This is a genomic window from Aeromicrobium sp., from assembly GCF_023146395.1.
Lineage (GTDB): Bacteria > Actinomycetota > Actinomycetes > Propionibacteriales > Nocardioidaceae > Aeromicrobium.
In genome coordinates, this window is the sequence record NZ_JAGLCD010000011.1 from 1 (window position 1) to 56,086 (window position 56,086).

Here is a 56,086-nt window from a genome sequence, read left to right on the forward strand (position 1 = left end):
AGATCGTCTGGTTGCAGAGCACGGGCGTCTCGACGGGCTACGTCGAGGCTGACGGGTCGCGGACGTTCCGCGGGTCCGAGCCGGTGCTGCGTGAGCAGATGGCGGCCTTCCTCTCCCGCTACGACGAGCAGGCCACCACCTCCGCGGGATGATGGCCGCACGATGACGGACACGGGCCGCGAGCACCAGGTGCTCGCGGCCCGTGCCGTCCCTCAGAGACCGAGGGCTGCGGCGAGGTCGGCGCGGATCGCCTCGAGCGTGGTCGCGGCCCGGTCGCGGGCTGCGGCGAGGTCGTCCCCTGCAGGCTCGACGACCTCGAGGTAGCACTTGAGCTTGGGCTCGGTGCCCGACGGGCGGCAGATGACGCGTGTGCCCTCGCCCAGGCCCAGCCGGATGCCGTCGGTCGGCGGCAGCCCGCGATAGCCCTCCGCGAGGTCGTCGACCGACGTGACCTCGAGACCGGCGAGCACTGCTGGGGGTGAAGTGCGCAGCGTGGTCATCGCGGTGGCGATGATCGCCAGGTCGTCGACCCGCACCGAGAGCTGGCCCGTCGCGTGAACGCCGTGCTCCCGGTGCAGCTCGTCGATGCGGTCCAGCAAGGTGCGGCCCTGGGTCCGCAGCTCGGCGGCGAGCGCCAGGACCGAGAGCGCGGCGGTGACGCCGTCCTTGTCACGCGCGATCGCCGGGGCGACGCTGTAGCCCAGCGCCTCCTCGTAGCCGAACGCGAGGTCCGGGATCTTGCCGATCCACTTGAACCCCGTGAGGGTCTGCTGCCAGGTCCTGCCGTGGGCGGCGGCCAGACGGCCGAGCAGGTCCGACGAGACGATCGAGGACGCGTAGGTGCCCGGCGTCCCGCGACGCAGCAGCAGGTCGGCCAGCAGGGCCCCGACCTCGTCGCCGGTCAGCATGCGCCAGTCGTCGGGCCCCGTGGGCACTGCCACGGCGCACCGGTCGGCGTCGGGATCGTTGGCGATCACCAGATCGGCCGCCGACGACCGCGCCAGCGCCAGCGCGAGGTCCATCGCCCCGGGCTCCTCCGGATTGGGGAAGGCGACGGTCGGAAAGTCCGGGTCCGGCTCGGCCTGGTCCGGCACGGGCAGGAGGGCGGGGAAGCCGGCCGCCTCGACGGCGCGCTCGAGCGTGCGCAGGCCCACCCCGTGGATGGGTGTGTAGACCGCCGTGACCTCACGGGGGCCGGGTGGGACGGTCGCGGCGGCCGCCGCGACGTAGGCGCCGGCGACCTCGGCTCCGGCCACCTCGTAGTCGTCGGAGCGCGGCAGCTCGTCGACCCGCCCGACGCGGTCGATCGCGGCGGAGATGTCGGTGTCGGCCGGCGGCACGATCTGACTGGTGTCGCCCAGGTAGACCTTGTAGCCGTTGTCGCGCGGGGGGTTGTGCGAGGCCGTGACCATGACGCCGGCGCTGAGGCCGAGGTGGCCGATCGCGAAGGCCAGCACGGGGGTGGGGAGGGGCTCGGGAAGAAGGACCGCACGGACACCTGCTCCGGCGAGGATCTCGGCGGTGTCGCGCGCGAAGACGTCGGAGTTGTGCCGGGCGTCGAAGCCGATGACCGCCGACGGTGCCGCTTCGTGCTCGAGCAGGTACGCGGCCAGGCCCGCGGCAGCCTGGGCCACCACGACCCGGTTCATCCGCTGCGGGCCGGCCCCGAGCTCCCCGCGCAGGCCCGCGGTGCCGAACTCCAGGCGGCCGGAGAACCGCGCCCGGACCTCGGCCTCGGCACCGGCGTCGAGCAGGTCCCGGAGCTCGTCGCGTGTCTGCGGGTCGGGGTCCTGATCGATCCAGGCGAGCGCCCGTTGCTGCAGATCGGTGTCCATGCTCAGATTCGCGTCAGGACGTCGGCGAGGAGTCCGCCCATGCGGGTGGCGGCCAGGCGGCCGGCCTCCAAGACCTCCTCGTGGTTCAGCGGCTCGCCGGTCGTGCCTGCGGCGTGGTTCGTGACCAGGGAGATGCCCAGCACCTCCAGCCCGGCCTCGCGCGCCGCGATGGCCTCCAGGGCCGTCGACATGCCGACGAGGTGGCCGCCGACCGCCCGGATCATGCCGATCTCGGCCGGCGTCTCGTAGTGCGGCCCGGTGACCTGGGCGTACACGCCCTCGGCGAGCGTCGGGTCGATCTCGCGCACGAGGTCGCGCAGGCGCCGGGAGTACACCTCGGTCAGGTCGACGAACGTGGCGCCGACCAGCGGTGAGGACGCGGTCAGGTTGATGTGGTCGCTGATGAGCACGGGCGTGCCGGGCGTCCACTCGGGCACGAGCCCGCCGCACCCGTTGGTCAGCACGAGACTGCGCACGCCGGCCGCTGCGGCCGTGCGCACGCCGTGCACGACCGCCTCGACTCCCTTGCCCTCGTAGAAGTGCGTGCGGCCCAGGAAGACGAGCGCGCGGCGGTCACCGAGCCGCAGCGAGCGGACCGTCCCACCGTGACCGGCCACGGCAGGGGCGCTGAAGCCGGGGAGGTCGGCCAGGGGGACCTCGTGCTCGGGATCGCCGAGTGCGTCGGCGGCCGGCATCCAGCCCGAGCCCATGACCACGGCGACGTCGTGGTCACCGCCTCCGGTGCGCTCGCGGAGGACGTCAGCAGCGCGCTCGGCACTTTCGTAGGGGTTCACCGAGCCACCGTACGACAGAGGAGCGGCGCGGTGGCGCAGCGAGGAGCCCTGCTGGACCGGTCGTGTCCCGTACCCTGGAGTGGTGCCGAAGATCGTGGGTGACACGCTCGCTGCCCATCGGGCGCAGGTGAGGTCCCAGGTGTTCGAGGCCTTCATCGCCCTGATGGAGGAGCGCGGCTACGCCGCCATCACGCTGAGCGACATCGCGGCACGCGCGGGGGTCGGTCGCACGGCGTTCTACAACCACTTCCGCGACAAGGAAGCCGTCGTCGTCGGGCTCGCCCTGCACGAGACCACGGAGTACGTCACGTCCGCCCGTGCCGCGCTCGTCGGGTCGAGGACGCCCGTGGAGTCCCTGCGCCTGTACGTCCGCCACCACATCGAGCGCCAGGGCGATCTGCACTTCGGCTTCGGCCCCGAGCTGTGGGGTCTCTTGTCGCCCGCGGCCCTCGCTCAGATGCGCGACCACGTCGTGGAGGTCGAGGCGGTGCTGCTGGAGATCCTCCAGCAGGGGTGCGACACCGGGCTGTTCGCGGTCGACGACCTCCCGGCCGCGGTCGCGCTGATCAACGCCTGCCTGCAGCCGCGGCGCCTCGATCCCGAGACGGTCGCCGACTTCGTGAGCCGGGCCGTTCGCGCCTGACGCCCGGCCGACCCGACGACGAGCGGGGTGGCCCGGTCTCCGGACCACCCCGCACGGGTCGTGCCGTCAGATCAGCTCGGCAGGCGGTCGAACCGGAACAGGAACGCGGCCATCTGCTCGCGCAGGACCGGGGCCGAGCCCTGGAACGTGCCGTCGGGGTAGCCCGTCGTGATCTCGGTCGACGCGAGCCAGGTGATCTCCCGGTAGAACGGGTGGCTCGTGGGGACGTCGGAGAACGGCGAGGCGGCCGGCGGCGTGAACTCGGGCTCGTCGGCCAGGCGGTACAGGAACGCCGCCATCTGCTCGCGCAGCACCGGCGCGCTGGGGCGGAACGTGTTGCCCGCGTAGCCCGTCGTGATCCCCTGGTCGGCCAGCCACGCGATGTGGCGGCTGAAGGCATGACCGGACGGGACGTCGGCGAACGTCGCGAGCGGGGCACTCTCGGCGGGGTTGGCGCCGTCGTTCGTGTAGCGGTAGAGGAAGGCCGCCATCTGCTCACGCAGCACCGACTCCGACCCGCGGTAGGCGAACGTGCCGTCGCCGTTGGCGTAGCCCGTCGTGATGCCCTGGGTGGACAGCCAGGTGATCTCGTCCGCGAATGGCGCCCCCAGCAGGTCGGTGAACGGCGGCTCCGGGTCCGGGTCGCTGGCGAACGTGACCGGCACGAGGACCTCGCCGACCGAGGTCTTGCCACCGCTGGCGGGGTAGACCGCGACGCCGTACTGCGTCGTGGCGCCGGCGGACGCGATCTCGTCGATCGCGTCCTTGTCGAGCTCGAGCGTCGTCGAGAACGAACCGTTCTCGGCGAGGACCGTGTTCTGCCCGTTCGGGGCCACGTAGCCGTTCGAGGCCGGATTGGCCCACTTCGTCAGCGCGACGTTGCCGGCGTCGACCGAGCGCGTCGACCCGGCGGCGCCCGCCGAAGGCTGCCAGACCTCGGCGAACTTGCCGAACGCGACGTAGTAGCCACCGGACTTGCCGCACGGCGCCGGCGGGCCGGCCGCGCACACGGGCGCACGGGTGGCCTGCGACAGCTCGGGCAGGAAGTTCGTGCCGGTCACCGTGACGGTCACGGTGTCCTCAGTCGGATCCACGACGGTCTCGCTGACCGTGACGGTCGGGGTCGTGGTGTCGAAGTCGACGTCGAACGGCAGAGCCGGCTTGGTGTCCTGCTTGCCGCCGCAGCCGGTCGAGTAGAAGTGCGACACGACGGCCGTCTCGTCGATCGCGTCGATGAACTCCTGCGGCCAGGAGCCCCACCAGCCGGTGCTGCCGTTCGCGGCGGTGCAGCTCGTGTCCTGTCCGGGGAGGCCGTTCGTGACGCCTTGGTAGTCGGGGGTGACCCGGATGGCGTTGTCCTGTCCCACGGCGACGTCACCCGCACCGAAGCTGGCGAGCGTCACGCGGCCGAAGGACTCGGCCGGGAACTCGTTGCCACCCTGGTCGATGCCGGCACCGATCGTGAAGTCGAACGTCAGGGACCCCGAACCGTCGGCGTTGATCGTCAGCTGGGGGTCGGTGTAGATCTCGTCGGGTGCGCCGAACTGCGGCGGGTAGGCGTTGACCGTGTACGAGCCGTCCCACGTGACGGTGGTGCTGCCGTCGGCCTTGCGGGTACCGGTGCCCTCGCTGAACTTGACGGCGTTGGGCGCCTTGCCGGCCTTGGAGGTCGGGAACGAGGTCGCCGGGACCGGATCGACGAGGTACTCGGTCTGTGGGTGGGGGTTGGGCGTCGCGCCGACGTTGCCCTCGAGGTACGTGGCGTCGCCGGTGAAGTCCGTGAACGTCCACGGACCGAAGATGCCGTCCTGGGCGTAGCCGCTGACGCCCCAGACGAAGGTGGCGTCGCTGATGGCGCTGGCGGGGGACGCGACGGTCGACGCCGCTGCCGCCGCGCTCGGCGTCGTCGCCATGACGAGGCCTCCCGTGGCGAGCGTCGCGGCGAAGGCCGTGGCCACCGCGCGACGCAGTCTGGTGCTGGACATGTCGTGCCTTTCTCGAGGGGTGCCGGGGTACCGGCCTGGGGGATAAGCGGGGGAGGGAAGAGCGATCACGCACGCGGCCGCAGTCGGTGCGCGTACACCGCCGAAGCGGTGACCGTCGAGGCGGCCATCGTCAGGAGAGCCGCTGCCAGCAGCCACCACACGAGCTGGTCGGACACCGGCACCTGGCCGAGCACCCAGCCGTGGTCACCCGCGGACTGGTACGCCGCCGGTGCCGGCGGTGGCGCTGGGACCGTCGCTACCGGGGCCACTCGCGGCGCCGCGGCCCGGGGGGTGCTGCGCGGCGGAGGGGTGAGGATCGAGTTCACCGGCGCGACCGGGTTCGACACGACCGGCACCACGGGGGCGGGCGGCAGCATCGCGGGATCGACGAGGACCGTCACGGGCAGTGCGGCCTTGAACCGGTCGGTGGATCCACCGCTGGAGAACCAGTACGACGCTGCTCCGGCCTCCTGCTGGAACTCGATGAAGTCGGTCGGGAAGGATCCGGCGTCCGCCCCGGTGCGAACCTGCTCGGGCAGGCCGTTGAGGACCCCCGCATAGTCGGGCGTGGCCTGCAGCACGCCGTCGGCGCTGATCGTGGCGTCCGAGAACGTGGCGACCGTGACACGGCGTGGGGCGACCGAGCCCCACTGCGTCGGGTCGAGCTGCGACGAGGCGAACCCGGACAGCTCCGCGGTCAACGTGCCGCTGCCGCCGGTGATGTCGAGCGTCGGGTCGCTGAGGTAGAAGAAGCTCATGCCGGAGTAGTAGACGACCGTGACGTCGCCGTCCCAGGTCAGTGACATGGCGCCCGCGTGCGGGTCGACGGTTCCGGAACCGTTGGCGAAGACGACCTGATGACCGGAGAACTTTCCGGACGTCGGACTCGGGATCGTCGTGCCGGTCTCGTCGGTGGAGAGCCCGGACCAGTCGGCGGGGCGGTAGCTGGACCCGTCCCACTTCTCGATCGACACGTTGCCGTCGACCCCGGTCCATTGGGCCGAGGTCATGACGACGCCACCGCGGCCCGGGTCCGGGAGCCTGCCGGCGCGGAAGAAGTTGAAGGTGTGCGGCGCGAAGGCCCGGTTGTTCGACTCGTGGTTGAGGCCCCAGCGCAGGACGGCGCCGGTCACGGTGCCGTCCGGCTCGCCGGTGCCGGGCTCGCCGGGCTCGACGGGGTCGACCGGGTCGACCGGATCGGGCTCGCCGGGCTCTGCGGGCTCGACCGGACCGGGGTCGGCGGGGTCGACCGGGTCCTCGGCGTCGGGGGCCGTCGGGCCCTCGCCGTCCGGAGCCGGTGCCCCGGACCCTGGCGGCGGCGCGATCTCCTCGGCCGATGCAGGTGCGACCCAGGCGGCCAGCAGGCCGGTGAGCAGGAGCGCGACGAGCGCGCGGCGCAGGGCGGTCATGCGGCGGCCTTTCGACGAGCAGAACGGATCCAGAGGGCGGAGCCCGCGAGGGCCAGGAGCAGCAGCACACCCGCGGCGATGGCGATCCCGATGGCCAGCCAGGGAGGCTTCCCCTGGTCGTCCAGCGCGCGCACCGCGAAGGAGACGGTGAGTCCCTGCTCGCCGGAGAGCCTGAGCGTGTGGGTGCCGGGCTCGAGGTCGAGCGGGAGCTGGAGGGCGCCGGCCACCTGACCATTCGTGCCGACCGCGATCGGCCCGGCGGCCGCGAGCCCGTCGTCGAGCGTCGCGACGACCAGCTCCCCGGGGACCAGACCCACGGCGGTGAAGGTCATGATGCGACCGGGGAGCGCGGCGGTCCGGTCGACCTTGAGCTCGGCGACGGCCGTGACGGCACCGGGCTGGGCGGGGACGACCTCGGGCGCGACGGCGGGAGCCGCGTCGGCCGGGGCCTGGCCGCCGTAGAGGTCGCCGACCTCGACGGGGGTGAACGACTCGTTCGTGCCGTTGACGACACCGTGGGCGCCGATCGTGATGATGCCGCACTGCACCTGCGTGCAGTCGATCTGCTTGACGTTGCCGTCGCGGTCGGCGGCCTGGAACGTCGCACCCGGCACGGTCAGCGAGGTGCTCCACGTGCCGTCGGCGTCGATCTGGCCGCCGTTGGCGGAGGCGCCGGTGTCACTGCCGGGGAAGGCCACGTACTTCTGGAATCCCTGGTTGTCGGCGCTCTCGCTGTCGGGGACGTAGAAGTAGTCCCGGCCGGTCTGGCCGCCCGCGCTGGGCTGCCACCCGTTCGAGACCGTGCCGAAGAAGACGTAGATGCCGCCGTGGCCACCCTGGATCGACTGGAAGCCCGAGCCCGAGACGGTGAGGTCCGTGGCGTAGGTGGTGTCGATGACGGCAGCGCCGTCCGGGTTCGCGACCGACACGCGTCCGACGGCTTCGGCGGGTGATTCCGGGCCGATCAGCACGGCGGCGCAGGCGACGAGCAGGCCGAGCAGGGTGGCCGTCGGGCGGTGGGTCCGGATCAGCGGTGTCAGGGCGTGGGGACGCACGGGGCCTCCTCGGGGAGAGCGTCGTCGATCGTGTGGGGGATGACGACGAGGCGGTCGCGGTGGGTGATGACGTCGACGGGGTGCCCGTAGACCTCGGCGAGCAGGTCGGGCCGCATGACCTCGCTCGGCGGGCCGTCGGCACGCACCCGGCCGTCCGCCAGGACGCAGATCCGGTCGGCGTGGGCCGCGGCGATCGACAGGTCGTGCAGGACGGCCACGACTGCGTGCCCGGCGCGGGCGAGGCGACGGGCCTCGGTGAGGACCTGCTCGGAGTGGCGGATGTCGAGGGCCGCCGTCGGCTCGTCGAGCAGGACGATCTCGGTCGCCTGCGAGATGACCCGGGCCAGGGAGGTGCGCGACTTCTCGCCGCCGGACAGCGTGGGGTAGATGCGCTCGGCGAGGTGGATGACGTCGGTGCGGTCCATCGCGGCCGCGACGACCTCGTCGTCGCGGTCCTCCGCCGCGGTACCGGTCCAGGGGGAGCGGCCCATGCGGACGACGTCGATGACGCGGAAGCCGAAGGCCAGTCGTTGCTCCTGGGGGAGCACGGCGCGGCGACGTGCGAGGTCGCGCACCCGGATGCCGGCGACGGGGCGGCCGTCGAGCTCGACCGAACCCGCCCGGGGCTCGAGGTCGCCGGCGAGCACGTTCAGGAGGGTCGTCTTGCCGGCGCCGTTCGGGCCGACCAGCGCGAGGAGCTCACCGGGGGCGATCGAGACGTCGACGTCGGTGAGCACCTGGTGGCCGGCGATCGTCACGTCGACGCCCTGCACGCGAAGGCTCATGACCAGCCTCCCGCGGTGCGGCGGGTGCGGCGCAGGAGCCAGAAGAAGAACGGACCGCCGACGAGGGAGGTGATCATGCCGATCGGCAGGTCGGCGGTGTCGACCGCGGTGCGCGCGACGAGGTCGGCACCCAGCAGCAGCACCGCACCCGCCAGGGCCGACGCGGGCACGAGCACCCGGTGTCCGGGGCCGACGATCATGCGTACGACGTGGGGCACGACCAGGCCCACGAAGGCGACGATGCCGGCGAAGGCCACGCCCGCGGCCGTCAGGAGTGCGACGAGCACGATGGCACCGATGCGGACCCGCTCGACGTCGAGGCCGACGTGCCGCGCGGCGCGGTCGCCGAGCGAGAGGATGTCGAGCTTGCGGGCGAGGAGCACGGCGCCGACCAGCCCGACCGCGGCGATCGGTGCGGCGACCCAGACGTACTGCCAGCGGGTGCCGTTGAGGCTGCCGAGCTGCCAGAAGACGATCTCCTCGCGGGCCTGGGTGTCGCCGATGAACAGCAGGAAGGCGAGACCGGCCGAGCACACCGCATTGATCGCGATGCCGGTCAGGACCAGGGTGACGACCTCGGTGCGACCGTCGGCCCGCGACATGACGTAGACGAGCAGGGTCGTGACCAGGCCGCCCGCGAAGGCGAAGATCGCGATCGTCCACTCCCCGGCGAAGGTCAGCTGGTAGACGATGACGATGCCGGCGGCGAACGCGGCGCCCGCCGAGACGCCGACGACCGCCGGCTCGGCGAGCGGGTTGCCGAAGACGCCTTGCATCAAGGCGCCGGCTGCCGCGAGGGAGGCGCCGACCACCAGCGCCATCGCGACGCGGGGGAAGCGGACCTGCCACAGGGCGGCGTCGCCCTGGGGGTGGGTCGGCATCGGACCGAGATCCAGACCGAGACGGTGCAGGATCGATCCGAGCACCTCGTCGGCGGGGATCTCGAGCTGGCCGCGTCCGGCGGCGACGACCGTCAGCACCGCGCCGGCGACGAGCAGCACGCCGAAGAGGGCCGAGCTGCGGGCGACGCGAGTCCTCGGCAGCCGGGGCTCGGTGGCGCCGGCGGGCGCTGAGGGGCGGGGGGTCGTGAGAGTCATGTCAGCGCCTCGGGGGCGTAGATCGACACGGCCAGGGAGTTCAGGACGTCCGGCGTGCGCGGGCCGAAGCTCAGGACCTGGCTGTCGTCCATGTCGACGATGCGCCGGCTCTGCCCGGCGGGGGTGTTGGCCAGGGCGGGGAGCCGATCGAGCAGTCCGTCGACGCCGTCGACCGAGTCCAGGCCCTTCGTCATCATGATGATCAGCTCGGGCTGCGCGGCGATGACGCCCTCGTCGTTGACGGGCTTCATGCCGGACCACCCGATCTCGGCGGTGACGTCGTACAGGCCGAGGGACGCGATCAGGTCGTCGGCGCCCGAGCCCTCGCCGAACATGTAGTAGACGCCGGCCTGGCCGCGCACGTACAGGAACACGGTGCGCAGCTGCTCGGCCGGCGGGCTCGGGGCGACGGCGGCGATCTCGTCGATGACGGCCTGGGTCTCGGCCATGATCCGGTCGCTGAGCTTCACGCCCAGGTCGGGCACCCCGAGGGCTGCGGCGACCTGGGACGTGATGGTCGCGATGTTCTCGAGGCTGCGGGTCGAGTCGACGACGACGACCGGGATGCCGGCGTCGCGCATCTGCAGGACCACGTCCCACGGTCCGAGGGACGTGTCGGTGATGATCAGCGTCGGGTCGAGGGCGAGGATCGACTCGGCGTTCAGCTCGTGGCCGTTACTGGTGACGAGCGGCAGGTCGCGGGCTTCGTCGAACTGGGTCGACACGTCGCGTCCCACGAGAGACTCGCCCAGACCGAGCTCGAACACCGTCTGCGAGAGCGTGCCGTAGATGTCGAGCGCGAGGATCCGGTCGACCTCGGTGACCGTGACCTCGGTGCCCTGGGCGTCGGTGAGCGTGACGGGGAGCTGAGGAGCGGCGTCGTCGGTGACGGGTCGGATCTCGACCCCGCCGAGGCCGGCGTGGACCGGGCCCTCCCAGCCACGCGGGTCGTCGAGCGGGGTGACCTCGGAGAGCGGCGGTGGCGCCTGGTCGGAGCCGACCGCACCGTGACCGCCTCCAGGTCCTGGCACGCAGGCCGCGGCGGCCAGGAGGGTCACCACAACAGGGGCGGCGAGCAGACGACGGCGCAGCACGGGACGAGTTCCTCCGAAGTGACTCGACGAATGAGATGACGGTGGGAGTTAGGTTACGGTAACCTGATTAAGGTTCGACTTACCTTAGGGCATGTCCCGACAGGATGTCATCTCGATGACGTCACATTGTCAGATCGTTCACGACGTGGTGTCATGAAACTCGCCATGATGTTGACTGGACCCGCCCGGGGCCGTCGCCAGCCGCAGGAGTGAGATGACCATCGCCCAGGAGTCACCCGTCGTGACACCGCTGTCCGCCCTCCTGCGCGAGGGCTCCACCGCAGAGCACCGCGACGCCGAGGGCTCGTCGTTCATGACCGAGCTGCTGGCCGGACGGGTCTCCGGCGAGGGCTACGCGGTCTACCTCTCGTGCCTGCGCCGTGTCTACGCGGCGCTGGAGGGCGCGGCCGCTTCGCTCGGCACCGACCCGATCGCGTCGGCCGTGATCGACCCCCGGCTCGACCGCCTGGCCGCGATCGACGCCGACCTGGAGTTCTGGGGCGGTCCCGTCGCGCACGTGAGCCCGGCCACCGACGCCTACGTCTCGCGCATCCAGCGGGCCGCGGCCTGGGGTGGCACGTTCGTCGCGCACCACTACACGCGATACCTCGGTGACCTGTCGGGCGGCCAGGCCATCGGCCGGCTCCTAGCCCGCGAGTTCGACCTGGACGGCGCCGGGGTCGCGTTCTACGCGTTCCCGGAGATCCCCAAGCCGAAGCCGTACAAGGACGCCTACCGCGGGCGCCTCGACGCGCTGCCGCTGGACGCCTCGGAGCAGCAGCGCGTGCTGGCCGAGGTCAAGGGCGTCTTCGGCCTCAACGGGGCCTTGTTCAGCGAGCTCAGCGCGCAGCTCCCGGCCTGGCGCCGCGGGGACCTCACCTGACTTCGAAGTAGGACGCGAGTGCGGGACACTGGTCGCGTGACTCACGTGGCGATCATCGGTGGCGGACCCGGCGGATACGAAGCAGCCCTCGTGGCGGCGCGGCACGGCGCGGAGGTCACGATCGTCGAACGCGACGGCTGGGGCGGGTCGACCGTCCTGACCGACTGCGTGCCGAGCAAGACCCTGATCGCCACGGCCGACGTGCTGACCGAGGTCGCCGAGTCGCTCGAGCTCGGCGTCGAGCTCCCCTCCGGCGTCCACGCCGACCTCGCCCAGGTCAACCGCCGCGTGCTCGATCTCGCGCTGGCGCAGTCCCGCGACATCGGGGAGCGCCTGGCGTCCAGCGGCGTGCGCACCGTGCGGGGCACCGGCCGACTCGTGAGTGGCACCACGGTCGAGGTCACGACGCCCGACGGCGACGTCGAGACCCTCGAGGCCGATGCGGTGTTGATCGCCACCGGGGCGCACCCGCGCGTGGTCGCCAGTGCCCAGCCTGACGGCGAGCGCATCCTCACCTGGGAGCAGGTCTACGCCCTCCAGGAGGTTCCCGAGCACATGATCGTGGTCGGCTCCGGCGTGACGGGTGCCGAGTTCGCGAGCGCCTACAACGGTCTGGGTGCCCGTGTGACCCTGGTGTCGAGCCGCGACCGCGTGCTGCCGGGCGAGGACCCCGACGCCGCCGACACGATCGAGGACGTGTTCCGGCGCCGGGGCATGGACGTGCTCGGCAACTCCCGGATGGACTCGGTCGAGCGGACCGGTGACCGCGTCGTGGTCACGCTCACCGATGGTCGCACCGTGGAGGGGTCGCACTGCCTCCTGGCGCTCGGCTCGATCCCCAACACCGAGGGCCTGGGACTGGCCGAGAACGGCATCCTGCTCGACGACGGCGGATTCGTGCGGGTCGACCGGGTCTCGCGCACCACGGCGCCCGGGGTGTACGCGGCCGGCGACTGCACCGGCGTGCTGATGCTCGCATCGGTCGCGGCCCAGCAGGGACGCATCGCGATGTCGCACGTGCTCGGTTCGGCCGTCCACCCGCTCGCGCTCTCGGAGGTCTCGAGCAACATCTTCACCTCGCCGGAGATCGCGACGGTGGGGCTCTCGCAGAAGAAGCTCGACGAGCAGGGCATCGAGGCCGACGTCGCGATGCTGCCGCTGGCGGCCAACCCGCGGGCGAAGATGCAGGGCGTCCGCGACGGGTTCGTCAAGCTGTTCGCCCGCCGGGGCAGCGGCACCGTGATCGGCGGCGTCATCGTCGGTCCGCGAGCCAGCGAGCTGATCCACGTCGTCTCGCTCGCGGTCATGACGAGCCTGACGGTCGACCAGGTCGCCAACGCGTTCACGGTCTACCCGTCGATGTCGGGCACCGTGGCGGAGGTCGCACGCCGCATCCACCGGCCTGAGTGACCCCGCAGGCGGCGTGCCGGCCGTGACGAAGGTCCTGCCGGACGAAGGCTGGCGTTCCAGTCAGAATCACACGCATGTAGTTATGTGAGGCCTGTGGCGTATGGGACCAAAGTGGTGTCTAATCGTGGCTGGCGGTGAGCCTTCCCCCTGAGTCACCGCCGGATGGGGAGAATTCATGCTCGGCCGCCGATCCCGCCGTCAGCGCGTGCGTCGCACGCGACGCGCACTGCTGCTGCGCTGTGTCCCGATCCTGGCTGTGACGGCCGTGCTGGCCGCGCTGCTCGTCGCGGTGACGGTCTCGCAGGTGCGCACGTCGGACACGGCGGGGGAACCTGCCGAGGTCGCGAAGCGTGAGTTCACCGTCACGCCGGAGGCCGAGCGCGAGCCCTATACGCCTCAGGACGCCGCTCTCGTCGCGGTCGCCGATCCGGCCGTTCCGACGATCCAGGACGGCGTCGTCGTCGCCGAGCTCGCACCGCACGACCTGCCCTCGTTCGAGCTCCTCGGTGTCACCTGGACCGGGGGAGTCCCGGCTGACGTCGCCGAGGTCCAGGTCCGCTGGCAGCAGGACGGGACATGGTCGCCGTGGACCGTCCTGGACCCCGAGGACGAGCCGGCCGAGGGTGGCATCCCCGGGACCGAGCCGAAGTGGATCGGTCCGTCCCAGGCCGCGCAGGCCCGCATCGTGGCCAGCGCCGACATCGATCCCACGGGTCTGACCCTCGTGACCGTCTCGCCGGGCACGGCCCCCACCCTGACGCAGGCCGCGCTGACCCAGGCCACCACGACGCAGCCGCCCATCACGACCCGCGCGGCCTGGGGCGCGCGGCCGTACGGAGGCTCGGGCTGTGGCGCGGCACCGTCCAACGGCACGTTCCAGGGCACGATCGTCCACCACACGGCAGGCAGCAACAACTACAGCCCGCAACAGTCCGGCGGCATCGTCCGTTCGATCCAGGCGTACCACATGGACGGCCAGCGCTGGTGCGACATCGGCTACAACTTCCTGATCGACCGCTACGGCCAGATCTTCGAGGGTCGTGCCGGGGGCATCACCAAGACGCCCTACGGCGCCCACGCGGGCAACTCCGCCGTCAACGCCAACACGACCGGCATCTCCCTGATGGGCGAGTTCACGAGCGCCGTCCCGCCGCTGGAGATGACCAGCTCGCTCGTGCGGCTCGCGACGTGGCGTCACTCGCTGTTCGGGGTGCCCGCCAAGGGCTCGTACTCGATCGGTGGCGTCACGATCAGGCGGATCGACGGCCACCGCAGCGTGAAGTCGACCGCGTGCCCCGGCAACCAGGTGTTCGGCTGGCTCAACGGACCCGGCGGCATGGCCGACCAGGTCGAGGCAGGTCTGGCGTCCGTCGGCACGAGCTTCGTCAAGACGGCGGCCGACCCGAAGGTGTACCTGCTCGTCGACGGCACCAAGCACCACGTCGTCGACGGGGCCGAGTTCGCCGTGCTCGCCGCCGGCTTCGGGGGCTCGGTCCGCACCGTCGACGCCGGGACCCTGAACGCCTACCCGACCGGCACTCCCGCGTCGCGCTACGTGCGGGACCAGTCGACGCAGACGCTCTACCTGCTGCAGTCCGACGGCACCAAGCATCGATTCCCCTCGACCGACCTGGTCGACCGGTACGGCTACCGCGTCAATTCCTTCTTGCCGCTCTCGGCCGGGCAGGTGGGACGCTTCCGGACCGGTGACGAGGTCGGGCCGGTGTTCTCGATCGAGACCGGCGCGGCGATCAACCTGATGTCGGGCTGGCAGCGTCGCCCGATCACGACGAACGCGGCGTGGGTCGCGGTCCGCGGCAGCTCGGCCTACGTGGCCCAGATGTCGGCGGCAGGTGCGGCCCGGTACAGCCAGGGACCGGCCGTCGTGGAGGCCGGCGTGCTCGTCAAGGAGCAGTCGAAGAGCCAGGTGTACCTGAGCTCGACCGATCTCGACCTGACGCCGATCACGTCCTTCGACATCGCTGCCGACCTCGGCGTGACGCGACTCGTCACGATCCCTGACGGCCTGCTCGCGACGAACCCGCGCTCGGGCCCGCTCGCGCCGGCCGTGACCTGCGCGGGCGCGGGCTACCTGGCCGGCAACGGCCGACTGGCGACCGTGGGCGAGTGGGAGAGCTCTGGGCTCAGGCCGCTTGCGATCAGCGCCGCGGCCTGCCCGGTCCTCGGGTCCGCGGCCGCCCCCGCCTCGACGCCGCTGTTCGTGCAGGTGCCCGGCCAGCCGCACGTCTTCGTGGTGGTCGGTGGCGAACGGCACCACGTGCGCTCGTGGAGCCGCCTGCTGGAGCTCGCCGGAGGCGCCACGCCGTCGATCGTCAGCTGGCGCAGCGCCACGGCCGCGCTCGTGCCGCAGGGGGCGCCGGAGCTCGACGGCACGTACGTGCAGTTCGCCGGCGGGGCGGAGATCTACCGCGGTTCGGGCCGGACGATCCAGCACGTGACGTCGTACGCGGCCCTGCTGAAGGCGAATGGCGGCAAGCTGCCGCCGATCGAGCAGCTCCCCGCCGCCCAGAAGGCGTACTACACGGCGGGATCGCCGATCTCCTGACGGCGTGGAGGACGGGGTCAGGTCCGGCCCCGTCCTATACTGCTCGGGTGCGGCCCAGCCCTTGGCGTCGTGCCCAGCTGGAGCAGACGCTGGCGGTGTCTCCGCCGCCCTGCGCGAGGGATGCGCCGGGCCACCCGGAGCGAACGCCATCGGCCTGCGCCGAGACGAGAGGACCCCACGTGCCCCTGCTGAACGAGTCCGTGAAGGACAAGATCCTGCACGCGATCGAGACGCGCACCGGATCACGGCTCTACAAGGGCGCCAACAACCTCTGGCGTGCGCTCGCCGGACGCTTCGACGGTCAGCGCCGGGCGCAGCGCATCGCCGAGCTGGAGCGCATCGAGCTCGAGGGCATCGTCAACCAGGAGCAGAACGTCGGCTGGGTCACGCCGGACCGGTTCGAGAAGTTCCCCACGGCCTCCCTCGGTCGCCACCAGGTCCTGCGTGGCCTGCAGGAGGCCATCGGCGCGCGGACCTACCTCGAGATCGGCATCGACAACGGAGCGAGCCTGTCCTACGTCGACATGCCCTCGATCGGGGTCGATCCCGCTCCCCACATCACGTACGACCTCGGTGAGCACATCCAGGTGCACATCGAGAAGAGCGACGACTTCTTCGCCAAGCCGGACGCGGTCGAGCACTTCGACGGTGTCCCGCTCGACTTCGCCTTCATCGACGGCATGCACCTGTCGGAGTTCGCTTTGCGAGACTTCATGAACCTCGAGAAGCTCATGTCGCGCTCGGGTGTCATCGTGTTCGACGACATGCTGCCGCGCAACGATCTGGAGGCCTTCCGGATCCGGCGCACCAACGCGTGGGCCGGCGACGTCTACAAGGTCATGGAGATCCTCGAGGAGCACCGTCCCGACCTCGTGCTCCTGCCGCTCAACTCCAACCCCACGGGCACGCTGCTGATCGCGAACCTGGACCCGTCCTCGCGCGTGCTCGACGAGCGCTACGACGAGCTCGAGGCGTACTGCACGACGCCTGACCCGCAGGTCGTCGCACCGCGGTGGAAGCGGCGCGAGTCGGCGGTCGACCCGGCCACGGTCATCGCGAGCCGCGCGTGGTCGCTGCTGCGCCAGTCGCGCGGCGCCGCCGACGCCGACGCCCTGATCGACCAGGCGATGGCCGAGCTGCGATCGATTCCCACGGTGTCCTGACGCACCCTCGCCCACGACGAGCAAGGCCCCCGCGGACGTCCGCGGGGGCCTTGCTCGTGTGACGGGGACCGCTCAGGCGTCGGCGTCCTTGATGTCGGCGACGACCGCGCCGGCGCCGATGGTCGCACCGACCTCGGCCGCGAGGCTCGTGATGACGCCGGCCTTGTGGGCGTTGATGGGCTGCTCCATCTTCATGGCCTCGATCACGACGACCAGGTCGCCCTCGGCAACCTCCTGGCCCTCCTCGACCGCGAGCTTGACGACGGTGCCCTGCATGGGCGAGGTCAGCGAGTCGCCGGAGACGGCCGCACCGGCACCGCCGCCCTTGCGGCCCTTCTTGGCCTTCTTGGCGCCGCCGGACGCTGCGGCGGTGACGCCGAGCGAGCCGGGCAGGACGACCTCGATGCGCTTGCCCCCGACCTCGACGACGACGCGCTCGCGCTCGGCGGGCTCGTCCGCCTCGCTGCCGGCCGCGACGTACGGCTCGAGCTGGTTGTCGTAGTCGGTCTCGATCCAGGTCGTGTAGACGTCGAACGATCCGGTGCTGCCATCGGCGTTCGTGGCGGTGTAGGCCGGGTTGTCGAGCACGTCACGGTGGAAGGGGATCACGGTCGGCATGCCGTCGACGACGAACTCGTCGAGCGCACGACGCGAGCGCTCGATCGCCTGCTGGCGCGTGCGGCCGGTCACGATGAGCTTGGCGACCAGCGAGTCGAAGGCGCCCGGGATCGTCTCACCGTTGACGTAGCCGGAGTCGAGGCGCACGCCGGGGCCCGACGGCGGCTCCCAGGCGGTGAGGGTGCCCGGGGCGGGGAGGAAGCCCCGGCCGCCGTCCTCGGCGTTGATGCGGAACTCGATCGAGTGACCGATGATCTCGGGGTCGTCGTAGCCGAGCTCCTCGCCCGCCGCGATGCGGAACATCTCGCGCACGAGGTCGAGACCCGTGACCTCCTCGGAGACGCAGTGCTCGACCTGCAGGCGGGTGTTGACCTCGAGGAAGCTGATGGTGCCGTCGCGCGCGACGAGGAACTCGCACGTGCCGGCGCCGACGTATCCGGCCTCGGTGAGGATCGCCTTGGAGGAGGCGTAGAGGCGCTCGAGCTGATCGTCGGACAGGAACGGCGCGGGCGCCTCCTCGACGAGCTTCTGGTGGCGGCGCTGCAGGGAGCAGTCGCGGGTCGAGACGACCACGACGTTGCCGTGGCTGTCGGCGAGGCACTGCGTCTCGACGTGGCGCGGCTTGTCGAGGAACTTCTCGACCAGGCACTCGCCGCGACCGAAGGCCGAGACGGCCTCGCGGACGGCCGACTCGTACTGGCCGGGGATCTCCTCGCGGGTGCGGGCGACCTTGAGGCCGCGGCCGCCGCCACCGAAGACCGCCTTGATCGCGACCGGGAGACCGTGCTCGTCGGCGAAGGCGAGGACCTCGTCGGCGTTCTTGACCGGCTCCTTGGTGCCGGGCGCCAGGGGGGCGTTCGCCTTCAGGGCGATCTGCTTGGCCTTGGCCTTGTCGCCGAGGTTCTCGATCGCCGAGGGGGGCGGGCCGATCCAGATCAGCCCGGCGTCGATCACGGCCTGCGCGAAGTCGGCGTTCTCGGCCAGGAAGCCGTAGCCGGGGTGGACGCTGTCGGCGCCGCTCTTCTGGGCGACGGCGATGATCTTCTCGATCGACAGGTAGGAGTCGGCCGGCGTCGCGCCCTCCAGGGAGTAGGCCTCGTCCGCCAGACGCACGAAGAGCGCGTCGCGGTCGGGCTCGGCGTAGACGGCGACGGAACCGATGCCGGCATCCTTCGCCGCTCGGATCACGCGGACGGCGATCTCACCGCGGTTGGCGATCAGGACCTTCTGCAGGGGGGTGCTCACGAATGATCTCCTCGGACACGTCAGGGATGCGGGGCGAGTCTAGGGGAGGCCTCGGGGTGACGCCGCCGCAGGGCGGTCAGCGGTGACCGTAGCGAGGCGCGGAGCCGTCCCTCAGAGCACGTCCAGGCTCGCGCAGGGCAGCGAGAAGTGGCAGGTGCAGGTGCCGAAGTCGACCGTGACGGCGGTCTCGCCGGAGACGTTGACGACGCGGCCCAGGCCGTGCGCGTCGTGCGTGACCCGCTGGCCCACCTCGTAGCTGCGTGACGCGGGCGGGGCGGGCGGGGCGAACGGGCTGCTGGAGAGCCGGCGGGGCAGGGTCATGGTTCCGTCAGGATCCTCCTCCCGGGCCCCAGAAGCCAATCGCCGCCGTGGCGGACCGGCCGCGCGCGGCTAGGGTGGCCGGGTGACGCAGGTCTTCGCGGGTCGCTACCAGCTCGTCGACCTCCTCGGTCGGGGAGGCATGGGCGACGTCTGGCGGGTCTGGGACCTGCGCGACGGTGTCTACCGCGCCGCCAAGCTGCAGCGGCAGGCCGACAGCGCCTCGCTGCTGCGATTCGTGCGCGAGTCCTCGACCCGGGTGGAGCACCCCCACGTCGTGGCGCCCACGGGGTGGTCGGCCGAGGACGGCACGGTGCTCTTCGCGATGCCCATCATCGGCGGCGGCTCGGTGGCCCAGGTCGTCGCGGACCACGGCCCGCTGCCGGCGGCCTGGGTGCGTGAGGTCGGCCGTCAGCTCTTCCTCGCGCTGCAGGCGGTGCACGACGCCGGACTCGTGCACCGCGACGTCAAGCCCGCCAACCTGCTGCTCGAGGCCACGGGCACGGCGCCCCCGGTCCTGCGGCTGTCGGACTTCGGCATCGCAGCGGTCCGCGACGAGCCCCGGCTGACCCGGGCCTGGGAGGTCGTGCACACACCGGGCTACGCGGCGCCGGAGGTCTTCACCGATGCCGACCCGCATCCGCGCCAGGACCTCTACGCGGCCGGCGTCGTGCTGGTCGAGATGCTCACCGCCGAACGCCCCAGGTCTGACGGATCGGTCGTGGTCCCGCCGGGCCCCTTCGCCAGCGTCATCGCGCGTCTGGTCGATCCCGATCCGGAGCAGCGCTACGCCACGGCCGCCGAGGCCGGCGCGGCACTCGTCGCCGTGCCGGTACCGGCCGCCTCGGGGGAGCCCGTCGAGGTGTTCTCGCACCTGCCCGAATGGCCCGACGGCTGGGGACCCGGGGGTCCCGCCGGCGCAGCGGGTCGCGACGAGCAGCCGGCGACCAGCTCGCCCACCGGGCCCGGACCCACCCAGGTCGCTGCGACAGCGGTCCGCGAGACCGACCCCACCCGCCGTCGCCGTGTGGCCCCGCGCCAGCCGCTCCCGGCCCCTCCCGTCGCCGGGCCCGGGGTGCCACGCGAGCCGGCGCAGGGTGAGGCCGGCTCGCGCCGCGGGACCCCGGTCGGGGTCTGGCTGCTCGGGGTCGCCGGCCTCGCCCTGGTCGTCGCGGCCGTCGTCACCGGCCTGCGCTGACGCGCGAGCGGATCAGCAGAGCCCCGGCCGCCAGAAGGGCGAGCACGCCGGCTGCGCCGAGGCCCACGGGCAGCACCGGGAACCCGCCGTCGTCACCGGCGTCGCCGTCGGCCGAGGTCGCCTCGGTGTCGACGTTCCGCACGGGCGACGACACGAGCGAGGAGTCCGCCTCGGGTGCGGACAGCTGTGACGTGTCGTACTCGGGGGCACCGTCCCCTGCCTCGCCGCTGGTCTTGAGCGTCAGCGTGTACGGCTGGGTGTTGCTCCCGACGTTGGCCTCGAAGGCGACTTGCACGTACCGGTACCCCGGGATGGCGGCTCCGCGGACGGGCAACGCCCCCGCTCGCTGCAGGTAGGCGACCGTCGGCGTCTGCGTCCCGGTCCTCAGTGGAGTGCCTGCCGTGCTCGCGAGGATCAGTGGTTCGTTCCAGTCGGCAGGGCGGCCCTTGCCGTAAAGATTGTCGCCGTCGTCGGTGCGCAGCGGCCCGACGACGTCGATCGAGAAGCCGTAGCCGACGTGGGCGGCATCGATGGTCTGTTGAGTCAACGTCATGTCGATCTGAGCCTGCAGGTTCTGGCCCCAGTCGAGCGGAACCGCGAAGACCTGGGTCTCGCCCTGATTGATGCCCAGCTCGTAGGAGCCGTCGGTGAGGACCGGGGCGCTCGCGAGACTCGAGCCCGGCACGACATCGGTCTCCGGCGAGCCGCTCGGCTCCAGGGTCTGCCACGAGGGCGCCTCCGGTGCGGGCTCGACGTCCCGATCAGCGTCGTCGGCAAGGGGTGGCTCCTCGTAGACCGCGATCTCGACCGGCTTCCCGGCGTTCGCGGGATTGGAGTTCTCCAGGGCGAGGACCAGGTCCTCGTCGATGTTGCAAGGGTCGTCCGGCGTCGCCTTCCAGCTGGCGACTCCGTCGAAGTGGTAGGGATTGGCCGATCCGATGCCGTTGCCGAACGCGCTTCCCGAGGCGCACGACAAGCCCTCGGGCGCGCTTCCCGGGTACAGCGACATGCGGACCGACTCGCCGGCCGAGCCGGACTCGCCGATGTAGGAGACGCCGACGTGGATCGTGGAGCCGATCTGCGTGCGGGGGATGCGGTAGAACAGCTCACCGTCGACCGGAAGGGTGTCGACGTACTGTCCCGGCGCCGTCATGCGGGGCGCGTCACTCACGTCGGGCGTGCCCTCGATCGGCTCGCCGGTGAGGTCGAAAGGCCGGGCGGACCTGGTCTGCGCCGTCGTCAGACCGTCGACCAGGCTCGCGGTGTCGGTCGCGTCGTAGTACGTGCCGCCGCCCGCCGACGCGACGCACTCGAGGCTGGCGCGCGCTGCGGCGTCGACGTTGAGCCCCACGACGTCGATGCGCACGTCGACGCCACCGGCGCGCAGCTGCTCGGCCACGACGCACGGATCGGGCTCGCACGTGGCGAGTCCGTCGCTGACGAGCACGATCGACCGCTGGCCCTCGGTGCCCAGGTCCGTGCCGGCCTCCTGAAGGGCGTACGCGATGGGGGTCTCGCCGTACGGCTCGTAGGCATCGATCGCCGCGTTCAGGTCGTCGCGGTTGTCCGTCGCAACGGGGGCGACGTTCTGCGAGTCGCTGCAGTACAGCTCGGCGCCGGCGCGGGTGGGCTGCGTCGCGCCGAAGACCCGCATGCCGACGGGCTGCACGTCGGGGAGCTGGTTGACGACCGCCCGCAGGGCGTCCTTCGCGGCGTCGATGCGGGTGCGCCCGTCGCCGGTCAGCTCGCTCATCGATCCCGAGGAGTCCAGCACGAGCATGAGACGGCCGACGGGCTCGTCGTCGCCGGACTCGGCGGCGGTCGACGGCACGGCGACGAGTGTGGTCATCGCGACGAGCGCGAGAGCGAGCAGGTGTCGCATAGTTCCCCAGAAACTTTGCAGTTGCAAATCTTGACAGCAGTTTGCCTCGCTCCGCTGGGGCTGTCAACATGGGTGCATTCGCGAGTGCAAATTTTCGGAGGAACGCGTGGCTGATGTCGAGGCGAACCGCGCCGCGCAGCGCGAGCTCTACGGTGAACCTCTGGGCGACGTGCTCGACCGCTGTCGGGCGGTCCTCGGCCTCAACCAGTCCCGCCTGGCTGTCCTGCTCGGCATCTCGGCGCCGATGCTGTCGCAGGTCATGAGCGCCCGACGAATCAAGATCGGCAACCCCAGCGCGGTGCGCCGGTTGCAGGTCATGGTCGAGTGCGTCGCCAGCGTGGAGACCGGCCAGATGACGATCGACCAGGCCCTGACCGAGATCGCCGGTGCCGGCGCCTCGGGGGAGGCCCTGACCGGGACGGCGCGGCGGACGTCCCCGCGCGAGACCGCCGCAGCCGTCCAGGCCGTGTTCCGCAGCGTGGCGTCGGCGACCGACCACCTGGCCGCTGCCGGACTGCTCGAGGAGCAGTACCCGGCCGTGGCGGACCTGCTGCGCACCTACGGAGCCGGAAGCCTCGACGACGCGGCGACGCACCTCACTCGTTCGGGTGGATGAACGACCACAGATCGGTCCAGCGCAGGCCCAGGTCGGCCACGAGCTCGCGCAGCAGCGGCACGCTGATGCCCACGACGGTGTGCGGGTCGCCCTCGATCCCGCGCACGAAGGCCGCACCGTAGCCGTCGATCGTGAAGGCGCCGGCGACGTGCAACGGTTCACCCGTCGCGACGTACGCCGCGATCTCGTCGTCGCTCACGTCGGCGAAGTGCACGATCGTGGAGGAGGCCTCCACGACCTCCTCGCCGCGCAGGCGCAGGCAGTGGCCCGTGTGCAGGACGCCCGAGCGTCCCCGCATGCGTCGCCACCGGCTCGTGGCGGTCGCAGCATCGCCGGGTTTGCCGAGGATCTCGCCCTCGAACGCCAGCACGGAGTCGCACCCGATCACGAGGTCCTCCGGTCGACCGGCTGCCACGGCCCGACACTTGAGCTGGGCCAGGGCCGAGGCGAGGTTGGCCGGGTCGCGCGAGACGATCTGCGACTCGTCCACCCCGGACACGACGACCTCGGGCTTGATGCCGGCAGCCCGCAGGGTCGCCAGGCGTGCGGGCGACTGCGAGGCGAGGACGATCTTCATGAGCACTCCTTGGGGCGGCCGTACCCGGTCGAGCCCGTGACCAGGTCGGTACGAGAACGCAGCGTGTCGATCAGCTCGCGCGATCCCGCCACCGTGAACCAGGAGGGCTCGATGTCGGCGGCGATGAACCAGGCGCGGTCACGAGGCCAGGTCAGGGACGCCCCGGGGAGCTGACGCGGCCACTGGGGCGCCAGCGGTCGGGCGCCCCAGTCGCCGACCTGGTCGAGGCGGCCGCGGAACAGCAGGTACGAGCGCGTCCCCCCGAGGTCGAGGCGGGTCGCCGACAGGACCGACGGCGCGAAAGCCGGCGGGGTCGCCGGGCGAGGGTGCGGACGAAACAGTCGAGGAAAGACGCGGTACCCGACGTCGACACCGAGCAACCGGGCGTCGCCCTCGTCGAGCTCGCCCCACCCGTCCCACAGGGCGAACAGCGCGTCGTCGGGCGTCGCGGTGTGGGCCGCGGCCAGGCGCGTCACGAGGGCGACGAGGTCGGGGTCGGACCGGTACGGATCGGCGTCCTGGCCGTCCAGGTGGACGGTCACGTAGGCCTCGTACCCGGGCGGCCCTTGCAGCGAGAGGACCTCGCGCGGGACGTCCGCCTCGACGATCCAGTCGGCGACGGAGGTGTCCGGCTCGTGCCTCAGCGGCACGTCAGCCCCAGGAGGAGCGACGCCACTGGTCGACACCGGGGCGGTGCGTGCCCCGCACGGCGCGCGCGGGGCTGCCCCACTCCGAGCGCACCGGCTTGCGCGCCCGGGACGCGGCGTCGGCTGCTGCGGCCGAGCGGGCGGCCAGCACCGCCACGAGAGCGGCGAGCTCCTCGGGCGTCGGATCACCCGAGACGACCCGCAGGGCCGGCTTCTGCGGCTCCGTGGCCGTCTCGGGCGTCTCGTTCGGCTCGTCGCTCATCACAGAGGAATGTTCCCGTGCTTCTTGGGCGGCAGCGTCTCGCGCTTGGTCTTGAGCAGACGCAGGGCCTTGGTGACCTCGGCGCGCGTCGTCGACGGCTCGATGACGGCGTCGATGTAGCCGCGCTCGGCGGCGATGTAGGGATTGCAGAGCTCGTCCTCGTAGGCCGTCATGAGCTCCTGGCGCATGGCCTCGGGATCGTCCGCCGCGGCGACCTGCTTGCGGTACAGGATGTTGACCGCGCCCGAGGCGCCGACCACGGCGATCTGACCCGTGGGCCAGGAAAGGTTCACGTCGGCACCGAGGTGCTTGGAGCCCATCACGTCGTACGCGCCGCCGTAGGCCTTGCGCGTGATGACCGTGATCAGCGGCACGGTGGCCTCGGCGTACGCGTAGATCAGCTTGGCGCCTCGGCGGATGATGCCGTTCCACTCCTGCTCGGTGCCCGGGAGGAAGCCCGGCACGTCGACGAAGGTCAGGACCGGGATGTTGAACGCGTCGCACGTGCGCACGAAGCGCGCGGCCTTCTCGGACGCATCGATGTCGAGGCAGCCGGCGAACTGCATCGGCTGGTTGCCCACGATGCCGACGCTGCGGCCCTCGACGCGGCCGTAGCCGATCACGATGTTGGGCGCGAAGAGCGGCTGGACCTCGAGGAAGTCACCGTCGTCGACCACGGTCTCGATGACCGTGCGGATGTCGTAGGGGACGTTGTCGGAGTCGGGGATCAGCGTGTTGAGCGCCTCGTCGGTCTCGTTCGGCTCCAGGTCGGACGCCTCGTCGTAGACCTCCGCCTCCTCGAGGTTGTTCTGCGGCAGGTACGACAGCAGCGCCTTGACGTAGTCGACCGCGTCGTCCTCGTCGGAGGCGAGGTAGTGGGCGTTGCCGCTCTTGGTGTTGTGCGTGCGACCGCCGCCGAGCTCCTCCATAGTGACGTCCTCGCCGGTGACGGTCTTGATGACGTCGGGGCCGGTGATGAACATGCCGGAGGTCTGGTCGACCATGATCGTGAAGTCCGTGACGGCGGGCGAGTAGACGTGGCCGCCCGCGCAGTTGCCCATGATCATGCTGATCTGCGGGATGACGCCGGAGGCGTGCACGTTCCGCTTGAAGATCTCGCCATACAGGCCGAGCGAGACGACGCCCTCCTGGATGCGGGCGCCGGCGCCCTCGTTGATGCCGACGATGGGGCACCCGGCCTTGATCGCCAGGTCCATGACCTTGGTGATCTTCTCGCCGTACACCTCGCCGAGGCTGCCGCCGAAGACGCTGAAGTCCTGGCTGAAGACGCACACCTGGCGGCCGTCGACCGTGCCGTAGCCGGTGATGACGCCGTCACCCATGGGGCGCTTGTCCTGCAGCGCGGCGGAGTGGCTGCGGTGGCGGGCCAGTGCGTCGAGCTCGACGAACGAGCCCTCGTCGAAGAGCATCTCGATGCGCTCGCGCGCGCTCTTGCGGCCACGCTTGTGCTGCTTCTCGGCGGCGTTCTCGGCGACGACGACCGTCGCCTGGCGGTTGCGGTCGCGGAAGTCGTCGAGCTTGCCGGCCGTGGTGTGGAGCTCCGGACGGATCTCGAGGTCGTCAGTCGTCTGTTCGGTCACGGGGGTCAGCGTAACCACCGTCAGTGGTGACCGTGCCGAGAGGTTGCCTCCAGCGCTGTGCGACTCTGGCCGCGTGGACGCCCGCTCTCACCGCCAGCCGCTCGACGCCGCAGCCCTGTCAGCCGCGCTCGCGCACCGGCTCGGCGGCCTCCGGGTGCTGGCCGAGACCGGCAGCACCAACGCCGACGCGGCCCAGTGGGCTCGCGAGGGGGCACCGCACGGCTCGGTCGTGACGGCCGACCACCAGCGGGCCGCCCGAGGCCGGCTCGACCGCACCTTCTCGATGCCGGCGCGCAGCGGCATCGCCGTGTCGCTCGTCTGGCGACCGGACGTCCCGCTCCGTCACTGGGTCTGGCTGCCCCTCGCGGTCGGCCTCGCGGTCGAGGCGACCCTGGCCACCCTGGGGGTCGGCGGCCGCGTCAAGTGGCCCAACGACGTGCTGGTCGACGGGCGCAAGATCTCGGGCATCCTGCTCGAGAGAGTCGAGACCCCCGCCACCGGATGGCCCGCGGCAGCGGTCGTCGGCATCGGGCTCAACGTCGACCTGACCGAGGACGAGCTCCCCGTGCCCCACGCGACGTCCCTGCGGATCGCCGGGGCCCGCGAGCTGGATCGCCTCGACGTGCTCACCCGGCTGCTGGAGCACCTGGACCAGGCCTACGACCGTTGGGCCCGAGGCGACGCCGAAGCGCTGCGCGCCGCGTACGTCCCGCGGTGCGCCACGGTCGGACGGGTCGTCGACGTCGCGATGCCGGACGGCTCCGTCCTGCACGGCACGGCCGAGGACGTCGACGCCGACGGGCGACTCGTCGTGGCCGGCGCGGACCAGCGTCGCACCGCGGTCAGCGCGGGCGACGTGACGCACGTCCGGGCCCGCGACTGAGGGCGAGACCCTGCCCGTGGGGCGCACCGCATGACAAGATCACCCCATGGCGCTGTCCGAGAAGATGCTCATGTCCGGTGAGCACAACATCCTGACCACCCGGACGCACGTCAAGGCGCTCTTCCTGCCCTTCGTCGTGCTCCTCGTGGCGGCCTTCGCGGGCTCCTTCGGTGCCGCGCAGGCCGGAGACGCCGGCGATGGCTACGTCCGCTGGGCGATCATCGCGGTCGCGCTCGTCGTGCTCGTGTGGTTCTCGGTCGTGCCGTTCCTGCGCTGGTACCTGTGGACCTACACCCTGACGAACCGTCGGGTCGTGGAGCAGCGGGGCATCCTGACTCGGCACGGACGCGTCATCCCGCTCAGTCGCATCAACGACGTCTCGTACGAGAAGAACCTCAACGACCGGATCCTGCGCTCGGGCACCCTGATCGTCCACAACGCGGCCGACGAGGAGGGGATGACGCTCGACGACATCCCGTCGGTCGAGAAGTTCCACCGCCTGATCAGCGACCTGGTGTTCGAGGTGCAGAACCAGAACGACGACTGAGCCGCCGCGATGACCCGTTCCCCCTCACCGCCGTCAGACGAGCCCCTGCGCGAGCCGCGCCGGGTCTCGTTGCGCAACCGGCTGCTCGGACTCCTGCTGCGCGAGGAGCTCGATCGCGACATCGCCGCGGCGGCGGTCGACGCCGAGCTCGACCCCGAGCTCGCGCGGCGTCTGTGGCGGGCGCTCGGCTTCCCCGAGCCGGGAGGGCGCCAGGCGTTCGGTGAGGCCGACGTCGCGGCTTTCCAGCTCGTCAAGGCGGCGATCGAGTCGGACCTGCTGACCGAGGACACCGTGCTGCGCCTGGCACGGGCCATGGGCGTCACGATGGCCCGCCTGGCCGACTGGGAGGTCGCGACGCTCGTCGACGAGATGGAGCGCGACGTCGAGGTGGGGCGGGCCGACAGTCGTCTCGGGGTCGCGTTGACGCTCGCGGCCGAGGTCGCACCGCGGTTCGAGGACATCCTGGTCCAGGTCTGGCGCCGCCACCTCACGGTGGCGGCCGCGCGCATGGAGGCGATCGGCGCGAACGACACCGAGCTGCGCACGACGACCATGACGGTCGGCTTTGCGGACCTGAGTCGCTTCACGTCGCTGACCAACCAGCTCGACGACGCGGCTCTCGGCTCGTTGGTCGAGCGGTTCGAGGAGCGAGGCGCCGACGTCATCACGGTGGGGGGAGGGCGCGTCATCAAGACCCTGGGCGACGCCGTCCTCTACGTCACGGTCGATCCGGTCGTGGCCACGCGCATCGCCCTCGATCTCGTCACGACCGTCGGCTCGCGCGACGACGTCCCGGCGATCCGGGTGGGTCTGGCCACGGGATCGGTCGTCAGCCGCCTCGGTGACGTCTTCGGCCCGCCGGTCAACCTCGCGGCCCGGCTCTCGCACGTCGCGCGGGCCAACCGCGTCCTGGTCGACGAGGCCACCGCGGCCTCGCTCGGCCCGGAGTTCGCGACCCGCGCCCTGCCGCCCCGCCCGCTGCGCGGCTTCGGCGACGTCGCCCCCATCACGGTGTCGCAGCGCCGCGCCTTCCGCTCGCGCTGAGGCGCACGGTCCCGGCGGGCCACAGACCATGCACGGGCGGTGAGCTGCTCGCCCATGGACGGCACGGGCGGTGAGCTGCTCGTCGATCGAGCGTTCCGAAAGACGAGCAGCTCACCGCCCGAGTGGGCGATAGGCGACCAGCTCACCGCCCGAGTGGGCGGACTCATCCCCGTGGTGCCGCCTCGCTAGAGTTCGGCGCATGTCACGCGCTCACCTGGCCGTCGTCGGTGGAGGCCAGCTGGCCCGGATGATGCAGCAGCCGGCGATCGCCCTGAGCCTTCGCATCCGGTTGCTGGCCGAGGGTCCCGACGTCTCGGCGGCCCAGGTCGTCGCCGACTCGATCGTGGGTGACCACACGGTGCTCGCCGACCTCGAGCGTGTCGCCGAGGGCGTCACGGTCGTGACGTTCGACCACGAGCACGTCCCTCCGGAGCACCTGCGCGCGCTGGAGGCCGCCGGTCACGCACCGCGCCCCGGCCCGCACGCGTTGCTGTTCGCCCAGGACAAGGGCGAGATGCGCACCCGGCTCACGGCGCTCGGCGCGCCCTGCCCGCGGTGGGCGGTCGTCGAGACGACCCAGGACGTCGTCGACTTCGGCCTGCCCGCCGTGGTCAAGACCACGCGGGGCGGTTACGACGGCAAGGGTGTCTGGGTCGTGCGGGAGCCGGCCGACGCCGCAGCCCTGTTCGACGACGGGGCGCTCGCGCCCGGGGTGCGCCTGATCGCCGAGGAGCTCGTCGACTTCCGCCGGGAGCTGTCGGCCCAGGTCGCGCGCACCCCGGGCGGTGAGGTCGAGGTCTACCCCGTCGTCGAGTCGCGTCAGGCCGACGGGGTCTGCGCCGAGGTCGTCGCTCCCGCGCCCGACCTCGCTCCGGACCTGGCCGCGCAGGCCGCGTCGCTGGCCGAGCAGGTCGCCACGGAGCTCGACGTCGTCGGGATGCTCGCGGTGGAGCTCTTCGAGACCACCGACGGCCGGATCCTCGTCAACGAGCTCGCGATGCGACCGCACAACACGGGGCACTGGAGCATCGACGGCGCCGTGACGAGCCAGTTCGAGAACCACCTGCGGGCGGTCATGGACCTGCCGCTCGGGCCCTCCACCCCGCTCGCGCCGTGGAGCGTCATGGTCAACGTGCTCGGCGGCACCGTGACCGATCTGGAGGCGCAGCTTCCCATCGCGCTGGCCGCGGTGCCGCACGCGAAGGTCCACCTGTACGGCAAGAGCGTCAAGCCCGGTCGCAAGGTCGGTCACGTCACGGTCGTCGGTGCCGACCTCGACACCGTCCTGGCCGATGCGCGCCGCGCGGCGGCGATCCTGACCGACGGCTGACCTCGTGGAGCGGCTCACCTCCCCGCGTGCGCGCTGGCTGACCGCGCGGGCCCACCTCGCGCTGCTCGCCTGGATGGTCGTGCTGCTGCCGCTCCTGGTCGCGGGCCCCGTCCTCGTCGCGCTGGCCCTGACCGGTGGGCAGTCGGCCCAGGCGGGTCTGGGCGGACTGTTGATGCTGTGGATCGGCGGTTGGGTCTCGACCTGCGTCGTGGCGGTCTGGTCGTACCGGCGCCGCATCGGCGCCCTCGTGCGCAGCGGCGACCCCGCCTCGGCGCTGCGAGCCGAGGCCTGCGCCCGCGTCCGACTCGACGTGCGCCCGATCGACAAGCTGGCCGGCGTGCACCTGGGTGGCCTCGAGCCCAACGCGTGGGCCCGTGCCGCGAACTCGAGCCAGGTCCTGTGGGGCCACGGCGTCGCGATCGTGATCGCCGTGGCCCTGATCGCCACCGACTGAATCCGCGGGGCGGTGAGTCTTCCACCGCACGAGAGCTCAGACGGGGGATCACTCACCGCCGCTGGTGGAAGCCTCACCGCCCCACCCGGAACCGTGGATCACTCACCGCCCGTCGGGCGGAGGGGCGCTGGCTAGGATCGGCGCATGAGCGCGCGCGTGGGAATCGTCATGGGGTCCGACTCCGACTGGCCGGTCATGCAGGCCGCCGGTGAGGCGCTGGCGGAGTTCGACGTGGCCTTCGAGGCCGATGTCGTCTCGGCGCACCGCATGCCCGACGAGATGCTCGCGTACGGCCGTGATGCCCACGGGCGTGGCCTCGAGGTCGTCATCGCCGGTGCCGGCGGTGCCGCCCACCTGCCGGGCATGCTTGCGGCCGTCACGCCGCTGCCCGTCATCGGCGTCCCGGTCCCGCTCAAGTACCTCGACGGGATGGACTCGCTGCTCTCGATCGTGCAGATGCCGGCGGGCGTGCCGGTCGCCACGGTCTCGATCGGCAACGCGCGCAACGCGGGACTGCTCGCGGCACGCATCCTGGCCGTGGGCGACGCGGACCTCACGCGCAGGATGCTCGACTTCCAGACCGGACTCGCCGACGCTGCGCGGGCCAAGGGCGCGAAGGTTCGCGGCGGCGCCGCGGGTTCCGGGCCCGCCGGGTTCGGCCCGCGCTGACCTCCAGGGACGCGCCGGGACCCGCCCACCAGCGGTGGCGGGCACACCACACTCGGGCGCGGCCTGGCGCGCCACTCAACGCCCAGCGGACGGGTCAGCGATCAGCGAGTGAGCTCGAGGGTCTTGTCGGTCCAGGTGCGCAGGTCGGCGAGCAGGGCCGGGTTCTCGGCGAGCGAGGTGCCGAACGACGGCACGATCTCCTTGAGCTGGGAGCGCCACGCCTCGAAACGTGCCGGGAAGCAGCGCTCGAGGACGTCGAGCATCGCGGCGACCGCCGTCGAGGCGCCGGGGGAGGCGCCCAGGAGACCGGCGATCGAGCCGTCGGCGGCGTTCACGACCGTCGTGCCGAACTCGAGCGAGCCGCCGAAGCGGCCCTTCTGGCGCACGACCTGGACTCGCTGGCCCGCCGTGATGAGCTCCCAGTCCTGGTCCTCGACCTCGGGGGCGAAGACGCGCAGCGCGTCGATCTTGCCGCCGCGGGTCTTGGCCAGCTCGAGCACGAGGTACTTGATGAGGGACCAGGACGTGACGCCGATCGCGGCCATCGGGAGGAGGTTGTCGGGGCGGATCGAGCTCGGCAGGTCGGTGAACGAGCCCTGCTTGAGGAACTTCGGGGTCCAGCCGGCGTAGGGGCCGAACAGCAGCGAGCGGTGCCCGTCGATCACGCGGGTGTCGAGGTGGGGCACCGACATCGGCGGGGCGCCGACCGCGGCCATGCCGTAGACCTTGGCCTGGTGCTTGGCCGCGACGTCCTCGTCCAGGCACCGCAGGAACTGCCCGCTGACGGGGAAGCCGGCGAAGCCCTTGATCTCCTCGATGCCGGAGCGCTGCAGGAGGTGCAGGGCGCCACCGCCGGCACCCACGAAGACGAACTTGGCGCGGATGACGACGGACTTGCCGTGCTGGCGGTCCTTGACGACGACGCGCCACGAGCCGTCGCTCTCGCGCGTCAGGTTCTTGACCTGGTGGTCAAAGCGGATGTCGGCGCCGGTGCGGGCCAGGTGGTCGACGAACTGCTTCGTCAACGCCCCGAAGTCGACGTCCGTGCCGTTCTCGGCCCAGCTGATCGCGACGTCCTCGGACTCGTCGCGCCCCTCGGCCATGAGCGGCAGGCGCCGCGCGAACTCGTCACGGTCGGTCACGAGCTCGATGCCCTCGAACAGCGGGTTGGCCGCGAGCTTGTCGTGGCGCTTGCGCAGGTACTCGACGTTCTCCGCGCCCTGCACGAAGCTCACGTGGGGCACCGAGTTGATGAACGTCGACGGGTCCGACAAGGTGCCGTTCTCGACCGCGTGCGACCAGAACTGACGCGAGAGCTGGAACTGCTCGTTGACGACCGGCGCCTTCGAGATGTCGACGTCGCCGCCGGGAAGCTTGGGGGTGTAGTTGAGCTCGCACAGGGCGGAGTGGCCGGTGCCGGCGTTGTTCCACGGGCCGGAGCTCTCCAGCGACGGCGCCGCGAGCCGCTCCAGCACCGTGATCGACCAGTCCGGCTCCAAGGTGCGGAGCATCGTGCCGAGGGTCGCGCTCATGACGCCGGCCCCCACCAGGAGCACGTCGGTCGTGACCTGGTCAGGCAGGGGTGAGGTCGAGGGGACGGAAAGACTGGCGTTCTCGGTCAACGCTCCACTGCTCCTTGCGAAAGACGTGCGGACCCTGGCGGAAGTCCACCGTTCAACTGTGCCGGAGACACCGGGCGATCGCGCCATCGAGAGGGTGTGAGATTGTCCGGCGCGGATGTGAAGTGCGTCTCACTGTCGCGCGGGAGGTGAGCCCCGGTCAGGGACGGTCGCGGATGAAGGAGGTGACGCGGCTGAGCGTCGGGGTCCGCGGTGCCGACGCGAAGCCGAACCGCACCGGCGGGTCGACCGGCGCCAGGGGGCCGAGGTCCTGGCCGTCCCAGCTGACGGTGGCCGACGTGACCTGCCAGGCGTCGGTCGCGGCATACCACTCGGTGCGGCCCTGGCCTGCGGTGCCGTGGGTGCGCACGCCCGGCATGACGCACCGCGCCACGGGGTCGCAGAGGCGCGCCCAGGTCTCGTGGTGAGCCACGGGGCGGGGGACGCACCGCAGCAGCCAGCCGATCGGCGCGCGGGCGCCGGGGGTCCACCGCGCCTGCAGCGGTCCGGCCTGGATCGACCATCCGTCGAGCGCGACCGCCACGACCTGCACCTCGTCGAAGCGGTAGGTCGTGGCCACCAGGTCGGCGACCCAGGCGTCGGGCGCGAGCAGGATGCGGTGCCCGTCGGGTCGCTCGACCATCGCGTCGGCGAACGGCCCGTGCGGGCTGCGTTCCCAGATCCCCACCACGACGCGGGTGCCGCTCGTGGTGCCCAGGCCGACGATGTGCCCGTCGAATCGCCGTGTCACGGTCCCAGTCTGGGCGACGTCTCGCGATCTGGCAGGTCGGGTGCTGGGATTGCCGTTAGTCGGACGTCCTAGAATAGAGACGCGGCCCTCCACCCCGGGCCCGTGAGGTCCGTCCACCAGGAGTCGACGATGAGTGACATGTTCGTGCTGTCCGAGGAGCACCAGGCGATCCGCGAGGCCGTGCGTGCGGTCGCGGAGAACAAGATCGCGCCGTACGCGGCGCAGGTCGACGAGGAGGCCCGCTACCCCCACGAGGCGGCGGCGGCCCTGCTCGCCTCTGACTTCCACGCCCCCCACGTGCCGGAGGAGTACGGCGGAGCCGGCGCCGACGCGCTGGCCACGGTCCTCGTGATCGAGGAGGTCGCCCGGGTCTGCGTGTCGTCGTCGCTGATCCCTGCGGTCAACAAGCTCGGCTCGCTGCCGGTGCAGATCGGCGGCGGCGAGCAGATCAAGAAGACCTACCTCAGCCGGCTCGCCGCGGGCGAGGGCGGCTTCTCCTACTGCCTGTCGGAGCCCGACGCGGGCTCCGACGCCGCGAACCAGAAGACCAAGGCCACCCGCGACGGCGACGACTGGGTCCTGAACGGCACCAAGCGCTGGATCACCAACGCCGGCGAGTCGGAGTTCTACACCGTCCTGGCGCAGACCGATCCCGAGAAGCGCAGCAAGGGCATCACGGCGTTCGTCGTCGAGAAGTCCGACGAGGGCGTGTCGTTCGGTGCGCCGGAGAAGAAGCTCGGCATCAAGGGCTCGCCGACGCGTGAGGTCTACCTCGACCACGTGCGCATCCCGGGCGACCGCATCATCGGCGAGGTCGGCGAGGGCTTCAGCATCGCGATGAAGACCCTCGACCACACCCGCGTGACGATCGCGGCGCAGGCCGTCGGCGTCGCCCAGGGGGCCCTCGACTACGCGCTCGGCTACGTCAAGGAGCGCAAGCAGTTCGGCAAGGCCATCGCCGAGTTCCAGGGCATCGAGTTCATGCTCGCCGACATGGGCATGAAGATCGAGGCCGCCCGCCAGCTCACCTACGCGGCCGCCGGTCGCTCCGAGCGCGGCGACTCCGACCTCACGTTCTTCGGCGCCGCGGCCAAGGCGTTCGCCTCCGACACCGCGATGCAGGTCACGACCGACGCCGTGCAGCTGCTCGGCGGCTACGGCTTCACCCGGGACTACCCGGTCGAGCGCATGATGCGCGACGCCAAGATCACCCAGATCTACGAGGGCACCAACCAGGTCCAGCGCATCGTCATGGGACGCCAGCTCCTCGCGGGCGTGCAGTCGACGCTCTGACCACTGCCGGGCGGCTGGCAGGCTCGTGACGTGAGCCTGCTGCCGTTCGAGCTGCCCGCCGGCTTCCTCGCGCACGCCGGCCGCGGCGAGCGGTGGGCGGCGTGGATCGGCTCCGTGCCGCGCCGGCTCGCCCATGCGATCGAGGCGTGGGACCTCGTGGTCGACGGCCCGCCGCTGCACGGGCACACCGCGGTCGTGGTGCCGGTGCTGTCCGACGGGACACCGGCCGTGCTCAAGGCCGGGTGGCCGTTCGAGGAGCCGCGCCAGGAGTGGCTCGCGCTGCGGCGGTGGGACGGACGCGGTGCCGTGCGGATGCTCGCGGCCGACCCTGCGTCGAACGTGCTCCTCCTCGAGCGTCTGCAGCCGACCGACCTCCTGACCGTGGACGCGCTGGATGCGTGCGAGGTGGTGGCGGGCCTCTACGCGACGCTCCACGTGCCGGCCCCGGCGCGCCTGGACCGCCTCTCGGCGAAGGTCGCGCGATGGACCGAGGACCTCGCCGCGCTGCCTCGATCGGCACCGTTCCCGCGCCGCATGGTCGATCAGGCCGTGCACCTCGGCCGCGCGTTCGCCACGGACCCGGCCACCGACGGCACCCTCGTGCACACCGACCTCCACGACGAGAACGTGCTGGCCGCGGAACGCGCGGCGTGGCTCGCGATCGACCCGCAGCCGCTCTCCGGCGACCCCCACTACGAGCCGGCCCCGATGCTCTGGAACCGGTGGGACGAGGTGCTCGCCGCCCGCGACCCGAGGTTCGCGGTGCGGCGGCGCTTCCACACCCTGGTCGACGTCGCCGGCCTCGACGAGCAGCGGGCCCGTGACTGGGTCGTCGTGCGAGAGGCCCACCAGGCGATGTGGGCGATCGAGGACTCTGTCGCGGGGCGGGGGGAGCCCGACCGCGTCACCGCGGCGGTCACGATCATCAAGGCTGTCCAGGACTGAGTCCACCAGCCCACGAGGGGTGCCGGGGCGACGGCACGGGCCTAGATTCGTCCCATGAGCCTCGTGACCTGGAAGGATCTCGTGATCGACGCGGTCGACGCCGCGGCATCGGCCCAGTTCTGGGCCGAGCGCCTCGGGCTGCGCCGGGAGGTGCTCGGCGACGGCACGGCTGCCGTGCTCCGCGGCGACGACCCGGGCCAGACGATCTGGATCAACGGCGTGCCGGAGCCCAAGACCGTCAAGAACCGGGTCCATCTCGACGTGTGGGAGGCCTCGCTCGAGCCGTTCGGGGCGCTCGAGCGGCTCGGCGAGCCCGGCGAGTTCTCCTGGACCACCTTCTGCGACCCGGAGGGCAACGAGTTCTGCGTCTTCGTCAAGGACGGCGCCGTACCGGGGTTCAAGGCGCTCGAGATCGATGCCGCCGACCACCTGGTGATCTCGACCTGGTGGGCGGACGTCCTGGGCGGGCGTCTGGTGCGCGACGACGGCGGCGCCTACTCCAGCGTCGAGGACGTCCCCGGCCTCCCCGGGGAGGGACTCGACTTCGCCCCGGTGCCCGAGCCGAAGGCGGTCAAGAACCGGGTGCACTGGGACGTCCGGCTGAACCCCGGCGCGTCGGTCCGTGACCTCCGGGACCGGGGCGCGATGCTGCTGCGCGCAGCGGGGGACGACGAGCCGTGGACCGTCATGGCCGACCCCGAGGGCAACGAGTTCTGCGTGTTCGACGCCGAGTGACCGGCCCGGCGCCTGCGTGACAGAGTGGGACCCATGGCCCTCGACCTGAGCTCAGACGTCGTCGATTTGACCGCGGCCCTGGTGGACCTGCCGTCCGAGAGCCTCGACGAGCAGCTCATCGCCGACGAGGTCGAGATAGCGCTGCGGCGCCTGCCCCACCTGTCGGTCGTGCGCGACGGCCACACGATCGTGGCTCGCACCGACCTCGGGCGTGCCGAGCGCGTGGTCATCGCCGGGCACCTCGACACCGTGCCCGCGAACGGCAACCTGCCCTCTCGCCTGGCGGACGGCGTGCTCCACGGCCTGGGGTCGTGCGACATGAAGGGCGGTGTCGCGGTGGCCCTGCGCCTGGCGGCCACCGTGCCCGAGCCGACCCGCGACGTCACCTACGTGTTCTACGAGGCCGAGGAGATCGCGGCGGTCCACAACGGACTGGGCCGCCTGGCCCGCGAGCATCCTGCGTGGATCGAGGGGGACTTCGCGATCCTGATGGAGCCCTCGAACGCAGGAGTGGAGGCGGGGTGCCAGGGCACGATGCGGGTCGACCTGCGCACGACGGGGGAGCGGGCCCACTCCGCCCGCTCGTGGATGGGGTCGAATGCGATCCACGCCCTCGCGCCGGCGCTCGCCACGCTCGAGGCCTACGTCTCGCGCGAGGTCGAGATCGACGGGCTGACGTACCGCGAGGGCCTCAACGCCGTCGCGATCTCCGGCGGGGTCTCGGGCAACGTGGTGCCCGACGCCGCATCGTTGACGGTCAACTTCCGCTTCGCGCCCGACCGCTCCGAGGAGCAGGCGCTGGCGTTCCTGCGCGAGACCTTCCCGCAGTACGACCTGGCCGTCACCGACTCCGCGCCGGGGGCCCTGCCGGGTCTGCAGCGTCCGGCGGCGGCGGCGTTCGTGGAGGCCGTCGGCGCCGAGGTCGGACCGAAGTTCGGCTGGACCGACGTCGCGAAGTTCACCGTCCTCGGGGTGCCCGCCGTGAACTACGGTCCGGGCGACCCGCTGTACGCGCACAAGGCCGACGAGCAGGTTCCCGTGGCGCACCTGCGCGGCGTCGAGGACAAGCTCCGCACCTGGCTCAGCCGGTAGCGGTGTCGGTGCCCCGTGACACGATCGGGCCGTGAGCGTCCTTCCCGGCCGTGACGGCCAGCCGCGCTGCCCCTGGGGCACCGCGCCCGACATGGTCCAGTACCACGACACCGAGTGGGGGCGTCCGGTCCACGGCGACGTCGGCCTGTTCGAGCGCATCACGTTGGAGGCCTTCCAGTCCGGCCTGTCGTGGGCCATCATCCTGCGCAAGCGGCCCGCGTTTCGCGAGGCGTTCGCCGGCTTCGACCCCGAGGTCGTGGCCGGCTTCGGCGAGCCCGACGTCGAGCGACTCCTGGCCGATGCCGGCATCGTGCGCAACCGCGCCAAGATCGAGGCCGCGATCGGCAATGCCCGCGCGGTGCTGGAACTGCACGGCGAGCTCGACGAGATCATCTGGGCCAGTGGTCCTGGTCCGCGCCCTCGCCCACGCACCGTCGCCGAGGTCCCGGCCGTCACCCCGGAGTCCACGGCCCTGGCCCGCCGCCTTCGTGCGCGGGGATTCCGGTTCGTGGGCCCCACCACGGCCTACGCGCTGATGCAGGCGGTCGGCGTCGTCGACGACCACCTGGCCGACTGCGCCACGGCGCCCGCCTGAGGCCCGAACGCGGCCCGACATCGATCTGACACACCCGTGGCGTCGCATCGCGTCGGCGCATGGGAGATAATGAGGCACGGGCCCGCCACCACGGTGGGCCTGTTCGACGAGAGGGGAACTCATGGCGGCCATGAAGCCTCGGACCGGTGACGGTCCGATGGAGGTCACCAAGGAAGGACGCTGCATCGTGATGCGCGTCCCGTTGGAGGGTGGGGGACGCCTTGTCGTCGAGCTCAACAACGAGGAAGCCGCGACGCTCGGCGACGCACTCAAAGCCGTCTGATGTTCGGCCTCTCGGTGCGCTGGTCCCTGACCGGCGCACCGGCTGGCACGCTCGAACGGCTGCACGCCTACGTCGAGGACGTGTCGCTCTCACGCTTCGCCGGACTCGACGGTCTGCGCTACAAGACGTGGCGTGCTCGCGACGGTGAGTGGTTCGAGGGCACCTACGTGTTCGTCTCGGAACAGGCGCGAGCCGAGTTCCAGGCTGCCTTCACCGCGAGCGCCGACGTGGCGGCGGGCAGCGAGATCATCGGGTCCGGGCCGGAGCTGATCGAGGCGTTCGAGGTCGTCGCCGCCGTGCGGGGGCCCGCCGGGTTCCGCTCGTCGGCCCGTTTCGAGAGCTGAGCTCAGGCGATCTTCTGCACGGCCAGCATGCCGTCACCGACCGGCAGCAGGACCGCGCGCAGAGCTTCGTCGTCACTGACCCGCTGCAGCAGGTCGCGGATCGCGCTCGTCTCCGGGTCGCGTTGCGCGGGATCGGCCACGCGGTCGTGCCACAACGCGTTGTCGAAGCAGATCAGCCCGCCGGGCCGGACGAGGCGAACCGCCTCGTCGAGGTACTCGGCGTACTCGACCTTGTCGCCGTCGAGGAAGGCGAGGTCGTAGTTGCCGTCAGCCAGGCGCGACATGACGTCGAGCGCGGCTCCGGCGATGAGCCGGAAGCGCTGCGGGGCGATGCCGGCGAGCGTGAAGACCTCGCGCGCATGGCGCTGGTGCTCGGCCTCGAGATCGACCGAGGTCAGCACCGTGTCGGTGCTGGCGCGCAGGATCCACAGCCCGGACACGCCGGTGCCGGTGCCGACCTCCACGACGGCCTTGGCGTCGACGGCAGCGGCCAGGAACGCGAGCGTCGCGCCACCGCCCGCACCGATGGGAGCCACCCCCACGACCGTGGCGCGCTGCCGCGCCTCGGCGAGGATCGCGTCCTCGCGCGGGTAGCCCTCGGCGAACGCCAGGCTGGCCGCGTTGATCATGCTGTCCTCCGCCACGGCTCCAGCCTAGTCCCGCTCGACCTGCAGGCGGCGGCACCACGCGGGACAATGGCGGTGGAACCGCAGGCCGGGCCACGGGTCGCCGGGTTTGGGGAACCGTCAGCCGGTGCTGAGCGTTCTCTCAGCAAGAACCGGCACGATCAGTGCATGACGAGCGACAGGAACTCCGTGGTCACGACCGAGCCGCACCCCTCCTTGGAGTGGGACGCCATCGTGGCGGAGCACTCCGCGCGGGTCTACCGGCTTGCGCTGCGGCTCACGGGCAACCCGCACGACGCCGAGGACCTGACCCAGGACGTCTTCGTCCGGGTGTTCCGCTCGCTCGACACCTACGAGCCGGGGAACTTCCCGGGCTGGCTGCACCGCATCACGACCAACTTGTTCCTCGACCGGGCTCGCCGGGCCTCGCGCATCCGCATGGACCGCTTCGCCGACGGCGCCGAGGACCGCCTGCTGGCCCAGGACCTCCGCCCGGAAGAAGCCGTCGACGGTGCGGGCTTCGACCCGGACATCGAGCAGGCCCTGCAGGCGCTCTCGGAGGACTTCCGGGTCGTCGTCGTGCTGTGCGACGTCGAAGGCCTGAGCTACGAGGAGATCGCCGACGTGCTGGGCATCAAGCTCGGTACGGTCCGGTCGCGCATCCACCGCGGGCGCACCCAGCTGCGGGCTGCGCTGTCGCACCGGGCGCCCACGACGGGGCGCACCCGGGTCTGGGGACCGGTCGGGGTCGGATGACCCATCTCGGTGCCGATGTCGCGGCGTTCGTCGACGGGCAGCTCCCGCCCGCGCGGGAGCTGGCCGCTCGTCGCCACCTCGAGCAGTGTGAGCGGTGCCGCTCAGTCGTTGCCGAGCAGGAGCAGCTCAAGCGCCGGATGGCGCGGACCGCGCCCGCGGGTGGGCCGGCGGGTGTGCCGGCCCACCTGGCGGCGGCGCTGGCGGCCGTGGCCTCCGACCCCAGGGAGCCGGACTCGCCCCGGCGGCAGGCCCTGCGGCGCTCGGTCGGCGTCGTTGTGGCCCTCGTGGGATCCTCGGCCGCCGTGCTCCTGCTGGCGTACGTGCTCGCGCCGCCGCTGCCGAGCACGGGCGATCCCGTGGACCCCGACTTCGACGCGTACGTCAGTGAGTTCCTGGCGGAGGCCGCGAGCCGCCGTGCCCCCGACGTGGTGGCGACGTCGACGACGGTTCCTGCGGCCGCGTCGAGCGACACCACACCGCTGAGCCCCCGCGAGCTCGCCCGGCTCGACGCCGACGGGTGGCCGTGCCACACGGTGCTGGCCGGTGATCTCGAGCGCGTCGACGGTCGTCTCCTGGGTGACGCGGCCATCGCGCTGCGCTACTCCGGTGAGCACGTCCAGCTGCACCTGATCGAGCAGATCGGGCGCCTCGACGACGCCGCGCTCGCCGACTTCCAGCGGCGCACGCTGGCCGACTCGGTCGTGTGGGTCCGCGAGGGACAGCCCAATGTCGCCGCCTGGCAGGCCGACGGGGTCGTGTACGCCGTCGTCACCGACGCGTCGGTCGCGAGCGTCGCCGAGGTCGTCGCGCAGCTTCCGTCGACCCCGGACCGGTCCGCGATCGAGCGGGTCGAGGACGGCCTGGACCGCATGACCGGCTGGATCTCGGCGGCCTAGAATCCTCGCCCAGCAACGGCATCGAGGCTGAGGGGTTGAGGGTGTCACGGCACCCTCAACCCCTCAGATCGCGACCGCTGATGACGAAGGTTGAGGGGGCGCGGTGGCGCGGGCAACCACGACCCCTCAGATTGCGTCCGCCTCGGTGGGGCCTAGGTGGCCTCGGTGTCGAAGGGGGGGCGTTCGCCGGGGCGCAGCGACCGGGACACCGCGGTCACGGCGGCCGTCGCGGGCGTGCGGCCCGACGGCTCGTCGAGGAACGTGCGGCGCACGGCCTCGCGCGGGTCGAGGTCACGCAGCTGGAGTCCCGAGAGGTCCTGACCGATCTCCCGGCCGAGGTCGTTCTTGGCGTTCTCGGCCATCTGCCGCACCGTGCGGACGAAGCCGCCGGCCTGCTTGGCCAGCTCGGGCAGACGCTCGGGGCCGAACACGAGCATCGCGACGACCAGGATGACCCCGATCTCCGCCCAGCCCATGCCGAACATGGTGAGACCTAGAGTCGACCGGCCGGGGTCAGGCCGAGCTGCATGCCGGCCAGACCGCGCGAGCGTCCGCTGAGGCGGTCGGCGGCGGCCTGCAGCACGACGGCCGAGGCCGACTCGGGGTGCGCGACCACGATGGGGTGGCCTTCGTCGCCGCCGAGGCGCAGCTGCTCGTCGAGCGGGACCTCCGCGAGGAGGGGGACGTCGTGCCCGAGGCGTTCGGCCAGGGTCGAGGCGACCTGCTGGCCGCCGCCGCTGCCGAAGACCTCGAGGCGCTCACCCGACGGCAGTGCCAGGTACGACATGTTCTCGACGACCCCGACGACCCGCTGGTGGAGCATCGAGGCCATCGTGCCGGCCCGCTCGGCGACCTGGGCGGCCGCCTGCTGCGGGGTCGTGACGACGAGGACCTCGGCGGTGGACAGGTGCTGGCCGACGCTGATGGCCATGTCGCCCGTGCCCGGCGGCAGGTCGAGGAGCAGGACGTCGAGGTCGCCCCAGTAGACGTCGCTCAGCATCTGCACGAGCGCCCGGTCGAGCATGGGGCCGCGCCACGCGACGACCTGGTCCTTGCGCGGCTTGAGCATGCCGATGCTGATGACCTTGACGTCGGGGGCGGCCGCGGCGTCGGGGTGGTCGCCGAGCGAGCTGACCGGCACCGGGACGGGCATGATCATGTCGTCGACCTGGGTGGGACGGTGATCGCCCACGCCCATGAGGTCAGGGATCGAGTGGCCGTAGATGTCGGCGTCGAGGATGCCGACCTTGAGCCCGCGCAGCGCCATGGCGACACCGAGGTTGACCGTGACGGAGGACTTGCCGACGCCACCCTTGCCCGAGGCCACGGCGTAGACGCGCGTGAGATTGCCCGGCTGGGTGAAGGGGATCTCCTTCTCCGCGGCTCCGCCCCGCAGCATGTCGCGCATCGCGGTGCGCTGCTCGTCGGTCATGACGCCCATGTCGACGTGGACCAGGTGCGCGGGCGCGACGCCGGCGACGGCCTGGGTCACGTCGCGCGTCAAGGTGTCCTTGAGTGGACAACCCGCGACGGTCAGCAGCAGCCGCACCGTGATGTCGGTGTCGCTGATCGTGATCGTGTCGACCATGCCGAGCTCGGTGATGGGACGCTTGATCTCGGGGTCGTTGACGCGGGTCAGCGCCTCACGGACCTGTTCCTCGGTGACGGCAGCCATGTCCTCCATCGTACGGGGGAGCCCGGCGCGCCCGAGATGAGTCCAGCCTCAGTCGCGTTTGTCCTTCTTGGGCTTGGGCGGCTTCTCGCGTCGCTCGCCCTCCTCGGCGGGGTCGAGCGCCTCGACCAGGCCGCGCAGCTCGCTGCGCAGGAAGTCGCGGGTCGCGACCTCGCCCAGGCCCAGGCGCAGGCTGGCCACCTCGCGGGCCAGGAACTCCATGTCGGCGTGGGACTGCGCGGTCGCGTCGCGGTCCTGCTGCTGCTGGACGCGGTCGCGCGACTCCTGACGGTTCTGCGCCAGCAGGATCAGCGGGGCCGCGTACGAGGCCTGCAGGGAGAGGATCAGCGTGAGGAAGATGAACGGGTACGGGTCCCACCGCGCCTTCTCGGGGCCCAGGACGTTCCAGCCGAGCCACACGATGATGAAGACCGTCATGCCCGCCAGGAACGTGGCGGTGCCCATGAAGCGGGCGAACGACTCGGCGAAGCGGCCGAAGCGCTCGGTGTCGAAGTCGGCGCGCGGGTGCCACCCGCGCCGGCGGTCACGCGGCTGGTCGAGGCGGCTCTGGCGCGCGGCGTCGCGCCGCGACTGCTCAGCCATGACGCACCGACTCTCGGGTCGACTCGCGCCAGCCCTCGGGCAGGAGGTGGTCGAGCACGTCGTCGATCGTGACGGCGCCCATGAGGTGCTTGGACTCGTCGATGACCGGCAGGGCCACCAGGTTGTACGCCGCGAGCAGGCCCGAGACGTCGGCGAGCGAGGACTCCGGGCGCGGCCACTCGATGTCGTCGTCGACGATCGCGCTGACGAGGGTCGACGGGGGGTGGCGCAGCAGCGCCTGCAGGTGCACGACGCCCAGGAACCGGCCCGTGGGCGTCTCGACCGGCGGGCGGCAGACGTAGACCATCGAGGCGAGGGCGGGGATCAGGTCGGGCTCGCGGACCCGCGCGAGGGCCTCGGCGATCGTGGCGTCCGGGGCGAGCACGACCGGATCGGTCGTCATCATCGAACCCGCCGTGCCCTCCTCGTACGTCAGGAGGCGGCGCATGTCCTCGGCGTCCTCGGGCTCCATGCGCTGCAGCATCTGCTCGGCCGTGGCCGGGGGCAGCGACCCGAGGAGATCGGCGGCGTCGTCGTCGTTCATCTCGCTGACGACGTCCGAGGCGCGCTCGGGGTGTAGGACGCCGAGGATCTCCACCTGTGCGCGGGCGGGCAGCTCCTCGAGGACGTCGGCGAGCCGTTCGTCGCCCAGCTCGGCGGCGATCTCGAGCCGGCGCTTCGGCGTGAGCTCCAGCAGGGCGTTGGCGAGGTCGACGGCCCGCAGGTCGTCCATCGTCGCGAGCAGGTGCTGGGCGCCCTGGGCGGAGTCCTCGTCGGCGAGGCCCACGACGTCGGACCATTCCGGGGTGTGCGTGGCGCCCCGGCGACCGAAGCGCTTGCTGGACTCCTGCACCGCGACGTGGGTCAGGTGCCAGTCGCGGCGGGCGTCCATCTCCATCGCGAGGTCGAAGACCTCCCCGGCGAGGCCCTCGCGGGTCGTGACCTGGCGGTCGAAGAGCTCGTGCACCGCGAGCGTCTCGTGCTTGCGCTGCTCGAACCGGCGCATGTTGACCACGCCGGTCGTGATGATCTGGCCGCCGTCGAGCGAGGTCACGCGCGTGATCGGCAGGAACACGCGCCGGCGCCCCAGGACCTCGACCACGAGCCCGAGGACACGTGGTCGACTTCCGGTGGAGCGGATCGTCACGACGACGTCGCGCAGCTTGCCCACGCGGTCGCCGGCCGGGTCGAAGACCGGTTGTCCGACGATGCGGGACAGGAAGATGCGTCCGGGCATGCTGCTCACGTCAGCACCCTACCGGCGGGCCTGACGTCAGGCCGGTGCTGCGGAACTGCGCCGGGCGGTGACCGCGCTGACGTGGCCGAGGTGCTGCGTCGAGGACGGGCGCGAGGTCTCCCGGGCCTCGAGCCCGGCCACAAAGGTGCCGATCTCGTCGATCGCCGCGCGGGCCTCGGGCACCCAGGACGCGGCCGCCTGGAACACGTGCACCTGGCGGTCCCAGACCGTGAGGTCGCAGGGCACGCCGGCCGCCACGAGCCGGTTGGCCATGAGCTCGGCGTCCGCGAGCAGGATCTCGCGCGAGCCGACGTGGATCAGGGTCGGCGGCATGTCGGCGAGGGGCATGTTGACCGGGCACGTGCGCCGGCCCGACACGCCCCGGCGCGTCTCGAGGTTCTCCGAGACGTCGGTCAGGCGCGAGACGGCGCGCAGGGAGAACGTCTGGCAACGGTGCGCATTACGGTGCACGGCCTTGCCGGCGGGGTCGAAGTCGAGCAGCGGAGAGAGCGCCACGACGCCGGCAGGTCGGCCCAGGCCGGCGTCCATCGCGGCGCGCGCGACCGCGAACGCCAGGTAGCCGCCCGCGGAGTCGCCCGCGATCGTGACGTCCTCGATGCGGTGGCCCTGGGCGAGCAGCCAGTGGAGGCCGTCGAGCCCGTCGGCGACCGACTCCGTGATGGGCTCGTAGGGCATCTGTCGGTAGCCGACGTTGAGCGCCGGCACGCCTGAGGCCGACGAGATGCGCGAGACCAGGCGCCGGTGGGTGTTCAGGCCGCACGTGAGGAACGCCCCGCCGTGCAGGTAGAGGATCGCGCCGCCCTCGCCGGGCGTGTCGGCGACTCCGGCGCCCAGGACGAGCTCGGCGCCGCAGAGGCCTAGGTCGACCCGGCGCCAGCGGGTGCCCTCGGGCGCCGGGAGCAGTCGGGCGGCCTGCTCGAGCAGATTGGGAGGGAACAGGTCGAACGGCAGGCGCGACCAGGCGTCGAGCAGCGGGCGGACCGTGTGCTTGAGGCCGAACGCCAGGACCTGCGACGGCAGGCTGGCTCCGGCGCGGAACTGCGCGTCCGCGGCGACCGAGAGGTGCGTGCTTCCCATGCGTGCTCTCCCTACCGTTCGCGACCCGGTCCTGACCGGATCATTCACCCCACGACCTGCGAAGATTCACGCGATCGTGTGTCATGTTGTGATGTGATTCACATTCGTTGAGTGAGCGTACGCGACCACAGACCACCCCGCGCGAGGAACCCCCACATGCCGTTCATGCCGCCGACCGACTCGATGTTCCTGCTGGCCGAGTCGCGGGAGCACCCCATGCACGTCGGCGGGCTGCAGCTGTTCGAGCCGCCGGCCGATGCCGGCCCGCACTACGTGCGGGAGGTCCTCGACCAGTTCCGCGGCAACGACAACGTCAACCCGTTGTTCCGCAAGCGACCGGCCGAACCCGTGGGTGCGGTCGGCAGCACGTGGTGGACGCACGACGAGACGATCGACTTCGACTACCACGTGCGGCACTCGGCGCTGCCGGAGCCGCGGCGCATCCGCGAGCTGCTCCAGGCCACGTCGCTGTGGCACAGCTCGCTGCTCGACCGGCACCGCCCGTTGTGGGAGTGCCACGTCGTGGAGGGCCTCCAGGACGGCCGCTTCGCGGTCTACAACAAGGTCCACCACTCGATGGTCGACGGCGTGTCCGCGATCCGGCTGATGCAGCGCTCGCTCAGCACCGACCCCGAGGCCGACGACTGCCTGCCGCCGTGGCTGCAGCCCGAACGCGCCCGGAACGCCCCGGGTGAATCGACCGGGTCGGGCGGATTCGGCCCGCTCGCCCTCGCGCGGTCGCTGGCTGGTGCGGTGGGCGACGTCGCCGGCGACCTCGCCGGTCTGCTGCCCGCCTCGGCCCGGATCGCGATGGAGGCGATCGGCTCCAACGACCTGACCCTCCCGCGAGCGCCCCGCACGATGTTCAACGTCCCGATCGGTGGGGCCCGGCGCTTCGCCGCCCAGTCGTGGGAGATCGAGCGCATCCGGCGGGTCGCGAAGTCGTCGGCCACGACGATGAACGACGTCGTGCTCGCGATGGTCTCCGGCGCCCTGCGGGAGTACCTCATCGAGAACCACGCCCTGCCCGACGACCCCATGACGGCGATGGTGCCGGTGTCGCTGTCGCTGCGCTCGGGCGGCGACCCGGCCGAGACCGGCCGCGACGGCGGCAACCAGGTCGGCGTCATCATCGTCAACCTGGCGACCGATCGGGAGAACGGCTCGACCCGCCTGGAGGAGATCGCCTACTCGTCGCGCCAGGCCAAGCGGATCCTCGGTGATCTCACCCCGACGCAGATCCTGGCGTTCTCGGCGCTGCAGATGCTGCCGCTCGCGTTCACGCCCGTGCCCGGCTTCGTCAAGTACACGCATCCGCCGTTCAACGTCATCGTGTCGAACGTTCCCGGTCCGACCGAGGAGATGTACTTCAACGGCGCGCGCCTGGACGGGATGTACCCCGTCTCGATCGCGCTCGACGGCCAGGCCATCAACATCACCTTGACGAGCCGCGCCGGCTACCTCGACGTCGGCATCATCGGCTGCCGTCGCACGGTCCCGCACCTGCAGCGCCTCCTGCTGCACCTGGAGAGCGCCCTCTCCGAGCTCGAGGGCAGCTGGGGGTGAGACCCCCACCGGCGAAGCCGGTCAGCGAAGTCGTCGAGTGGTGCGCGAGGGACGAGCGCGGCGTATCGAGATGCTGCTCGCGTGACCTCGAGCGGTCGGACCGGCCGGTGGTCACGGCTACCTGCACCTGACGGGGTCTCGATACGCCGGCTCGCTAGCGCTCGCCGAGCACTCGACCAGCGAAGTGGGGACCACTCGACCAGCAGAGGGTGGTCCGAGGCGCTTCGCCCGCATCCCCGACACTGGTCCGGTGAATGCGCTTCTGGCTGCGGTGGCCATCCTCGGGGTCTCGGCCTCGGGGCCGCTGATGGCCGCCACGACCGCGCCGGCCCTGGCGATCGCGTTCTGGCGCAATGCCGCAGCCTCGGCCGTGCTGGCGCCCGTGACCCTGCTGCGCCGGCGCGGGGAGCTCGCGGCGCTCTCAGCACGGGGGCGCCGCCTCGCGGTGGTCGCGGGGGTGATGCTGGCGCTCCACTTCGCGACGTGGGTCGGGTCGCTCAAGCTCACGTCGGTCGCCGCCGCCACCGCGCTCGTCACGACCCAGCTGGTCTGGGTCCTGCTGATCGACCGGCTGCGAGGGCGCTCGGTCCCGCTGCAGGCCGGTCTCGGGTGCGCCGTCGCGATCGCCGGTGTCCTGGTCGTCTCCGGCTTCGACTTCACGGTGTCGACGCGGGCCCTGGTGGGCGATGCGCTCGCCGTCGCGGGCGGGCTGTTCGCGGCGCTGTACCTCGTGGCCGGCAGCGCCGTGCGCACCGAGCTGTCGACGACGGCCTACACCGCGGTGTGCTACTCGGTCTGCAGCGCGGCGCTACTCGTCGCGGTCGTCGTCGGCGGGGTCCCGCTGGTGGGGTTCTCGGCCCGTGACTGGCTGCTGATCGCCGGGGTGACGGTCGCGGCGCAGTTCCTCGGGCACTCGATCATCAACCACCTGCTCGCGGTCATGAGCCCTACGGTCGTCTCGCTCATGCTCCTGCTGGAGGTGCCGCTGGCGGCCCTGCTCGCCGGCGCGTTCCTCGACCAGTCGCCGCACGCGGGCGTGTGGGTCGGTCTCGGACTGATCCTCATGGGTCTGGTGCTCGTAGTCACACGACGCTCACCGCGCGAGCCGGTGCTGGCCGAACCGCCCTTGGTCGACTGACCCGGCTCCTCGGGTGCGCCCGACTACCGGTGGGTAGAGTCGCCCTGATCATTGTGGGCTGTCGCCCCCCTTCTTTCATCAGGAGCCACCGCATGGGACGTCTCGCCAGCACCGAGGGATTGACCGAGGAGCAGACCGCGATCCTCTCGACGATCCGCGAGTTCGTCGACGAGAAGATCATCCCGGTCGCGCAGGAGCTCGAGCACGCCGACGAGTACCCGACCGAGATCATCGAGGGTCTCAAGGAGCTCGGCGTCTTCGGCCTGACGATTCCCGAGGAGTACGACGGCCTGGGTGAGTCGCTGCTGACCTACGCGCTCGTGGTCGAGGAGATCGCGCGCGGATGGATGAGCGTCTCGGGCGTCATCAACACGCACTTCATCGTCGCCTACTTGCTGATGCAGCACGGCACGGAGGAGCAGAAGAAGAAGTATCTGCCGAAGATGGCGACGGGCGAGGTCCGGGGTGCGTTCAGCATGTCGGAGCCGGGCCTCGGCTCGGACGTCTCGGCGGTCTCGACCAAGGCCACCAAGACCGATGACGGCTCGTACTCGATCACGGGCCAGAAGATGTGGCTGACCAACGGCGGCACGTCCACGCTCGTCGCGGTCCTGTGCAAGACCGACGAGGGCGCCGAGAGCGTCTACAAGAACATGACGACGTTCCTGGTCGAGAAGGAGCCGGGCTTCGGCGAGACGGCCCAGGGCGTCACGGTGCCGGGCAAGATCGCGAAGATGGGCTACAAGGGCGTCGAGACGACCGAGATGATCCTGGAGGACCACCAGATCTCGGCCGAGCAGATCCTCGGCGGGGAGCCGGGCAAGGGCTTCTTCCAGATGATGGACGGCGTCGAGGTCGGCCGTGTCAACGTCGCCGCCCGTGCGTGTGGACTGGCGATCCGTGGATTCGAGCTCGCGATCGCCTACGCCCAGCAGCGCAAGACGTTCGGCAAGCAGATCGCCGACCACCAGGCGGTGCTGTTCCGCCTCGCCGAGATGGCCACCAAGGTCGAGACGATCCACACCATGATGGTCAAGGCGGCCCGCCTGAAGGACACCGGCAAGCGCATGGACGTCGAGGCCGGCATGGCCAAGATGCTCGCCTCGGAGTACGCCAACGAGGTCGTCGAGGACTCCTTCCGCATCCACGGCGGCTACGGCTACTCCAAGGAGTACGAGATCGAGCGCCTGATGCGCGAGGTCAAGTTCATGCTGATCGGTGAGGGCACGTCCGACATCCAGAAGATGATCATCGGTCGTTCGCTGCTCAAGGACTACAAGCTCTGAGACGTGGTGCTGGTGGGCTGACGGGAATGTTCCGTCGGCCCGCCGCGCTATGCTGAGCAGACTGCTTCGGCAGTGGCCCCTGACGTTCGAGGGGTTTGACAACTCCAGAGGGGCTGATCGGTTTCGACTGTGGTCGTTCGGATCAGGTGAAGCGGGTAGAGAAGGCAACGTCATCTCTCAAACGATCGTTGCAACCCAATAAGTGCCGATTCCAAGCGCACTGACTTCGCCCTCGCTGCCTGACAGCGACTGGTGAAGGGCAGACCCGGGAGCGTCCCCGTCCCGGATCGTCTGTCTCATTGAGGGGACTTGCTGGTCATGCCGTGCCACGAGGCGTGATCGGGACTCTTGCGTGGCTGAGCCTGTCGGTGACGCGTTCGTCCGAGCACCGAGGCTGAGAAAAGCGCCAGACGAACTGCACCCGGAGAAGCCCTGATGCAGCGTCATAGGACCGGGGTTCGATTCCCCGCAGCTCCACCACGCCACTGAGGCCGCCCCCGTTCTGTGGGGGCGGCCTCAGTGGCGTTATCGAAAGTGCAGTGAATCGAGTGGGCCCCTCTGTCGGCGACGAAGTCGCCCATTCTGAGGGATCCCCGCAGCTCCCCGCAGCCTGCGAGCGCCGGTGCCACGCCACCAGTGAGGCGAACGCCCGTCAGCCAGCCCCAGCCCCCGCCGACCCCGACCCAGCCCCCGCTGCCCCCGCCAACCGCCCCACGACCGCGTCGAGCCACCGCCCCACGTGCTCGCGCGCCTGCGGCGTGTCGGGGTAGCGGCACCGCAGGTGGAGGCCGTCGTCGCCGGCGAGGAACCACGCCATGACGCCGTCGGGACGGGTCACGGCCGAGACCCACTGCACCTCGAGCCCGGGCGGAACCTCGGGCAGGCGCCGGGTGTCGAGCCAGGAGAGCGCGAACATGCCGGGCGGCGCGAGCTCGTGGTCGAGGTGGCCGAGGATCGGGGCCAGCGGATGGGCGCCCAGCTTCATCGCCTCCCGCAGGGCGGCCGCGCATCCCGTGGGCGAGGGGTCGGTGCAGTCGAGCACCGAGTTGGTGATGAACCAGCCGACCGATCCGTACCAGGAGGGGTCGTCGCGGCTGTGGACTGGAAACACGGCACGCAACGCGTGCCCGGAGAGCTCGGTCGTGACCGCCGCGACCTCGGCGATCGCGAGCGCCGTGAGCCGGACTCCGTGGTCGGCGGCCTGCTTCTCGAGCGCCTCCAGCTGCCCCGGGTCGAGCACGTCGCGCACCTCGACCACCTCGGCGCGCGGCTCGCTGACGTCACCCAGCGGCAGGGGGAAGACGGGCAGGCTCCCGCCGCCGGCCGCGAGCACCTCGGCCCAACGGCGGCCCACCCAGTGAGGCGTCGCGTCCTGCTGCTCGAGCAGCAGCGTGTGGGCGGCGAACGGCGGGGCCGGACTGAGGCCGGCTCCCGGAGCCCGACCGGCGACGACGTCGGCGAGGCACGCCCGCAGGTCGCGCAGCAGCACCAGGAGTGACCACATGTCGAGGTGGGCGTGGTCGCCGGCGATGACCACGACGGGGCGAGGGTCGTGGCCCTCGTCCGGCGTGACGACGCAGAGCCGGTGCGACGGGGTGGCGAAGGGACGGCAGGACTCGTCCAGCACCCGGCGGAGCACGAGCCGCGACGGCTCGGACGGATCCGCCGGCGGGTGCTCGACCCAGTCGCCGTGGACGAGCTCGGTCTCGCGCAGCGTCAGCTCGCCACCGGCGTCGGAGAATGCCGTGTGCAGCGTGCCGTGGCGTGCGACGACGGCCGACCAGGCGTGCGCGAGCTGCGCCGGGGTCGCCGTAACGTCGAGCCGGAACGCCAGCGCCATCCACGACCCGGCGCGGTCACCGGCGCTGGTGTGGAGGCGTTGGTCGTAGGAGATCGGCACCACGGCGCCAGGCACGCCGGCCGGCCCCGTGGAGAGACTCGTCACACGACCCGGGGGGAGCACCATGTGAGCCACGTTCGTGAGTCGCATCGCGGTTATCCTAGGCGCGGCGATGCCCGGGAAGCAGGACATGGGCGGGGGTGCCGGGCGACGGGCGGCAGACGACAGAGCGCGAGGTGGCGTGGACACATTCACCACGAACGGCGCGACGCTGGCGTTCGACGTCGACGGCACCGAGGGACCCCTGGTGGTGCAGCTGCACGGCCTGACCTCGAGCCGTGAGCGTGACCGACAGCTCGGGCTCGACCTGTCGCGGGCGCTGCGCGGGCACCGGATCCTGCGCTACGACGCTCGGGGGCACGGTGAGTCCACCGGCACCGCTGATCCCGTGAAGTACCAGTGGGACCGGCTGGCGGTCGACCTGCTCGCGCTGCTCGACCACGTGGCCCCGGGCGAGACGGTTCACGCCGTCGGCCCGTCGATGGGTACCGGCACGATGCTGCATGCCGCGACGCGGGAGCCGGGACGCTTCGCGAGCCTGACCCTGGTGACCCCGCCGACCGCGGGCCGGACCCGGCGCCAGCAGGCCGAGACATACCGCGCGAACGCCGACCTCGTGGAGCGGGAGGGCATCGGCGCGTTCCACGCGCTCGACGTCGAGTCGCCCGCGGTGCCGGCGATGGGCCACGCGCCCGAGACCGCACCGACCGTGCCGGAGGCCCTGCTGCCGTCGGTGCTGCGCGGGGCCGCCGCGAGCGACCTGCCCCACCGCAAGCTCGTCGTCCGCCTCCAGGTGCCGACTTTGGTGCTGGCCTGGACGGGGGACCGCACCCACCCCATGACGACCGCGAACCGGCTGCACCGGATGATCCATGGCAGCCGGCTCGAGGTCGCGCGCACCCCGTACGGGATCGTGGCCTGGCCCGGCCTGTTCGCCGAGCACGTCGTCACGTCGAAGCGCGCCTGAGGCACGTCGCCCCGCGTCGCGGATCCTCCCGCGGCGCAGGGCGACGTGCAGTCTCACGACGACAGCTGGTCGAACCGGTAGAGGAAGGCCGCCATCTGCTCGCGCAGGACCGACTCCGACCCCCGGAACGTCGGCGCTTCGCCTCGCTCGAGGTAGCCGGTCGTGATGTCAGTCATCGCGAGCCACTCGATCTCGTCGAAGAACGTGGCGGTCGTCGGTACGTCGCTGAAGGTCGGACCGTCCTCGTCGACGAAGTCGCTGCCCGCCGTGCGGTAGAGGAAGGCGGCCATCTGCTCGCGCAGGACTGGCTGCGACGGCCGGAACGTCGTGGTGCCGTCGGCCTCGGCGTACCCCGTCGTGACGCCCTGGTCGGCGAGCCACGTGATCTCGCGGTAGAACGTGTGCGTCGGAGCAACGTCGGTGAACGGCGACACCGCAGGCGCCTCCCACGTCGGCTGCCCGGCGAAGCGGTAGAGGAAGGCGGCCATCTGCTCACGCAGGACTGGCTGCGACGGCCGGAACGTCGTGGTGCCGTCGGCCTCGGCGTACCCGGTCGTGATGCCTCGGCCGGCCAGCCACGAGATCTCCGAGAAGAAGACGTGCGTCGAAGTCACGTCCGTGAACGGCGCGGGCTCAGGCTCGACGAGGTCGGTCACCCCGAAGAACGTCGTGGTGCCCGAGACCTCGTTGCCGACGATCACGAGCGCCTCGCCCGTGGGGGAGTCGGTCGCGCTCACGAACGTGAGCCCCTCGGGCCCGAGGTCTCCGGCCGAGGCCAGGAATGCGGCCGGGTCGGCAGCCTCCTCGATGCCGTCCTCGACCGAGACCGCGAAGTCGCGGTTGTTGACGTACGTGACGTACTCGGCGTTCGCGGGGTCGGAGATGTCGTAGACCATGACGCCGCCGACCCGCTCCAGGCCGATGAACGCGTAGGTGCGGCCGCCGACGGTGCCGATCGTGAGGTTCTCGGGCTCGGGGCCCTTGTCGTCGCTGCGGCCCTCGAAGTTCGACTCGGAGTGGTTCGAGTTGAAGTAGTTCGGGACCACGCGGGCCACGGTCTGCTCGAAGTCGTCGCCGGAGTCGAACACCTGGGTGCCGTCGGTCGTCCAGATCGAGAAGGAGCGCGAGCCGAAGGAGTACAGCTCGTCGAAGCACGTGCCCGCCTCGTTCAGGCCGGAGGCCGTCGAGACGTTGAGCCGGCCCAGCGCGGCGTCGCCGCGGAGCTCGGCGAGCGGGGAGTCCTCGCAGATCGGCGGGACGCCACCCTTGCCGAGGTCCTTGACGCGCGACGGCTCCTCGTAGTCGCCCCACTCACGGGCATCGCCCTCGTTCGCGGTGACGAGATAGGTCGAGCCGCTGGCCTGGTAGGCGTTGATGCCGTCGGGCATGTACAGGCCCTTGACCGGCCACTCGCCGATCTTGATCTCGGGGCCCTTCGAGGCGCTGTCGCGGTCCGAGGGGTCGAAACCCTGGCCGGGGACGCTGTGGTCCTTCGCGCCGAGCGGCCAGATGTCGGTGACGGTCGCGGTGGCGAGGTCGACCACGGCGACCGCGTTGGCCTCCTGCAGGACCGCGTAGGCCGTCGTGCCGTCCGGGGCGATCGCGACGTACTCGGGCTCGAGATTCCGCGAGACGGGGTTGCCCTCCTCCGGCGTCGGGCCGAAGATCCGCACGGCCGGGTCGAGGGTCCGGCTGCCGTCGGCCTCGAACTCGTGGAACGTGGCGGTGCGCACGGCCTCCTGCGTGGGGGCCGCGACCGTCGCCGGAAGGTCGACGACGCCGACCGACCCCTCCGGGTCGAGGCTGAAGTCGTCGGCCGGCTCGCCCTCGTTGGCCACGACCGCGCGGGTCCCGTCCGGCGTCACGGCCACCATGTCGGGCAGTGCGCCGACCTGGACGGTGCCGAGGATCTCGAGCGACGCCGCATCGGCGAACAGCAGCCAGCCGGCGTCGGTCTTGGTGGGGGCCTCGATCGCGGCGACGACCAGGCCGTCGGGGCGGATCGCGACGGAGTTCGCGACGGCGCCCTCGCCGATCGCTGCCGCGTCGGAGGCGACGATCGCGCCGACCAGGGTCGGTGCCGTGGGGTCGGCGGCGTCCAGCACGTCGATCTCGCCCGACTCGGCGTTGACCACGAACGTGCGCTGTGTCGCGGCGTGGAACGTCACGATCTCGGCGGCACTGGCGTCGAAGACGTTGGTGCGGAACGTGCCGAGGACGTCGAGGGCCAGCGTGGCCTCGTCGGCGGAGTCGCGGTGGACGGTGTCGGCGGCCTGGGCCGGGCCCAGCAGCGTCAGCGGCGCCAGGAGCGCCGAGGTGGTCAGGACGACGCCCAGGGAGCGTCGGAGCCGGCGAGAGGTCGCGGGCCGGGTGGGGGAGGAAGGCATGGCCGGGAACGTAGGCAGGCCCGGTGACGCGATGGTGGACCTCAGGTGACTCCCAGGTGGCCCGGCGGCAGTGGGGCCGTCCGGGCTACACGAGCCTGGCCCGAGAGGACCAGGCCCAGGAAGATCAGGCCCAGAGGGTCGTGCCGAACTGGAACCAGATCAGGGTCGCGATGACGACGTACCAGAGCGCCACGATCAGGACGCGCCAGTCGTTGACGAAACGGGTGAGTGCCGACTCGGGCCGGTACTCGATCAGGACCTGGCCGATCGAGACCACGAACATCGGGATCATCATGAGCCACACGACGATGCAGTAGGGGCAGAGCACCTGGATGTCGTAGATGCTCTGGCTCTGCAGCCACGTGACGAAGCCGATGCCGAACGTGACGCCGATCGCGATACCGCCCCAGAACCACCGGGGGAGGATGACGCGCGAGACCAGCAGCACGCCGAGCAGCACGACCATCGTAAAGCCGACGATGCCCATGAGCGGGTTCGGGAAGCCGAACACCGAGGCTTGCCACTGGTTGACGACGCCCCCACAGCTCACGAAGGCGCTGAGGTCGCAGGCCAGGGCCTCCTGCGGGTTCTCCAGCAGGTTGACCTTCTCGATCGTGAGGATCAAGGCCGAGGCGAGCGCGATGCCACCGGTCACGATCAGGAAGGCCCCGTAGCCGCGCAGGCCCTCGCGGAGCTCGGTGGAGCGGGGCTGGGTCGGAGTGTCGGTCGCGGTCACGGCGACAGTCTAGGCAGAAACGGTGACACCCCGACGTACCATCGGTATGGTGACATCGGTAGTGTCACATCGAACTGGGAGCCGCTCATGAGTACCGACCACGTCGACGTGCTGATCGTCGGAGCCGGCCTCTCCGGGATCGGCGCGGCCCACCGGCTGCGCGAGATCTCGCCGACCTCGACCTTCACGATCCTGGAGGCGCGCGACCACATCGGCGGCACGTGGGACCTCTTCCGCTACCCGGGCATCCGCTCCGACAGCGACATGTACACCCTGAGCTACCCGTTTCGGCCGTGGACCAACCGCAACTCGATCGCCGACGGAGCCGAGATCCGTCAGTACATCCAGGACACGGCCGAGGCCGACGGCGTCGTGCCACACATCCGCTTCGGGCACCGCGTCACCCGGGTCAGCTGGTCCAGCGACGACGCCCGGTGGACCGTCACCGCGACGACGGCCGACGGAGCGAACGGTCCGGGCACCGTGACGATGACGGCCTCCTTCGTGTACTTCTGCAGCGGGTACTACTCCTACGACACCGGCTACACGCCGGAGTTTCCCGGGCTGGAGGCGTTCTCGGGCACTGTCGTGCACCCGCAGTTCTGGCCCGAGGACCTCGACGTCAGCGGCCAGCGCGTCGTCGTGATCGGGTCCGGGGCCACGGCCGTCACGCTGCTGCCGTCCCTGGCCGACCAGACCGCGCACATCACGATGCTGCAGCGTTCGCCGACGTTCATCACGAGCCTGCCGCAGGTCGATCCGCTGGCCGGCCTGACCCAGAAGCTCCTGCCCGCGGGGCTCGCGCACCGGCTCAACCGGTTCCGCAACGCCTCGGTCGCGGTGGGCTTCTACGAGTTCTGCCAGCGATTCCCCCGACTCGCCCGTCGGATCCTGCTGGCCCGGGCACGTCGTGCGGTGCCGGAGGGATTCGACGTCGACACGCACCTGAAC

Annotated in this window: 53 protein-coding genes and 1 other RNA gene (1 of these 54 cut by a window edge); 28 read left to right on the forward strand and 26 right to left on the reverse strand. The window is 71.5% G+C overall.

Features of this window, described 5'->3' with window-relative positions:
- Nucleotides 1–212: 212 nt before the first annotated feature.
- Both KAG51_RS09440 and KAG51_RS09445 read right to left on the reverse strand, forming a co-directional pair.
- Nucleotides 213–1,835, reverse strand: a complete 1,623-nt coding sequence (locus tag KAG51_RS09440) for a phospho-sugar mutase (RefSeq protein WP_290582990.1) — start codon at nucleotides 1,833–1,835, stop codon at nucleotides 213–215.
- Nucleotides 1,836–1,837: 2 nt separating this feature from the next.
- Nucleotides 1,838–2,629 carry a purine-nucleoside phosphorylase gene (locus KAG51_RS09445; protein ID WP_290582992.1) on the reverse strand — a complete coding sequence of 264 codons (792 nt, stop codon included), beginning with the start codon at nucleotides 2,627–2,629 and terminating at the stop codon, nucleotides 1,838–1,840.
- An 82-nt stretch (nucleotides 2,630–2,711) separates the two neighbouring features.
- Between KAG51_RS09445 and KAG51_RS09450 the strand changes: the two genes are divergently transcribed.
- Nucleotides 2,712–3,272 (forward strand): TetR/AcrR family transcriptional regulator, encoded by a 561-nt coding sequence (locus KAG51_RS09450; RefSeq protein ID WP_290582994.1) that lies wholly within the window; start codon nucleotides 2,712–2,714, stop codon nucleotides 3,270–3,272.
- Between the two features lie 71 nt (nucleotides 3,273–3,343).
- On the opposite strand, the gene KAG51_RS09455 is transcribed toward KAG51_RS09450, so the two are convergent.
- From KAG51_RS09455 to KAG51_RS09480, 6 genes are all read right to left on the reverse strand, one after another.
- On the reverse strand, nucleotides 3,344–5,257 hold the full coding sequence (locus KAG51_RS09455; RefSeq protein WP_290582996.1) for an S-layer homology domain-containing protein: 1,914 nt from the start codon (nucleotides 5,255–5,257) through the stop codon (nucleotides 3,344–3,346).
- Nucleotides 5,258–5,322: 65 nt separating this feature from the next.
- Nucleotides 5,323–6,666 carry an HtaA domain-containing protein gene (locus tag KAG51_RS09460; RefSeq protein ID WP_290582998.1) on the reverse strand — a complete coding sequence of 448 codons (1,344 nt, stop codon included), beginning with the start codon at nucleotides 6,664–6,666 and terminating at the stop codon, nucleotides 5,323–5,325.
- Complete coding sequence (locus KAG51_RS09465; RefSeq protein WP_290583000.1) at nucleotides 6,663–7,721, reverse strand: hypothetical protein; 1,059 nt, start codon at nucleotides 7,719–7,721, stop codon at nucleotides 6,663–6,665. The genes KAG51_RS09460 and KAG51_RS09465 overlap by 4 nt, the downstream gene beginning before the upstream one ends.
- Entirely contained in the window at nucleotides 7,703–8,506 is an 804-nt protein-coding gene (locus KAG51_RS09470) for a heme ABC transporter ATP-binding protein (RefSeq protein ID WP_290583002.1), read from the reverse strand. Before KAG51_RS09470 ends, KAG51_RS09465 begins: the two co-directional genes overlap by 19 nt.
- Nucleotides 8,503–9,603 (reverse strand): iron ABC transporter permease, encoded by a 1,101-nt coding sequence (locus KAG51_RS09475; RefSeq protein ID WP_290583004.1) that lies wholly within the window; start codon nucleotides 9,601–9,603, stop codon nucleotides 8,503–8,505. Before KAG51_RS09475 ends, KAG51_RS09470 begins: the two co-directional genes overlap by 4 nt.
- Complete coding sequence (locus KAG51_RS09480; RefSeq protein WP_290583006.1) at nucleotides 9,600–10,697, reverse strand: ABC transporter substrate-binding protein; 1,098 nt, start codon at nucleotides 10,695–10,697, stop codon at nucleotides 9,600–9,602. The genes KAG51_RS09475 and KAG51_RS09480 overlap by 4 nt, the downstream gene beginning before the upstream one ends.
- 214 nt (nucleotides 10,698–10,911) lie before the next feature.
- On the opposite strand from KAG51_RS09480, the gene KAG51_RS09485 reads away from it, so the two are divergent.
- The 4 genes from KAG51_RS09485 to KAG51_RS09500 all read left to right on the forward strand — a co-directional run bounded on the left by KAG51_RS09485 (nucleotide 10,912) and on the right by KAG51_RS09500 (nucleotide 16,719).
- Entirely contained in the window at nucleotides 10,912–11,580 is a 669-nt protein-coding gene (locus KAG51_RS09485; RefSeq protein ID WP_290583008.1) for a biliverdin-producing heme oxygenase, read from the forward strand.
- A 36-nt stretch (nucleotides 11,581–11,616) separates the two neighbouring features.
- A complete protein-coding gene (locus KAG51_RS09490; RefSeq protein ID WP_290583009.1) occupies nucleotides 11,617–12,990 on the forward strand; it encodes an NAD(P)H-quinone dehydrogenase in 1,374 nt (457 codons plus the stop codon).
- Nucleotides 12,991–13,165: 175 nt separating this feature from the next.
- A complete protein-coding gene (locus tag KAG51_RS09495) occupies nucleotides 13,166–15,556 on the forward strand; it encodes an N-acetylmuramoyl-L-alanine amidase (RefSeq protein WP_290583011.1) in 2,391 nt (796 codons plus the stop codon).
- A 179-nt stretch (nucleotides 15,557–15,735) separates the two neighbouring features.
- Nucleotides 15,736–16,719: a class I SAM-dependent methyltransferase gene (locus tag KAG51_RS09500; protein WP_290583013.1), complete on the forward strand. Its 984-nt coding sequence runs from the start codon at nucleotides 15,736–15,738 to the stop codon at nucleotides 16,717–16,719.
- A 72-nt stretch (nucleotides 16,720–16,791) separates the two neighbouring features.
- On the opposite strand, the gene KAG51_RS09505 is transcribed toward KAG51_RS09500, so the two are convergent.
- The gene (locus tag KAG51_RS09505; protein WP_290583015.1) at nucleotides 16,792–18,582 is read right to left on the reverse strand and encodes a biotin carboxylase N-terminal domain-containing protein; all 1,791 of its coding nucleotides are present in this window, start codon (nucleotides 18,580–18,582) and stop codon (nucleotides 16,792–16,794) included.
- Nucleotides 18,583–18,693: 111 nt separating this feature from the next.
- Nucleotides 18,694–18,903, reverse strand: coding sequence for a hypothetical protein (locus KAG51_RS09510; protein WP_290583017.1), 210 nt, complete (start codon nucleotides 18,901–18,903; stop codon nucleotides 18,694–18,696).
- Nucleotides 18,904–18,985: 82 nt separating this feature from the next.
- Between KAG51_RS09510 and KAG51_RS09515 the strand changes: the two genes are divergently transcribed.
- Nucleotides 18,986–20,098 (forward strand): serine/threonine protein kinase, encoded by a 1,113-nt coding sequence (locus KAG51_RS09515; RefSeq protein WP_290583019.1) that lies wholly within the window; start codon nucleotides 18,986–18,988, stop codon nucleotides 20,096–20,098.
- Here the strand turns inward: KAG51_RS09515 and KAG51_RS09520 are convergent.
- Entirely contained in the window at nucleotides 20,082–21,947 is a 1,866-nt protein-coding gene (locus KAG51_RS09520; protein WP_290583021.1) for a VWA domain-containing protein, read from the reverse strand. The genes KAG51_RS09515 and KAG51_RS09520 overlap by 17 nt on opposite strands.
- A gap of 139 nt (nucleotides 21,948–22,086) precedes the next feature.
- On the opposite strand from KAG51_RS09520, the gene KAG51_RS09525 reads away from it, so the two are divergent.
- Entirely contained in the window at nucleotides 22,087–22,596 is a 510-nt protein-coding gene (locus tag KAG51_RS09525; protein WP_290583023.1) for a DNA-binding protein, read from the forward strand.
- Here the strand turns inward: KAG51_RS09525 and KAG51_RS09530 are convergent.
- Genes KAG51_RS09530 through KAG51_RS09545 form a run of 4 tightly spaced genes read right to left on the reverse strand, consistent with a single transcriptional unit; the run spans nucleotide 22,577 to nucleotide 25,683 of the window.
- Nucleotides 22,577–23,173, reverse strand: a complete 597-nt coding sequence (locus tag KAG51_RS09530; protein ID WP_290583025.1) for a nucleoside triphosphate pyrophosphatase — start codon at nucleotides 23,171–23,173, stop codon at nucleotides 22,577–22,579. The genes KAG51_RS09525 and KAG51_RS09530 overlap by 20 nt on opposite strands.
- The gene (locus KAG51_RS09535) at nucleotides 23,170–23,823 is read right to left on the reverse strand and encodes a hypothetical protein (protein ID WP_290583026.1); all 654 of its coding nucleotides are present in this window, start codon (nucleotides 23,821–23,823) and stop codon (nucleotides 23,170–23,172) included. The genes KAG51_RS09530 and KAG51_RS09535 overlap by 4 nt, the downstream gene beginning before the upstream one ends.
- Nucleotide 23,824: 1 nt before the next feature.
- A complete protein-coding gene (locus KAG51_RS09540) occupies nucleotides 23,825–24,082 on the reverse strand; it encodes an acyl-CoA carboxylase epsilon subunit (protein ID WP_290583029.1) in 258 nt (85 codons plus the stop codon).
- Complete coding sequence (locus KAG51_RS09545) at nucleotides 24,082–25,683, reverse strand: acyl-CoA carboxylase subunit beta (RefSeq protein WP_290583031.1); 1,602 nt, start codon at nucleotides 25,681–25,683, stop codon at nucleotides 24,082–24,084. The genes KAG51_RS09540 and KAG51_RS09545 overlap by 1 nt, the downstream gene beginning before the upstream one ends.
- Before the next feature lie 73 nt (nucleotides 25,684–25,756).
- Here KAG51_RS09545 and KAG51_RS09550 point away from each other — a divergent pair, with 73 nt between their 5' ends.
- From KAG51_RS09550 to purE, 6 genes are all read left to right on the forward strand, one after another.
- Nucleotides 25,757–26,566, forward strand: coding sequence for a biotin--[acetyl-CoA-carboxylase] ligase (locus tag KAG51_RS09550; protein WP_290583033.1), 810 nt, complete (start codon nucleotides 25,757–25,759; stop codon nucleotides 26,564–26,566).
- Between the two features lie 46 nt (nucleotides 26,567–26,612).
- Nucleotides 26,613–27,113 carry a PH domain-containing protein gene (locus KAG51_RS09555; RefSeq protein ID WP_290583035.1) on the forward strand — a complete coding sequence of 167 codons (501 nt, stop codon included), beginning with the start codon at nucleotides 26,613–26,615 and terminating at the stop codon, nucleotides 27,111–27,113.
- A gap of 9 nt (nucleotides 27,114–27,122) precedes the next feature.
- A complete protein-coding gene (locus KAG51_RS09560) occupies nucleotides 27,123–28,157 on the forward strand; it encodes an adenylate/guanylate cyclase domain-containing protein (protein WP_290583037.1) in 1,035 nt (344 codons plus the stop codon).
- Between the two features lie 199 nt (nucleotides 28,158–28,356).
- Nucleotides 28,357–29,487 (forward strand): 5-(carboxyamino)imidazole ribonucleotide synthase, encoded by a 1,131-nt coding sequence (locus tag KAG51_RS09565; RefSeq protein WP_290583039.1) that lies wholly within the window; start codon nucleotides 28,357–28,359, stop codon nucleotides 29,485–29,487.
- Between the two features lie 4 nt (nucleotides 29,488–29,491).
- Nucleotides 29,492–29,941 (forward strand): hypothetical protein, encoded by a 450-nt coding sequence (locus KAG51_RS09570; protein WP_290583041.1) that lies wholly within the window; start codon nucleotides 29,492–29,494, stop codon nucleotides 29,939–29,941.
- Between the two features lie 144 nt (nucleotides 29,942–30,085).
- Nucleotides 30,086–30,610, forward strand: a complete 525-nt coding sequence (gene purE / locus KAG51_RS09575) for a 5-(carboxyamino)imidazole ribonucleotide mutase (protein ID WP_290583043.1) — start codon at nucleotides 30,086–30,088, stop codon at nucleotides 30,608–30,610.
- Between the two features lie 101 nt (nucleotides 30,611–30,711).
- Here the strand turns inward: purE and mqo are convergent, their stop codons facing one another.
- Both mqo and KAG51_RS09585 read right to left on the reverse strand, forming a co-directional pair.
- Entirely contained in the window at nucleotides 30,712–32,232 is a 1,521-nt protein-coding gene (gene mqo / locus KAG51_RS09580) for a malate dehydrogenase (quinone) (RefSeq protein ID WP_290583045.1), read from the reverse strand.
- Between the two features lie 157 nt (nucleotides 32,233–32,389).
- Nucleotides 32,390–32,980: a hypothetical protein gene (locus KAG51_RS09585; RefSeq protein WP_290583047.1), complete on the reverse strand. Its 591-nt coding sequence runs from the start codon at nucleotides 32,978–32,980 to the stop codon at nucleotides 32,390–32,392.
- 129 nt (nucleotides 32,981–33,109) lie between these two features.
- On the opposite strand from KAG51_RS09585, the gene KAG51_RS09590 reads away from it, so the two are divergent.
- From KAG51_RS09590 to KAG51_RS09620, 7 genes are all read left to right on the forward strand, one after another.
- Complete coding sequence (locus KAG51_RS09590; RefSeq protein WP_290583049.1) at nucleotides 33,110–34,273, forward strand: acyl-CoA dehydrogenase family protein; 1,164 nt, start codon at nucleotides 33,110–33,112, stop codon at nucleotides 34,271–34,273.
- A gap of 30 nt (nucleotides 34,274–34,303) precedes the next feature.
- Nucleotides 34,304–35,218: an aminoglycoside phosphotransferase family protein gene (locus KAG51_RS09595; RefSeq protein WP_290583051.1), complete on the forward strand. Its 915-nt coding sequence runs from the start codon at nucleotides 34,304–34,306 to the stop codon at nucleotides 35,216–35,218.
- A 54-nt stretch (nucleotides 35,219–35,272) separates the two neighbouring features.
- A complete protein-coding gene (locus tag KAG51_RS09600; protein ID WP_290583053.1) occupies nucleotides 35,273–35,953 on the forward strand; it encodes a VOC family protein in 681 nt (226 codons plus the stop codon).
- Between the two features lie 33 nt (nucleotides 35,954–35,986).
- Nucleotides 35,987–37,045 carry a succinyl-diaminopimelate desuccinylase gene (gene dapE / locus KAG51_RS09605; protein ID WP_290583055.1) on the forward strand — a complete coding sequence of 353 codons (1,059 nt, stop codon included), beginning with the start codon at nucleotides 35,987–35,989 and terminating at the stop codon, nucleotides 37,043–37,045.
- Between the two features lie 31 nt (nucleotides 37,046–37,076).
- Entirely contained in the window at nucleotides 37,077–37,640 is a 564-nt protein-coding gene (locus tag KAG51_RS09610) for a DNA-3-methyladenine glycosylase I (protein WP_290583057.1), read from the forward strand.
- Nucleotides 37,641–37,761: 121 nt separating this feature from the next.
- Nucleotides 37,762–37,923, forward strand: coding sequence for a DUF3117 domain-containing protein (locus KAG51_RS09615; RefSeq protein WP_019145023.1), 162 nt, complete (start codon nucleotides 37,762–37,764; stop codon nucleotides 37,921–37,923).
- The gene (locus tag KAG51_RS09620; RefSeq protein WP_290583059.1) at nucleotides 37,923–38,267 is read left to right on the forward strand and encodes a hypothetical protein; all 345 of its coding nucleotides are present in this window, start codon (nucleotides 37,923–37,925) and stop codon (nucleotides 38,265–38,267) included. The genes KAG51_RS09615 and KAG51_RS09620 overlap by 1 nt, the downstream gene beginning before the upstream one ends.
- Before the next feature lie 2 nt (nucleotides 38,268–38,269).
- Here KAG51_RS09620 and KAG51_RS09625 read toward each other — a convergent pair whose 3' ends face one another.
- Nucleotides 38,270–38,911 (reverse strand): O-methyltransferase, encoded by a 642-nt coding sequence (locus KAG51_RS09625; RefSeq protein ID WP_363316158.1) that lies wholly within the window; start codon nucleotides 38,909–38,911, stop codon nucleotides 38,270–38,272.
- Nucleotides 38,912–39,061: 150 nt separating this feature from the next.
- Between KAG51_RS09625 and sigE the strand changes: the two genes are divergently transcribed.
- Nucleotides 39,062–39,649: an RNA polymerase sigma factor SigE gene (sigE, locus tag KAG51_RS09630; RefSeq protein WP_290583061.1), complete on the forward strand. Its 588-nt coding sequence runs from the start codon at nucleotides 39,062–39,064 to the stop codon at nucleotides 39,647–39,649.
- The gene (locus tag KAG51_RS09635; RefSeq protein ID WP_290583063.1) at nucleotides 39,646–40,545 is read left to right on the forward strand and encodes a zf-HC2 domain-containing protein; all 900 of its coding nucleotides are present in this window, start codon (nucleotides 39,646–39,648) and stop codon (nucleotides 40,543–40,545) included. The genes sigE and KAG51_RS09635 overlap by 4 nt, the downstream gene beginning before the upstream one ends.
- Before the next feature lie 152 nt (nucleotides 40,546–40,697).
- On the opposite strand, the gene KAG51_RS09640 is transcribed toward KAG51_RS09635, so the two are convergent.
- From KAG51_RS09640 to KAG51_RS09660, 5 genes are read right to left on the reverse strand one after another with little or no spacing between them, the layout of a single operon-like run.
- On the reverse strand, nucleotides 40,698–41,021 hold the full coding sequence (locus tag KAG51_RS09640) for a sec-independent translocase (RefSeq protein ID WP_290583065.1): 324 nt from the start codon (nucleotides 41,019–41,021) through the stop codon (nucleotides 40,698–40,700).
- Between the two features lie 17 nt (nucleotides 41,022–41,038).
- Nucleotides 41,039–42,220, reverse strand: coding sequence for a P-loop NTPase (locus KAG51_RS09645; RefSeq protein WP_290583068.1), 1,182 nt, complete (start codon nucleotides 42,218–42,220; stop codon nucleotides 41,039–41,041).
- Nucleotides 42,221–42,268: 48 nt separating this feature from the next.
- Entirely contained in the window at nucleotides 42,269–42,820 is a 552-nt protein-coding gene (locus tag KAG51_RS09650) for a DUF1003 domain-containing protein (protein WP_290583070.1), read from the reverse strand.
- Nucleotides 42,813–44,057 carry a CBS domain-containing protein gene (locus KAG51_RS09655; RefSeq protein ID WP_290583138.1) on the reverse strand — a complete coding sequence of 415 codons (1,245 nt, stop codon included), beginning with the start codon at nucleotides 44,055–44,057 and terminating at the stop codon, nucleotides 42,813–42,815. Before KAG51_RS09655 ends, KAG51_RS09650 begins: the two co-directional genes overlap by 8 nt.
- Nucleotides 44,058–44,093: 36 nt before the next feature.
- Complete coding sequence (locus KAG51_RS09660) at nucleotides 44,094–45,155, reverse strand: alpha/beta hydrolase fold domain-containing protein (protein ID WP_290583072.1); 1,062 nt, start codon at nucleotides 45,153–45,155, stop codon at nucleotides 44,094–44,096.
- 156 nt (nucleotides 45,156–45,311) lie between these two features.
- On the opposite strand from KAG51_RS09660, the gene KAG51_RS09665 reads away from it, so the two are divergent.
- The 4 genes from KAG51_RS09665 to ssrA all read left to right on the forward strand — a co-directional run bounded on the left by KAG51_RS09665 (nucleotide 45,312) and on the right by ssrA (nucleotide 49,625).
- Nucleotides 45,312–46,721, forward strand: a complete 1,410-nt coding sequence (locus KAG51_RS09665) for a wax ester/triacylglycerol synthase family O-acyltransferase (RefSeq protein ID WP_290583074.1) — start codon at nucleotides 45,312–45,314, stop codon at nucleotides 46,719–46,721.
- A gap of 250 nt (nucleotides 46,722–46,971) precedes the next feature.
- Complete coding sequence (locus KAG51_RS09670; RefSeq protein ID WP_290583076.1) at nucleotides 46,972–47,859, forward strand: DMT family transporter; 888 nt, start codon at nucleotides 46,972–46,974, stop codon at nucleotides 47,857–47,859.
- A gap of 92 nt (nucleotides 47,860–47,951) precedes the next feature.
- Nucleotides 47,952–49,145: an acyl-CoA dehydrogenase family protein gene (locus tag KAG51_RS09675; protein WP_290583078.1), complete on the forward strand. Its 1,194-nt coding sequence runs from the start codon at nucleotides 47,952–47,954 to the stop codon at nucleotides 49,143–49,145.
- Between the two features lie 109 nt (nucleotides 49,146–49,254).
- Nucleotides 49,255–49,625: a transfer-messenger RNA gene (gene ssrA, locus KAG51_RS09680) on the forward strand.
- Between the two features lie 172 nt (nucleotides 49,626–49,797).
- On the opposite strand, the gene KAG51_RS09685 is transcribed toward ssrA, so the two are convergent.
- Nucleotides 49,798–51,135 carry a condensation domain-containing protein gene (locus KAG51_RS09685; protein WP_290583080.1) on the reverse strand — a complete coding sequence of 446 codons (1,338 nt, stop codon included), beginning with the start codon at nucleotides 51,133–51,135 and terminating at the stop codon, nucleotides 49,798–49,800.
- Between the two features lie 91 nt (nucleotides 51,136–51,226).
- Here KAG51_RS09685 and KAG51_RS09690 point away from each other — a divergent pair, with 91 nt between their 5' ends.
- Entirely contained in the window at nucleotides 51,227–52,012 is a 786-nt protein-coding gene (locus KAG51_RS09690; protein WP_290583082.1) for an alpha/beta hydrolase, read from the forward strand.
- A gap of 53 nt (nucleotides 52,013–52,065) precedes the next feature.
- Here KAG51_RS09690 and KAG51_RS09695 read toward each other — a convergent pair whose 3' ends face one another.
- Entirely contained in the window at nucleotides 52,066–54,399 is a 2,334-nt protein-coding gene (locus KAG51_RS09695) for a choice-of-anchor I family protein (protein WP_290583084.1), read from the reverse strand.
- A 124-nt stretch (nucleotides 54,400–54,523) separates the two neighbouring features.
- Nucleotides 54,524–55,135, reverse strand: a complete 612-nt coding sequence (locus KAG51_RS09700; RefSeq protein ID WP_290583086.1) for a vitamin K epoxide reductase family protein — start codon at nucleotides 55,133–55,135, stop codon at nucleotides 54,524–54,526.
- An 87-nt stretch (nucleotides 55,136–55,222) separates the two neighbouring features.
- Here KAG51_RS09700 and KAG51_RS09705 point away from each other — a divergent pair, with 87 nt between their 5' ends.
- Nucleotides 55,223–56,086: the 5' portion of an NAD(P)/FAD-dependent oxidoreductase gene (locus KAG51_RS09705; protein ID WP_290583088.1), read on the forward strand. Its footprint extends 624 nt past the window's final position; the window shows 864 of its 1,488 coding nt (coding positions 1–864); it begins with the start codon at nucleotides 55,223–55,225; the stop codon falls past the right edge of the window.

Coding starts and splice junctions, on each gene's coding strand:
- KAG51_RS09590 (WP_290583049.1), top strand. CDS start 33,110: ATGAGTGACATGTTCGTGCTGTCCGAGGAGCACCAGGCGATCCGCGAG.
- KAG51_RS09660 (WP_290583072.1), bottom strand. CDS start 45,155: ATGGGAAGCACGCACCTCTCGGTCGCCGCGGACGCGCAGTTCCGCGCC.
- KAG51_RS09470 (WP_290583002.1), bottom strand. CDS start 8,506: ATGAGCCTTCGCGTGCAGGGCGTCGACGTGACGATCGCCGGCCACCAG.
- dapE (WP_290583055.1), top strand. CDS start 35,987: ATGGCCCTCGACCTGAGCTCAGACGTCGTCGATTTGACCGCGGCCCTG.
- KAG51_RS09665 (WP_290583074.1), top strand. CDS start 45,312: ATGCCGTTCATGCCGCCGACCGACTCGATGTTCCTGCTGGCCGAGTCG.
- KAG51_RS09600 (WP_290583053.1), top strand. CDS start 35,273: ATGAGCCTCGTGACCTGGAAGGATCTCGTGATCGACGCGGTCGACGCC.
- KAG51_RS09485 (WP_290583008.1), top strand. CDS start 10,912: ATGACCATCGCCCAGGAGTCACCCGTCGTGACACCGCTGTCCGCCCTC.
- KAG51_RS09645 (WP_290583068.1), bottom strand. CDS start 42,220: ATGGCTGCCGTCACCGAGGAACAGGTCCGTGAGGCGCTGACCCGCGTC.
- KAG51_RS09530 (WP_290583025.1), bottom strand. CDS start 23,173: ATGAAGATCGTCCTCGCCTCGCAGTCGCCCGCACGCCTGGCGACCCTG.
- KAG51_RS09555 (WP_290583035.1), top strand. CDS start 26,613: ATGGCGCTGTCCGAGAAGATGCTCATGTCCGGTGAGCACAACATCCTG.
- KAG51_RS09460 (WP_290582998.1), bottom strand. CDS start 6,666: ATGACCGCCCTGCGCCGCGCGCTCGTCGCGCTCCTGCTCACCGGCCTG.
- KAG51_RS09440 (WP_290582990.1), bottom strand. CDS start 1,835: ATGGACACCGATCTGCAGCAACGGGCGCTCGCCTGGATCGATCAGGAC.
- KAG51_RS09475 (WP_290583004.1), bottom strand. CDS start 9,603: ATGACTCTCACGACCCCCCGCCCCTCAGCGCCCGCCGGCGCCACCGAG.
- KAG51_RS09455 (WP_290582996.1), bottom strand. CDS start 5,257: ATGTCCAGCACCAGACTGCGTCGCGCGGTGGCCACGGCCTTCGCCGCG.
- KAG51_RS09655 (WP_290583138.1), bottom strand. CDS start 44,057: ATGCCCGGACGCATCTTCCTGTCCCGCATCGTCGGACAACCGGTCTTC.
- KAG51_RS09635 (WP_290583063.1), top strand. CDS start 39,646: ATGACCCATCTCGGTGCCGATGTCGCGGCGTTCGTCGACGGGCAGCTC.
- KAG51_RS09495 (WP_290583011.1), top strand. CDS start 13,166: ATGCTCGGCCGCCGATCCCGCCGTCAGCGCGTGCGTCGCACGCGACGC.
- KAG51_RS09650 (WP_290583070.1), bottom strand. CDS start 42,820: ATGGCTGAGCAGTCGCGGCGCGACGCCGCGCGCCAGAGCCGCCTCGAC.
- KAG51_RS09560 (WP_290583037.1), top strand. CDS start 27,123: ATGACCCGTTCCCCCTCACCGCCGTCAGACGAGCCCCTGCGCGAGCCG.
- KAG51_RS09510 (WP_290583017.1), bottom strand. CDS start 18,903: ATGACCCTGCCCCGCCGGCTCTCCAGCAGCCCGTTCGCCCCGCCCGCC.
- KAG51_RS09695 (WP_290583084.1), bottom strand. CDS start 54,399: ATGCCTTCCTCCCCCACCCGGCCCGCGACCTCTCGCCGGCTCCGACGC.
- KAG51_RS09675 (WP_290583078.1), top strand. CDS start 47,952: ATGGGACGTCTCGCCAGCACCGAGGGATTGACCGAGGAGCAGACCGCG.
- KAG51_RS09615 (WP_019145023.1), top strand. CDS start 37,762: ATGGCGGCCATGAAGCCTCGGACCGGTGACGGTCCGATGGAGGTCACC.
- KAG51_RS09640 (WP_290583065.1), bottom strand. CDS start 41,021: ATGGGCTGGGCGGAGATCGGGGTCATCCTGGTCGTCGCGATGCTCGTG.
- KAG51_RS09685 (WP_290583080.1), bottom strand. CDS start 51,135: ATGCGACTCACGAACGTGGCTCACATGGTGCTCCCCCCGGGTCGTGTG.
- KAG51_RS09540 (WP_290583029.1), bottom strand. CDS start 24,082: ATGAGCGACGAGCCGAACGAGACGCCCGAGACGGCCACGGAGCCGCAG.
- KAG51_RS09620 (WP_290583059.1), top strand. CDS start 37,923: ATGTTCGGCCTCTCGGTGCGCTGGTCCCTGACCGGCGCACCGGCTGGC.
- KAG51_RS09565 (WP_290583039.1), top strand. CDS start 28,357: ATGTCACGCGCTCACCTGGCCGTCGTCGGTGGAGGCCAGCTGGCCCGG.
- sigE (WP_290583061.1), top strand. CDS start 39,062: ATGACGAGCGACAGGAACTCCGTGGTCACGACCGAGCCGCACCCCTCC.
- KAG51_RS09520 (WP_290583021.1), bottom strand. CDS start 21,947: ATGACCACACTCGTCGCCGTGCCGTCGACCGCCGCCGAGTCCGGCGAC.
- purE (WP_290583043.1), top strand. CDS start 30,086: ATGAGCGCGCGCGTGGGAATCGTCATGGGGTCCGACTCCGACTGGCCG.